At 53.2% G+C, this 52,654-nt stretch carries 50 protein-coding genes; 31 read left to right on the top strand and 19 right to left on the bottom strand.

Annotated elements, in window-relative coordinates; translation table 11 throughout:
* Positions 1-220 precede the first annotated feature (220 nt).
* The 4 genes from ON072_RS17380 to ON072_RS17365 all read right to left on the bottom strand — a co-directional run bounded on the left by ON072_RS17380 (position 221) and on the right by ON072_RS17365 (position 5,266).
* Entirely contained in the window at positions 221-856 is a 636-nt protein-coding gene (locus ON072_RS17380; RefSeq protein WP_261752807.1) for a hypothetical protein, read from the bottom strand.
* Between the two features lie 179 nt (positions 857-1,035).
* On the bottom strand, positions 1,036-1,215 hold the full coding sequence (locus ON072_RS17375; protein ID WP_144380530.1) for a hypothetical protein: 180 nt from the start codon (positions 1,213-1,215) through the stop codon (positions 1,036-1,038).
* Between the two features lie 1,559 nt (positions 1,216-2,774).
* Entirely contained in the window at positions 2,775-4,607 is a 1,833-nt protein-coding gene (locus ON072_RS17370) for a flotillin family protein (RefSeq protein WP_261752806.1), read from the bottom strand.
* A 26-nt stretch (positions 4,608-4,633) separates the two neighbouring features.
* On the bottom strand, positions 4,634-5,266 hold the full coding sequence (locus ON072_RS17365) for an OB-fold-containig protein (protein ID WP_221059019.1): 633 nt from the start codon (positions 5,264-5,266) through the stop codon (positions 4,634-4,636).
* 427 nt (positions 5,267-5,693) lie between these two features.
* On the opposite strand from ON072_RS17365, the gene ON072_RS17360 reads away from it, so the two are divergent.
* The 5 genes from ON072_RS17360 (at position 5,694) to ON072_RS17340 (ending at position 8,903) form a co-directional block, all read left to right on the top strand.
* The gene (locus ON072_RS17360; RefSeq protein WP_261752805.1) at positions 5,694-7,184 is read left to right on the top strand and encodes a carboxypeptidase M32; all 1,491 of its coding nucleotides are present in this window, start codon (positions 5,694-5,696) and stop codon (positions 7,182-7,184) included.
* A gap of 66 nt (positions 7,185-7,250) precedes the next feature.
* A complete protein-coding gene (locus tag ON072_RS17355) occupies positions 7,251-7,736 on the top strand; it encodes a GNAT family N-acetyltransferase (protein WP_025011398.1) in 486 nt (161 codons plus the stop codon).
* Between the two features lie 3 nt (positions 7,737-7,739).
* The gene (locus ON072_RS17350) at positions 7,740-8,090 is read left to right on the top strand and encodes a DMT family protein (protein ID WP_107006303.1); all 351 of its coding nucleotides are present in this window, start codon (positions 7,740-7,742) and stop codon (positions 8,088-8,090) included.
* A gap of 26 nt (positions 8,091-8,116) precedes the next feature.
* Entirely contained in the window at positions 8,117-8,368 is a 252-nt protein-coding gene (locus ON072_RS17345) for a DUF2960 domain-containing protein (protein WP_025011397.1), read from the top strand.
* Positions 8,369-8,393: 25 nt separating this feature from the next.
* Complete coding sequence (locus ON072_RS17340) at positions 8,394-8,903, top strand: RDD family protein (protein ID WP_025011396.1); 510 nt, start codon at positions 8,394-8,396, stop codon at positions 8,901-8,903.
* A 193-nt stretch (positions 8,904-9,096) separates the two neighbouring features.
* On the opposite strand, the gene lptG is transcribed toward ON072_RS17340, so the two are convergent.
* Both lptG and lptF read right to left on the bottom strand, forming a co-directional pair.
* On the bottom strand, positions 9,097-10,155 hold the full coding sequence (gene lptG, locus ON072_RS17335; protein ID WP_025889279.1) for an LPS export ABC transporter permease LptG: 1,059 nt from the start codon (positions 10,153-10,155) through the stop codon (positions 9,097-9,099).
* A complete protein-coding gene (gene lptF, locus ON072_RS17330; protein WP_025011394.1) occupies positions 10,152-11,264 on the bottom strand; it encodes an LPS export ABC transporter permease LptF in 1,113 nt (370 codons plus the stop codon). The genes lptG and lptF overlap by 4 nt, the downstream gene beginning before the upstream one ends.
* 238 nt (positions 11,265-11,502) lie before the next feature.
* Here lptF and pepA point away from each other — a divergent pair, with 238 nt between their 5' ends.
* From pepA to ON072_RS17315, 3 genes are all read left to right on the top strand, one after another.
* Positions 11,503-13,011 (top strand): leucyl aminopeptidase, encoded by a 1,509-nt coding sequence (pepA, locus tag ON072_RS17325; protein ID WP_028781604.1) that lies wholly within the window; start codon positions 11,503-11,505, stop codon positions 13,009-13,011.
* 428 nt (positions 13,012-13,439) lie between these two features.
* Positions 13,440-14,045, top strand: coding sequence for a TetR/AcrR family transcriptional regulator (locus tag ON072_RS17320; RefSeq protein WP_261752804.1), 606 nt, complete (start codon positions 13,440-13,442; stop codon positions 14,043-14,045).
* Positions 14,046-14,137: 92 nt separating this feature from the next.
* Entirely contained in the window at positions 14,138-15,175 is a 1,038-nt protein-coding gene (locus tag ON072_RS17315) for an NADP-dependent oxidoreductase (RefSeq protein ID WP_261752803.1), read from the top strand.
* 153 nt (positions 15,176-15,328) lie between these two features.
* On the opposite strand, the gene ON072_RS17310 is transcribed toward ON072_RS17315, so the two are convergent.
* Positions 15,329-16,234, bottom strand: a complete 906-nt coding sequence (locus tag ON072_RS17310; RefSeq protein ID WP_190533029.1) for a PhzF family isomerase — start codon at positions 16,232-16,234, stop codon at positions 15,329-15,331.
* A 199-nt stretch (positions 16,235-16,433) separates the two neighbouring features.
* Between ON072_RS17310 and ON072_RS17305 the strand changes: the two genes are divergently transcribed.
* The 9 genes from ON072_RS17305 (at position 16,434) to ON072_RS17265 (ending at position 27,046) form a co-directional block, all read left to right on the top strand.
* Positions 16,434-16,898, top strand: a complete 465-nt coding sequence (locus ON072_RS17305; RefSeq protein WP_025889275.1) for a DNA polymerase III subunit chi — start codon at positions 16,434-16,436, stop codon at positions 16,896-16,898.
* A 15-nt stretch (positions 16,899-16,913) separates the two neighbouring features.
* Positions 16,914-19,793, top strand: coding sequence for a valine--tRNA ligase (locus ON072_RS17300; protein WP_208170000.1), 2,880 nt, complete (start codon positions 16,914-16,916; stop codon positions 19,791-19,793).
* Positions 19,794-20,132: 339 nt separating this feature from the next.
* The gene (locus ON072_RS17295; RefSeq protein ID WP_208164149.1) at positions 20,133-21,092 is read left to right on the top strand and encodes a TerC family protein; all 960 of its coding nucleotides are present in this window, start codon (positions 20,133-20,135) and stop codon (positions 21,090-21,092) included.
* A gap of 206 nt (positions 21,093-21,298) precedes the next feature.
* Positions 21,299-22,462: a pepsin-like aspartyl protease gene (locus ON072_RS17290; RefSeq protein ID WP_261752802.1), complete on the top strand. Its 1,164-nt coding sequence runs from the start codon at positions 21,299-21,301 to the stop codon at positions 22,460-22,462.
* Between the two features lie 8 nt (positions 22,463-22,470).
* Positions 22,471-22,989, top strand: coding sequence for a GNAT family N-acetyltransferase (locus ON072_RS17285; RefSeq protein WP_208161356.1), 519 nt, complete (start codon positions 22,471-22,473; stop codon positions 22,987-22,989).
* 34 nt (positions 22,990-23,023) lie between these two features.
* The gene (locus ON072_RS17280) at positions 23,024-23,836 is read left to right on the top strand and encodes an SAM-dependent methyltransferase (RefSeq protein ID WP_208170002.1); all 813 of its coding nucleotides are present in this window, start codon (positions 23,024-23,026) and stop codon (positions 23,834-23,836) included.
* Complete coding sequence (locus ON072_RS17275) at positions 23,833-24,105, top strand: hypothetical protein (RefSeq protein WP_025011386.1); 273 nt, start codon at positions 23,833-23,835, stop codon at positions 24,103-24,105. The genes ON072_RS17280 and ON072_RS17275 overlap by 4 nt, the downstream gene beginning before the upstream one ends.
* Positions 24,059-25,852 (top strand): tetratricopeptide repeat-containing diguanylate cyclase, encoded by a 1,794-nt coding sequence (locus tag ON072_RS17270; protein WP_251101476.1) that lies wholly within the window; start codon positions 24,059-24,061, stop codon positions 25,850-25,852. Before ON072_RS17275 ends, ON072_RS17270 begins: the two co-directional genes overlap by 47 nt.
* A gap of 99 nt (positions 25,853-25,951) precedes the next feature.
* Positions 25,952-27,046, top strand: coding sequence for a calcium:proton antiporter (locus tag ON072_RS17265; protein WP_261752801.1), 1,095 nt, complete (start codon positions 25,952-25,954; stop codon positions 27,044-27,046).
* Here ON072_RS17265 and ON072_RS17260 read toward each other — a convergent pair whose 3' ends face one another.
* Both ON072_RS17260 and ON072_RS17255 read right to left on the bottom strand, forming a co-directional pair.
* The gene (locus ON072_RS17260; RefSeq protein ID WP_223828856.1) at positions 27,047-27,580 is read right to left on the bottom strand and encodes a GNAT family N-acetyltransferase; all 534 of its coding nucleotides are present in this window, start codon (positions 27,578-27,580) and stop codon (positions 27,047-27,049) included.
* A gap of 13 nt (positions 27,581-27,593) precedes the next feature.
* Positions 27,594-28,769 (bottom strand): acyl-CoA dehydrogenase, encoded by a 1,176-nt coding sequence (locus tag ON072_RS17255; protein ID WP_261752800.1) that lies wholly within the window; start codon positions 28,767-28,769, stop codon positions 27,594-27,596.
* A gap of 201 nt (positions 28,770-28,970) precedes the next feature.
* Between ON072_RS17255 and ON072_RS17250 the strand changes: the two genes are divergently transcribed.
* Genes ON072_RS17250 through ON072_RS17235 form a run of 4 tightly spaced genes read left to right on the top strand, consistent with a single transcriptional unit; the run spans position 28,971 to position 32,279 of the window.
* A complete protein-coding gene (locus ON072_RS17250) occupies positions 28,971-29,843 on the top strand; it encodes a MipA/OmpV family protein (RefSeq protein WP_025011383.1) in 873 nt (290 codons plus the stop codon).
* 6 nt (positions 29,844-29,849) lie between these two features.
* Positions 29,850-30,269, top strand: a complete 420-nt coding sequence (locus ON072_RS17245; protein ID WP_025011382.1) for a DUF3019 domain-containing protein — start codon at positions 29,850-29,852, stop codon at positions 30,267-30,269.
* Positions 30,269-30,982, top strand: coding sequence for a response regulator (locus ON072_RS17240; RefSeq protein ID WP_025889263.1), 714 nt, complete (start codon positions 30,269-30,271; stop codon positions 30,980-30,982). Before ON072_RS17245 ends, ON072_RS17240 begins: the two co-directional genes overlap by 1 nt.
* A 19-nt stretch (positions 30,983-31,001) precedes the next feature.
* Positions 31,002-32,279, top strand: a complete 1,278-nt coding sequence (locus ON072_RS17235) for an ATP-binding protein (RefSeq protein ID WP_107110544.1) — start codon at positions 31,002-31,004, stop codon at positions 32,277-32,279.
* Here the strand turns inward: ON072_RS17235 and ON072_RS17230 are convergent.
* Positions 32,266-32,577 (bottom strand): DUF1289 domain-containing protein, encoded by a 312-nt coding sequence (locus ON072_RS17230; protein WP_107110545.1) that lies wholly within the window; start codon positions 32,575-32,577, stop codon positions 32,266-32,268. The two genes, ON072_RS17235 and ON072_RS17230, sit on opposite strands and share 14 nt — an antisense overlap.
* Positions 32,578-32,727: 150 nt before the next feature.
* Between ON072_RS17230 and ON072_RS17225 the strand changes: the two genes are divergently transcribed.
* Positions 32,728-33,255: a DUF4136 domain-containing protein gene (locus tag ON072_RS17225; RefSeq protein ID WP_144380080.1), complete on the top strand. Its 528-nt coding sequence runs from the start codon at positions 32,728-32,730 to the stop codon at positions 33,253-33,255.
* Here the strand turns inward: ON072_RS17225 and ON072_RS17220 are convergent.
* Positions 33,246-34,712, bottom strand: a complete 1,467-nt coding sequence (locus tag ON072_RS17220; protein ID WP_144380081.1) for an AAA family ATPase — start codon at positions 34,710-34,712, stop codon at positions 33,246-33,248. The two genes, ON072_RS17225 and ON072_RS17220, sit on opposite strands and share 10 nt — an antisense overlap.
* A 184-nt stretch (positions 34,713-34,896) precedes the next feature.
* On the opposite strand from ON072_RS17220, the gene purT reads away from it, so the two are divergent.
* Together purT and cyaB are read left to right on the top strand one after the other, a co-directional pair.
* Positions 34,897-36,072, top strand: a complete 1,176-nt coding sequence (gene purT, locus ON072_RS17215) for a formate-dependent phosphoribosylglycinamide formyltransferase (protein WP_144380082.1) — start codon at positions 34,897-34,899, stop codon at positions 36,070-36,072.
* A gap of 11 nt (positions 36,073-36,083) precedes the next feature.
* On the top strand, positions 36,084-36,632 hold the full coding sequence (cyaB, locus tag ON072_RS17210) for a class IV adenylate cyclase (RefSeq protein ID WP_025011377.1): 549 nt from the start codon (positions 36,084-36,086) through the stop codon (positions 36,630-36,632).
* A gap of 16 nt (positions 36,633-36,648) precedes the next feature.
* On the opposite strand, the gene ON072_RS17205 is transcribed toward cyaB, so the two are convergent.
* From ON072_RS17205 to ON072_RS17185, 5 genes are all read right to left on the bottom strand, one after another.
* Positions 36,649-37,602, bottom strand: coding sequence for a D-2-hydroxyacid dehydrogenase (locus tag ON072_RS17205; RefSeq protein ID WP_144380083.1), 954 nt, complete (start codon positions 37,600-37,602; stop codon positions 36,649-36,651).
* 22 nt (positions 37,603-37,624) lie between these two features.
* Positions 37,625-38,239 carry an outer membrane beta-barrel protein gene (locus ON072_RS17200; RefSeq protein WP_144380084.1) on the bottom strand — a complete coding sequence of 205 codons (615 nt, stop codon included), beginning with the start codon at positions 38,237-38,239 and terminating at the stop codon, positions 37,625-37,627.
* A 58-nt stretch (positions 38,240-38,297) separates the two neighbouring features.
* Positions 38,298-39,071 (bottom strand): co-chaperone DjlA, encoded by a 774-nt coding sequence (djlA, locus tag ON072_RS17195; RefSeq protein ID WP_028781624.1) that lies wholly within the window; start codon positions 39,069-39,071, stop codon positions 38,298-38,300.
* A gap of 86 nt (positions 39,072-39,157) precedes the next feature.
* The gene (murU, locus tag ON072_RS17190; protein ID WP_274626112.1) at positions 39,158-39,841 is read right to left on the bottom strand and encodes an N-acetylmuramate alpha-1-phosphate uridylyltransferase MurU; all 684 of its coding nucleotides are present in this window, start codon (positions 39,839-39,841) and stop codon (positions 39,158-39,160) included.
* Positions 39,838-40,884, bottom strand: coding sequence for an aminoglycoside phosphotransferase family protein (locus ON072_RS17185; RefSeq protein ID WP_144380086.1), 1,047 nt, complete (start codon positions 40,882-40,884; stop codon positions 39,838-39,840). The genes murU and ON072_RS17185 overlap by 4 nt, the downstream gene beginning before the upstream one ends.
* A 159-nt stretch (positions 40,885-41,043) precedes the next feature.
* Between ON072_RS17185 and lptD the strand changes: the two genes are divergently transcribed.
* The 7 genes from lptD to ON072_RS17150 all read left to right on the top strand — a co-directional run bounded on the left by lptD (position 41,044) and on the right by ON072_RS17150 (position 49,984).
* Positions 41,044-43,356: an LPS assembly protein LptD gene (lptD, locus tag ON072_RS17180; protein WP_025011373.1), complete on the top strand. Its 2,313-nt coding sequence runs from the start codon at positions 41,044-41,046 to the stop codon at positions 43,354-43,356.
* A 114-nt stretch (positions 43,357-43,470) separates the two neighbouring features.
* Positions 43,471-44,775: a peptidylprolyl isomerase SurA gene (gene surA, locus ON072_RS17175; RefSeq protein WP_028781628.1), complete on the top strand. Its 1,305-nt coding sequence runs from the start codon at positions 43,471-43,473 to the stop codon at positions 44,773-44,775.
* Between the two features lie 5 nt (positions 44,776-44,780).
* Positions 44,781-45,767, top strand: coding sequence for a 4-hydroxythreonine-4-phosphate dehydrogenase PdxA (gene pdxA, locus ON072_RS17170; protein ID WP_025889251.1), 987 nt, complete (start codon positions 44,781-44,783; stop codon positions 45,765-45,767).
* 15 nt (positions 45,768-45,782) lie between these two features.
* Positions 45,783-46,589 (top strand): 16S rRNA (adenine(1518)-N(6)/adenine(1519)-N(6))-dimethyltransferase RsmA, encoded by an 807-nt coding sequence (gene rsmA, locus ON072_RS17165; protein ID WP_025889249.1) that lies wholly within the window; start codon positions 45,783-45,785, stop codon positions 46,587-46,589.
* A 59-nt stretch (positions 46,590-46,648) separates the two neighbouring features.
* Entirely contained in the window at positions 46,649-47,029 is a 381-nt protein-coding gene (gene apaG / locus ON072_RS17160) for a Co2+/Mg2+ efflux protein ApaG (RefSeq protein WP_025011370.1), read from the top strand.
* A 13-nt stretch (positions 47,030-47,042) separates the two neighbouring features.
* Positions 47,043-47,864 carry a symmetrical bis(5'-nucleosyl)-tetraphosphatase gene (locus ON072_RS17155; protein ID WP_054745679.1) on the top strand — a complete coding sequence of 274 codons (822 nt, stop codon included), beginning with the start codon at positions 47,043-47,045 and terminating at the stop codon, positions 47,862-47,864.
* Positions 47,865-47,962: 98 nt separating this feature from the next.
* Entirely contained in the window at positions 47,963-49,984 is a 2,022-nt protein-coding gene (locus ON072_RS17150) for a methyl-accepting chemotaxis protein (RefSeq protein WP_208190893.1), read from the top strand.
* A 237-nt stretch (positions 49,985-50,221) separates the two neighbouring features.
* Here the strand turns inward: ON072_RS17150 and ON072_RS17145 are convergent, their stop codons facing one another.
* The 3 genes from ON072_RS17145 to ON072_RS17135 all read right to left on the bottom strand — a co-directional run bounded on the left by ON072_RS17145 (position 50,222) and on the right by ON072_RS17135 (position 52,505).
* Positions 50,222-50,656, bottom strand: coding sequence for an energy transducer TonB (locus ON072_RS17145; protein WP_208160064.1), 435 nt, complete (start codon positions 50,654-50,656; stop codon positions 50,222-50,224).
* Positions 50,657-50,740: 84 nt separating this feature from the next.
* Entirely contained in the window at positions 50,741-51,094 is a 354-nt protein-coding gene (locus ON072_RS17140; protein ID WP_025011367.1) for a hypothetical protein, read from the bottom strand.
* 136 nt (positions 51,095-51,230) lie between these two features.
* Positions 51,231-52,505: a hypothetical protein gene (locus tag ON072_RS17135; RefSeq protein ID WP_025889242.1), complete on the bottom strand. Its 1,275-nt coding sequence runs from the start codon at positions 52,503-52,505 to the stop codon at positions 51,231-51,233.
* Positions 52,506-52,654 lie beyond the last annotated feature (149 nt).

Raw genomic sequence — 52,654 nt, 5'->3', positions numbered from 1 at the left:
ATCTACATCATCTAAGCAAAACTCTCTCATTAAGAGACGAGGTGTTTCTATTAAAGTATTCATATTCTATATTCGTTCTTTAATCTATAATCTATTTTGTAATTTTCTTGTGACATCATGTTCAGTTAACAATTAATATAACGCCGCCAACACAGACCGAGCGGTAGCGAGGTCCAGTGCAACGCAGCTTTTTTGCATTGTACGATTGTGCTTGGCCTTGTTATATTTTTAATTGAAATGATGTTATAAATCTCTTTAAGCGATCTTCAGCGCCTTCAGAGGCATTATCAGCATTGGGCGCCATTCGGTTTATACAAATAAACGCTGAGTTATCATTTTTTTCGATATATGTGCAGCTATGTAAAACATCAAGCGCCTTAGCTGTTACGCCTAGAGAACTTCTTTCTGGTATATGCTGTGAATATGTAACCAGCATTGTCTGAATTCCTGAGCTAGCTATTGTTTTTACAGCTCTATTTCTGAAAGGTGTGTTGTAGGCACTCTCCATTTGCTTTTTGTAAGATTCAAAAGCGACGTTCTCTAATTTCTCTTCAGGGATTACATTTTTGAAAACTTTTATTCGATACACTTCTTCCGGCGCGGCTGATGAAGAGAACTGGACACTATTCTCCTTATTGCTGTATCTCTCTGCTATGGCCATATATGTATATTCATAGCTGTCTTTATCAAAGGGTGAATTAACAATAAAACTCTTGTCTTGTGCCGTGTATATACCATCCGAGAGGTCGCCATTTGTAAATTTCGGGGCAGGAATAAGACCTCCAATAGTTCCACCAGTCGAGCTGCAACCTATTAGGCTGATTAATAAAACCAGATAGAAAGTGAAAATTTTCATTCTATGCATCATAACCTCGTAGTTTACTTAGAAATATAACGCAAAGCACACGGGCGGAAAAACGTGTTAGCATTTGACGTCCCAGAGGCCGCAGGCCACGAGTGATACGCCTAGTTATATAACATGCTAGTTTTTACCACCGATAAATTTGCCAATTACAACCAATATTGTCCTAACAACTAATGCCGGCAACCTAAATTTGTTGCCCAATCAAATGAGCTTTCATCAGTAGGCGCAATTTTTAAGTAAAAATCATTAGATGACGGTTGAAACGCATCAACTGGCAATAAGTCTATCGCGAAACCTGCAACTCCAAATAAGAGAACTAAACAGCCAACGATGATCAGGGCTTCACTCACTTGAATCTGCCTCTTGTTATATAACAGCTGTATAGTGCGCATGCGCGTTTTAGTCCTCAGATGAGTGTAAACGCGCATGCGCGGTTTCCAAACCTATTATCTACCAGCTGTATTTTTTAACTCTATGAGTTTAATGATATTTCTTGAAGTGTTACGGAAATAACGCGCAAGCTTAGCTGTAAGTTCCCGGCATTTTGTCCGGAACGTCAATAATACTGTATAAAAATCAGTTCTGAGCTGCTTGTCATAAGCGCTTCAATCCGTACAACCAAGGGCCCTTCAACCCAGACCCTACAAAAATGTTAAGTAAAGCCATGGCTACCGCACGGGTCCAAACTCCGCTTGTCCCTGCATTCCGCTGAAAACGGAAAAGTGCTACTGCTTTCGGCCTTAAGCTTAAGGAAGTGCTAAAGCTAAGCGTTTGAATTGGTTATACAATACCCAGTACTGAATTTGAAAACAATTAGCCAAAGGTCAAGTTTTGACAAAGGCAACAAAACCCTTATTTGGTTTATTTTTGAAGTAGAATTGACTGGGTTTGAAACCTGAAGCTCCACAACTTTACGCCGCTGGAACAGCGGCTATTATAGCTTCCAGCTAAAAGTTCCTAAGTTAGTACTGGCCGAGCTTCCGGCCACGGTGTAGCCCATCACCTGTGGTGCACCTTTCGCACAGGCGATACTGTGACACGCTGCGAGTACGTCCCTGTAAGCTCTGCCTCGCCATCCCTGGCTCGGAAGGTCACAGTTCCACCTGTGCCTGGAAAATAGGTGTATGTCTGCAAACTCTTCAGATATTTCAAGCTACTCAGCGCTAACAGAGTTGTACCAATTCCCCCTCGGTGTCGCCGAAAGCCGTTGGCGCAAATAACGTGGCTGAGGCATGGATGCCGAAGCAGCGACAGTCGAATCAGGGATGAGCGTCTGAAGCGATAGTTATTTGCGCCATTAGGCCGAGGGGCTTTCGACACCGTGTGGGGCGGCAAGGGAGATCCAAGAGGGGATTGCTGTTGATCCCTTCTTGGTCGGGTGTGGGGCGAAGCTCCACGACTTTACGCCGCTGGCACAGCGGCTAGCATTGCTTTCAGCTCAAAATAGCCAAATAACATAGATTGAACTTCCAGCAACGGACGTCTCCCATTGCCTGCCGCAGGCTTATGCACAGGCGATCAGGCGATGCTGTGACTCGGCGAGAGTTGCACAGCAACATGCTTTCGAGCACGAACTAGGGTGGCCGTTAAACAGGGAAGTTGTTGTGAATACGTCCATGTAGCCTCGACGAAAACGTCCCTGTTTTCGACGGTCACAGTTCCGCCTGTGCCTGGAAATTAGGTGTATGTCTGCAGACACTTCAGATGTTCCAAGCTACTCAGCGCTAACAGAATTACACCGATTCCCCTTCGAAGCCGCCGCTAGGCTTTGTTTGCATATTGGCGTAGCCGAGGCCGGCTTGGAAAATTGAAAACGAATTTTCCGAAGCAATGCCTGATATGAAGAAACAATGCTTGATAAGAAAATGCCCTCCTATTGGAGGGCATTCATTGATGAGTACAACCTGGCTTAAGCGTTTCTCGGTTGCTCAGGCTTATCTATATCCAAAGTCACTTCATAGGCCACATTGTTTTGGCTGACAGGCTTTACCGTCTCCACTTTGGGCTCGACACTGGCCTTGGTATCCCGGGCGATTTGCAGCGCTTCATGGGTGAGCATGTTGTTGCCACTCAACAGATCATTCAGGCCGCCCTTTTCGGCATCTACCAGCCCCAACTCTCTGAGCATGGCGTCGACCACAGGCGCGTTGGCACGGTAGTTGAGCGCTGCACTGGTCACCTGCTCGGCTATGCCGCCCTTGACACCGGCGCTATCGGAAGCTGTCCCCAATTGGCCGGTTACGCCGCTGCCATAGCCTTGAAGGATCTTGATGCCTTCGATGTTTTCCAGTGGTTTAACCGCATTGGCGACGATTTCCGGCAGAACTTTGAGGATCGCCAGTGAACGCTGCAGGGCAACTTGCTCGTCACGCAACACGTTCTCGGCTTCGTGCAGCGCCTGTTTACCGGCCGCTTCCACCGCATACACCTTCTCATCGGCCTCGGCCTTGAGCATCTTGGCATCGGCACTGGCGCGGGCTTCGGTCAGTATCGCTATGGATCTGTCTTCGGCGGCGCGTTTCTCGGCTTCAGCCTGAACTGTGACCCCAACGGCTTCCCGCTCCGCCTCTTTACGGGCGTCAATAACTTCAATCTCTTTGCGACGATTAGCCTCAGCCACCTGACGCACTGTGATTACCGCTTCCTCTTTTTCAACCTTGAGCTTTTCGGCCTCGGCGGCGCGGGCCCTGGCGGCAGATTCTTCTTCCGACTTGGCGGCAACCGCAATCTGTTTCTCCTGTTCAGAGACTTCGATATCTCGCAGCTGCTGAATTCTGGCCTGCTCAATTTGCTTACGCTTTTCAATTTCGCGGGTTTCTATGTCTTTGGTCTTTTCAATTTCCGCCGACTCGATGGCGCGTTCCTTGGCGATTTCCGCCTCCCGCTCCTCACGTTGCTTTTGCTCTTTCTGCTTGATGATCTCGGCCTTTTGCTCGGCGCGCTTGAACTCCAGTGCCTGTTGCTGGATCAAACGTGCTTCCTCTTCGGCCTTTTCAATGTTCAGCGACTCTTTTTCGGCTTCCAGGTTACGCAGCTCAATCTGGATCCGGTTGTCCTGCTGAATATCGTTGGTTTCTTTACGTTTTTCTTCGATGATCTTGGCGAGTCTGGCACGACCTTCGGCGTCGAAGGCGTTGTTCTCATTGAAGAACTCCAGCTCTGTCTGGTCAAAACCTGTCAGAGAAACCGACTCCAGTTCCAGACCGTTTTTCTCGAGATCGTTGGCAACGTTGTTCTGCACCCGCTGTACAAAGTCGGCCCGCTGTTCGTGCATCTCTGTCATGTTCATTTCGGCAGCCACGGCGCGCAGCACGTCAACAAACTTGGATTCCATCAGCTTCTTGAGCTCTTCCACCCTATTGGTGCGACCGCCCAATGTCTGGGCCGCCATGGAGATACCTTCGGCATTGGGAGCCACCCTCAAGTAAAAGTCGGCCTTGACGTCCACCCGCATTCTGTCTTTGGTGATCAGGGCATCTTTTTGGGTCTTGCCCACTTCGATGCGCAGGGTGTTCATATTGACATGAATAATTTCATGCAGTACCGGCAGGACAATGGCACCGCCATCTTTTACTACCTTTTCACCACCGAAACCCGTGCGCACAAAGGCCATCTCTTTGGTGGCGCGGCAATAGAGCTTGGCAAAAATAAACCCTATCACCAACAGACAGAGCACTACTGCGCCTGCGGTAAACAGCAACATACTGGTGCCACTGGTATTCAAACCCGGGATGGTTTCCATTCCTGTTGTTTCCTTCTTTGGTTAGATTATTGTTCAAAACGGGTGGCAGACCACACGCGGCCGCTGCGTCTTAGCAGCACCACTTGCACCCCTGCCGGGAATTCGGTGTCTTCGTCTTCGGGCTCGACCAAGACATAGTGTTTCTGACGGTACTGATCCTGAACCACAGCCTCGCTGGGATTGCCCTTGATGGCACAGCCGAGCGTCACTGTGCCGACGCTGCCGCTGAGATCTTCGATTGAGACAGCACTGGATTCATTTTTGGGAAGAATTAGGGCCAACTGCCTACCGAGGAAATGGCAGGCAACCGCCGCCAACGGCAAAGCCAGCAGCAAAGAAAACACTTGCGGCAACAGGGCAGAGGTGAGCAGCCAGGAAAAATAGTTAAGCAGGTAGCCAGCAATACTGAAACATCCCAGCGCCAGCACAAACCAGATGAGCACAGGCAGCCTATCCAGGCAGAGCCAACCGGCCAGTGCTGTCAGTCCGCCCTGAGGCAAGTCAGTATCAAGATCGGCATCGGGAAGCCAGTCATCCATGGCGGCCATCAGGCTGATACCCGCGATTAATGTGAGTCCCTCTATCACTCCAAGCAGTGCCACTATTGCCAAGGCTACAGCATAGGGCAGATTGGACTGGGCCAGAAAAAAGTCCAGCACAGGATTCCTCCTTGTGGGCGACGACCGCTCCCGGTCGCCAACATTCCATATATGCCTGTTAAATTCAGGTAATTCCTGAGTTTACCTCCAGGCAAGCTTGGACTCCAATAGCTTTTATCTGCATTTGACGTCAGAAATCGGAAGCAGTTCACACTAAGGCTTAGGTTATATAAGGTTTTATGCTGCCATCGCAACGCTTGAGGCTTAACCAGGCTCAGTTAACCTTAAGTCGCAAACTGCCGGCTCAATATCGGCAACAGGGAATAACCCAATTAGTGCCACGCCTTTATTTTTTGTTACAAAACATTATGTTAATCAATCTACGCATGAGTAAAGCCTACTGAAAACTGCTTGAGTATCGTCCCTTGGCTTGGTTAGCATAGGGGCAGTTATTCTTTGATGAATGCCAGACATTCCAGAGCACACCATGACAGCCAAAACCGAATATCAGCAACTTTGCCAGCACTTTCGTACCATCAGCCACTTCGAGCATTTCAGTGCCCTGGGGGACTGGGATCAAGCCACCATGATGCCCATGGGCGGCAGCGAGGCCCGCTCCGAGGCGATGGCCGAGTTGGCATTACACATTCACAGTTTAAAAACCTCGCCCCGGCTTGCCGAATGGCTGGATAGCGCCGAAGCCAAGGCCGCCGAACTCAGTATCGAGCAGCAAGCCAACCTCAGAGAGATGCGCTGGCAGTATGCTCAAGCCATAGCCGTGCCGGGGGACTTGGTGCAGGCCAAGACGCTGGCGGGTTATCGCTGTGAAAACCAATGGCGCGAACAGCGGCAAAACAACGATTGGCAAGGGTTTCGCCCCAATCTAGAGGCGGTAATCGCCTTGGTGCGAGAAGAAGCCCAGGCTCGCTCGGCGCACACAGGCAAGGCCGGTTACGATGCCCTGCTGGACAGATTTGAACCCGGCATGACATGTGAGCGGCTGGAGACCACTCTCGGAGCGGTGCGGGACTGGTTGCCCGAGCTTATCCAAAAAGTGAAGCACAAGCAGCTGCACCAGAGTTACAAGAGCAGCGCCGGCGACTACCCGATAGCAGACCAAAAGCTGCTGGGACGGGAGGTAATGCAATACCTGGGATTTGATTTCAACCAAGGGCGTTTGGATGTCAGCTCGCACCCATTTTGCGGTGGCGTGCCCGGTGATATCCGCCTGACCAGTCGCTACACGGAAGATGACTTTATCGCTGCCCTCACCTCCACTATTCACGAAACGGGTCATGCCCGTTACGAGCAGGCACTGCCAAATGATTGGCGAGGACAACCCGCCGGAATGGCTCGCTCCATGGGGATCCACGAGAGTCAGAGCCTGTTTTTTGAGATGCAACTCGGTGGCAGCCGCGCCTTTATCAGCAAGCTCTATCCCAGAATTCGCCGACATCTCGACTGCCCGGTATCGGCCCATGAACTGGTCGACAATATCACCCGGGTCAAACCGGGTCTTATCCGGGTCGATGCCGATGAAGTCACCTATCCGGCGCACATACTGCTGCGATTTGAAGCCGAGCAGGCCTTTATCGACGGCAGCCTGGAAGTGAAAGACCTACCTGATTTCTGGGATCAAAAGATGCAGCAATATCTGGGGCTGAGTACTGCCGGCAATTATAAAGATGGCTGCATGCAGGATATTCACTGGACCTTGGGCGAACTGGGATATTTCCCCAGCTATACCTTGGGCGCCATGTATGCCGCCCAGCTGAGATTTGCCATGGAAACCGAGTTGGGCCCCATTGAAGCCCTGCTGAGCCAGGATAAGCTGGGGCAGATTTGCGACTGGCTGGATGAAAAGATCTGGTCCAAGGGGTGCCTGCTGGAAACCGATGAACTGATCCGCAGCGCCACAGGGCAGAGTCTGGATCCCAACTTCCTGCAGCGCCATCTGCAGCAGCGCTATCTGGATTAATTTATCTGCAAAAATGGTATAATGGCACGTTTCTACGAAGTAACTGAAAAGAGAAAGTGAATTCAGATGTTGATACGCGCCATTAGCCAGGATGACTGGCAAGCCATAGGCGAAATTCAAGCAGAGTGCTACCACGCTCTGGCCCCCGAACCTTTACATGTGCTCAAGAGCAAGTGGCAGGCATCACCGCAAACCTGCTATGTCCTTGAAAAGAGTGACCAGGTGGTAGGCTATTGTCTGGCTCATCCCTGGACCGAAGACACCCCTCCGCCGCTGTACAAGGCGATTACCACACTGCCCAAGGCCGACACCCTTTATCTGCATGATATTGCCATCAGCAACAGGGCTCAGGGATTCGGCGCCGGACGTAAACTGTTTGATACCCTCAAGCTTCAGGCGGAAAAACTGCGCCTGGGTTCCTTGTCACTGGTGGCAGTACAGGGCGCCTGTGGTTATTGGGAAAAGCTCGGCTTTAACCACAAGCGTATCGAAAAATCGCTGGCCACCTATACAGATGACGCCAGTTATATGGTCTATCCGGTAGCCCGCTGACAGATGCAACCCACACTCATCACCATAGGCTTGTTGTGCCTGAGCAATATCTTTATGACCTTTGCCTGGTACGGCCACCTCAAGTCCCTTTCAGGTAAACCCTGGATCATTGCAGCTTTGGTCAGTTGGGGCATAGCCCTGTTCGAATATCTTTTGCAGGTACCGGCCAACCGTATTGGTTATAGTGTAATGAATGTGGGCCAGCTCAAGATACTTCAGGAAGTCATCACCCTGAGTCTGTTTGTTCCTTTTTCATTCTATTACCTTAAAGAACCACTGAAACTGGACTATCTTTGGGCCGGGTTGTGTATGCTCGGCGCCGTTTATTTTATATTTCGCAGTAAGTTCGGTTGAGCACACTGCTTTAATGAGGACACAAGATGGCACGTCAGGTCGCCTATGAATACAAGGGGGTCGCGAAAGTGATCAACTTTGCCTATGACAAATACCACGACATGTACGAGGCTGTTGCCGCCGCCGAGGGAATAGATCTCAGCCGTTTTCTGGCGATGGAGCAGCAAGTCGCCATGACAGCCAAAGGCGGTGGCGCCCTGAAGAGCTATCGCACTAGTGAATTCGCCCGTATGGGGTTTCGTCATATCCACTTTGTTAAAGAAGAAGAGCAGGGTTAATACCTGCCCAAAAGAGGGTTAAGCCATGATAAATCCAGAGCACGCCAATTTTCCCCGAGCCGGCTTTTTCAAGCGCCTCGGTGCCGCCGTTTATGATCTGCTGCTGGCGGTAGCCGTCTACATGTTTGCCGGTGCCATAGGATTTGGGATCTTTACCGGCCTGACCGCCTCCGGCCTCATTCCCATGGGGAACTATGAACATGTTTCGGATCTGCTCAATGGCAACAGCCTCTATCACGGCCTCTATCAGTTGTGGCTGGCCTGCTGTGTGGCCGGTTTCTACGCCCTGTTCTGGTCCAAGGGCGGCCAGACGCTGGGCATGCGTGCCTGGCGCCTCAAGGTGCAACATCCCAATGGCCAAAACCTGAGTTTTATTACCGCGCTGGCACGGGTAGTTTGGTCCTTGTTGGGGATAGGCAACCTGTGGATCCTGTTCAATGGTGACAAACTGGCACTGCAGGACAGCATGACCCGCTCAGAAGTGGTGCTTCTCAGTAAAGAAGCCAACTCACTGCGTAACTGGCACGGAGCCTGAGACACGGATTCTGAGATAATAGCCTGAAATACCCAGGTAACGATGGCATTAAAATAAAGCGTTCTAGATGCCTCCAATACGCAAACCACAGCAAAAAGCCCTGTCACTGACAGGGCTTTTTCATAGGGTTAATCAACAAGGGAGGCTTTAAACTGCAGCGGCTTTACTCTCAAGCCCTCAATCCTCAGCGTCCTCAGCGGCGGATATAGTAGATAGCCGCGCCGGTAAACAGCACACTCGGCATCATGGCGCCCATCAAGGCCGGCAGCTCATAGACTATGCTCATGGGGCCGAAGATCTCATTACAGATATAGAAGGTAAAGCCGGCTATCACCCCGAGTAATACCCTGGCTCCCATGGTGACGGTTCGCAGCGGCCCGAACACAAAAGAGAGCGCCACCAGCATCATCACAGCCACTGTGATGGGCTGCATCACCTTACGCCACAGTGCCAACTCATAGCGACTGGCATCCTGATTGTTGTTCTTCAGATAATCGAGATAACCGACCAAACCACGGATAGACAGGGCATCGGGTTTAACCGACACCACGCTCAGCTTGTCCGGTGTCAGACTGGAGGGCCATCTGTCTTCCTTGAGGTTATCCAGCACCACTTGCTCATTTTTGAACACAGTGCGGCGAACCTCCAATAAACGCCAATATTCCTTGGTATAGATAGCCTGCTCGGCGTGCACCACACTGGCCAACTTCTGCTCTGAGTCAAACTCATAGAGGGTAATATTGCCAAGACGGGTCACATCCTCAATCTCGCCGATGTTGACGAACAGGTTTCCGTCTCTGGCCCAAATCCCGCGGTGGGACTTAATCAGGTTACCGCCGGAGATCTTGTTCGTCTTAAGCTCATAGGCCTTCTGCTCCGCCACCGGTGCGCCCCATTCACCCAGTACCATCACCAACAGCATCAAAGGGACCGCCGTCTTCATCGCCGACAGGGTGATCTGCAGCCGTGACATGCCGGAGGCCTGCATCACTATCAGTTCAGAGTTGGAGGCCAGCATGCCCATACCGATGAGGGCCCCAAGCAGCACGGCCATGGGGAAGAACATCTCCACATCTCTTGGGATCAAAAACAGCACATAGACGGCGGCGTCCATCATGGTGTAGCTGCCCCGGCCCACCAGACGCAGCTGATCGACCCATTTGATGATCCCGGAAAGTCCGGTCAAAATCAGCAGACACAGGGCCGAGGTGCTGAGCAGTACTCTGGCAATATACCAGTCCAGTATCTTCATGCTGCGGCCCCCCGGCGTTTGAACAGGCCGGTCAGGCGAGTGCCCAAAGGTCTGCCCTTGCCTATCAGCAAGATGCCCATCACCAATGCCGAGGCATGGATCCACCACATCCCCAGCCAGGCCGGGATAACCTCATCCTGCAGCGCCTTGCGCCCGGCGACCATCAAGCCGAAATAACCAAGATAGAGCAATACCGCCGGGAACACCTTGGCAAATTTGCCCTGGCGCACATTAACCCGCGCCAGTGGCACAGCAATCAGCGTCATCAAGGGGATCGCCAGCGGAATGGCCAGTCGCCAGTGGAATTCGGCCACGGCTTCCGGCCCCGGCGTATTGAGCAGTTCCTTGAAAGGCACGGCAGATAACTTGCGATCCCTCTCATCCACTTCCTGCTCTTTGAGCTGCATCTGATAACCGCCGAACTCAATCACCTGGTAATCCACCCGGTTCGGAGCTCCCTGATAACGCACGCCGTCATCGAGCTTGAGCCGCTGACCACCGGTTGCGTCTTCCACTACCCGGCCACCATGGGCCACGACCAAGTTGGTAACGCCGCTCTCGTCTTCCGCATCGGGAAGCTGGGCCACAAAGACTTTTTCCAGTTCGTTGTCTTTACTGATTTTTTCAACAAAGAGCACAGCCCGGCCATTGGCACTGGTTTGAAAACGTCCCTGAACCAGGGCGGCCAGCCCGGCCTCTGACTGAGCCTTTTCCAAAACCGTGTGCTGTTTGTCCTGCGCCCAAGGCGCGACATAAAGCGCCAGATAACCGGTAAACAGGCTGTTGAGCAACGCCAGGATCAGGGTTACCCGGGTGACATACCATTCGCTGATGCCGACCCCGTGAAAGACCACCATCTCATTTTCTGCATACATGCGGCCATGGGCGAGCAAGATCCCCAGAAACAGACTTAGAGGTAGAATTAGCACTGCCAGTTCAGGCAGATTGAGGCCTATCAGTGTCATCACCAGGGAAGCGGGAAATTCGCCATCGGAGGCATCGGCCAGGATGCGGACAAATTGCTGGCTGATAAAAATAGCTAACAAGACTGAAAGCACCGCTATTTGTGCCTTCAAAACTTCGCGGATCAAGTATCTAAATACAATCACAGGCTGAATCCGGTATCCAAACTTATCTTTTTGCTGGTGTCAGTGTTACTTTCATGTAGACTGTCTACTTTTGATAGTTTTCTGACCATAACAGGCGGCATTTTGGTTGTTTCAGGCGTATGATTCTTGTCAGCCAAACCAGCCCCCTGCTGCAGGAAATTTTCCGCCTTTGGGCGGCACAAGCAGACATTATCCAATAAATAAAAAAGTTTGTCTTTAAAAGAATCTAGGAGAGCTCATGGAGTTTAGCGTAAAGAGCGGCAGCCCCGAAAAACAGCGCTCGGCCTGCATAGTTGTAGGCGTTTACGAACCCCGTCGCCTGTCCGGCATCGCCGAACAACTGGACAAAATCAGTGAAGGTTACATCAGCAACCTGTTGCGTCGCGGCGATCTGGAAGGTAAGCCCGGGCAGATGTTGCTCCTGCATCATGTACCCAATGTACTGAGTGAGCGGGTTCTGCTGGTAGGTTGCGGAAAAGAACGAGAACTAGACGAGCGCCAATACAAGCAGATCATCACCAAGACGATCAACACCCTCAATGATACCGGCTCAATGGAAGCCGTTTGCTTCCTGACCGAACTGCACGTTAAAGGCCGCGACACTTATTGGAAAGTGCGCCAGGCAGTGGAAACCACCAGCTCTACCCTCTACAGCTTCGATGGACTCAAGACCCGCAAGGGCGAGACCCGCCGACCGCTGCGCAAACTGGTATTCAACGTCCCTACCCGCCGTGAACTGACGGTCGGCGAGCGCGCCATCGAGCACGGTGTCGGCGTTTCCGCCGGTATGCAGTTGTGCCGCGACGTGGCCAATATGCCACCCAACATCTGTAACCCGGCTTATCTGGCCTCCCAGGCCCGGCAACTGGCCGAAGTGCACGAGAACCTGAAGGTCAGCACTGTCGGTGAAGAGCAGATGGCCAAGCTTGGCATGAACGCCTACCTGGCCGTGGGCCGTGGCAGTGCCAACGAGTCCATCATGACAGTGATGGAGTATCAGGGCGCCGTCGACACGACCGCCAAGCCGATAGTGCTTGTAGGTAAGGGGCTGACTTTTGACTCAGGTGGTATCTCGCTCAAGCCGGGCGAAGCCATGGATGAAATGAAATACGACATGGGCGGCGCTGCCGGGGTACTGGGTACCATGAAGGCCATCTGTGAAATGAAGCTGCCTATCAATGTGGTTGGGGTACTGGCCGGCTGTGAAAACATGCCTTCCGGTAATGCCTACCGCCCAGGTGATATTCTCACCACCATGAGCGGCCAAACCGTGGAAGTACTCAACACAGACGCCGAAGGCCGTCTGGTGCTTTGTGATGTACTCACCTATGTGGAGCGCTTCGACCCTGAACTGGTGGTCGATACCGCCACTCTGACAGGTGCCTGTGTTATCGCGCTGGGTAAACACGCCTCAGGTCTGTTCTCGGCCCATAACCCGCTGGCGAGTGAGCTGCTCAATGCCGGTGAGCAGAGCGGTGACCGCGCCTGGCGCCTGCCGATATGGGATGAGTACCAGGAGATGCTGGACAGCCCATTTGCCGATATGACCAATCTGGGCGGACGCCCTGCCGGTTCTATCACTGCGGCCTGTTTCCTGTCGCGCTTTACCAAGAAGTACCACTGGGCTCACCTGGATGTAGCGGGTACAGCCTGGAACAGCGGCGCCAACAAGGGCTCAACCGGTCGTCCGGTTCCTATGCTGGCGCAGTTCCTGCTGAACCGCGCCGGAGTCGAGCAAGGCGAATAAGCGCCTGACTCCCTGCCAATAAAAAGCGAAGCCCAGTGCTTCGCTTTTTATTTTTGTGGGCTATTTTATAAAGCCAATCTTCCCTTTGTCCTGCTCCTTACCCGCCTTTTGATTATCGCCGAGTGAGTCGGCGCTTGAGCAAAATGGTATTCATCCACGGCTCAAACCACAGAGCGAAGCCACAGTAAACCGACCTTTTGAATGGCCGTGGCTCAATACTATCCCCCATAAAACTCGCCTTCCAACTTTCCCGCCGACATGACTCCATTTACTTTAACTCCGAACGCTTAAATTCATTGCTTTTCACTCAGTTACTTCCTATCGAATTTCCTTTATCACTTGCTACTGCCGCTGAAGCTCCGAGCCAAACAAGTGCTGTTCAAATAAACCACTAGACGACTGGTCTAATGGCGATTATACTGGCCGCCATGAACACACAGACACAAAGCACACGCCAACACATACTGGACACGGGTTACCAGCTCGTCGTAACCAAAGGCTTTTCCAATGTTGGCCTGTCACAACTGCTGCAACATGCCAAAGTCCCCAAGGGCTCCTTCTACCACTACTTCAAATCCAAGGAGCAGTTCGGTGAAGCCCTGATAAAGGACTATTTCAACGATTATCAAGATAAACTGCAGGCACTGCTGGGCCATGAGCGCGCTCCGGCGCTGCAGCGGCTGCAAAGCTACTGGCAACTCTGGCTGGACTGCGACGCCGATGTCTGTGGCGCGCAAAAGTGCTTGGTAGTAAAGCTGAGTGCCGAAGTGGCCGATCTCTCTGAGCCGATGCGTATGGCGCTGCTGCAAGGTGCCAAGCGGATCATTGCCACTATTGCCGAATGTATCGAAGCCGGTAACCAGGATGGCTCTGTCAAGGTCAGCAACAGTGACCAGACGGCGCAGCTACTTTACAACCTCTGGCTGGGGGCCAGCCTGATGAGCAAGCTGACTCAGGATAAAAACGCCCTCAATCTGGCAATGCAAACCACTGACAACATACTCGCAGGTAAGCTGGACAACAGCGGCCAGTAACAGATACTCCCCGCCACACAGGTGGCGGGATTTTTTTAACCGAACACTAGACGACCGGTCTAATTAAGCAATAAAACTCAATGGAGCCTATTATGACTGCCAATCAAAACCCACATCAGCGCATTGTGCTGGCCTCTCGCCCAAGCGGCGCTCCCAATGCAAACAACTTCCGTCTGGAAAGCAGCAGTAAGCCGGTGGCAGGCGACGGCCAGGTGTTGCTGCGCACCATCTATCTGTCGCTGGATCCATACATGCGCGGCCGCATGAGTGATGCAGAATCCTATGCCGAGCCGGTAGCCGTGAACGATATCATGGTCGGCGGCACGGTTTGCCAGGTGGAAGAGTCCCGTCACCCGGACTTTGAAGTCGGTGAGAGGGTGCTCGCTTACACCGGCTGGCAAAACTATGCCCTTTCGGACGGTGAAGGGTTGTTGAAACTCGGCAAAGCGCCGGCAGATCCTTCATACGCCCTCGGAGTCATGGGCATGCCGGGTTTCACCGCCTATATGGGACTGCTGGATATAGGCCAGCCCAAAGCGGGAGAAACCCTGGTGGTTGCCGCCGCCACCGGACCGGTTGGCGCTACCGTAGGTCAGATAGGTAAACTCAAGGGCTGCCGGGTCATAGGTATTGCCGGCGGCGCTGAGAAATGTCGCCACGCCAAAGAAGTACTGGGTTTCGATGAGTGTCTGGATCACAAGGCAGAGGACTTCGCCGAGCAGTTGGCCCGAGTCTGCGACCAGGGAATAGACATCTATTTCGAGAACGTCGGCGGCAAGGTGTTTGATGCCGTATTGCCCCTGCTTAACACCAGCGCCAGAGTCCCCGTATGTGGTTTGGTGTCTCAATATAACGCCACTGAGTTGCCGGCCGGCCCGGATCGCCTGTCACTGCTGATGAGCACCATTCTGGTGAAGCGGATAAAGATGCAGGGATTTATCATTTTTGACGACTATGGTCACAGATATGAAGAGTTTGCCAAGGATATGGGTGACTGGCTGTCTCAAGGCAAAATTCAATACAAGGAGCAACTGGTCGAAGGGCTGGAGCAGGCCCCACAAGCCTTTATCGGCCTGCTTGAAGGTAAAAACTTCGGCAAACTGGTGATCAAGGTTGCCGAGCCGCTGTGATAAAAACTGATGGCTGCACCAAGTTGAGTCCTGCGGCCATTCGGTAACCAGCAAAGCAAGACTTGCGGCCCGCTTAGGCATAAACGCCAAGAGGGCCGCAAGTTTTAACGGCTTAATTCAAGCTATGCACACCGTCTTCAACGAAGCCTTGGATCAGGCCTCCAGCTTAAGCCTGGTTTCAAAGACAATCCGGGCACGCCCTTTGATTTGAACTTTGTGGACAGTCTCTTTATCGGCAAAGACCCGCACCTGCATATATCCCTTGCGACCCATCTGTTCGCCCTGAGCGATGGAAAACTCCGAGCCCTGCATGCTGGCAGGCAAGCTGCCGTAGTGAGTCAAATAAGCGCCCAAAGGCCCATTGGCATTACCCGTCACAGGATCCTCTGTTATCCCTATGGCAGGTGCAAACATACGCCCTGCAGCCAGCACGCCCTCCTCTTCAGACTCCAGTGTAAACAGGTAAAAACCATTGCAACCAATTTCCCGACTCAACGCCACCAGCTTGGACTCATCCAAGGCAACCTGCTCGAGCAGCGCTTTACTCTTGAGTGGTACCATCACTTTGGAGTGGCCGGTAGAAACTATCTGTACCGGCAAATCCGTCACCAAGGCCCCTTCAGACAAGCCGGTACCCAGCAACAATGACTCAACCTGGGCAGCACTCAAGATGGCGCCAAACTCTACCTTTCCCTGAGTCATCAGCACTGAAATATCGCCCTCTTCCGGTGCTATGGTAACCGGTAGCTTTCCTGCTCCCGTCTTTTGAATCACGGTTCCATCTGTGACACCGCGATTTTTGGCATAAACATAGTGGGCCGACACCGTGGCATGGCCACAGATAGGGACCTCTTGAGTGGGAGTAAAAAACCTGACTTCGATATCGTAATCGGCCCCTGGAGTATTAAAAATAAAGGCCGTTTCCGAATTATTTAGCTCTCTGGCGATATTTTGCATCTGCCGCTCATTCAAGCCATCGGCATTGAGCACTACACCGGCGGGATTACCGGCAAACAGCTCAGTGGTAAAGGCATCCACTTGAAAGAGTTGTAACTCCATAATTGACTCCGGAACAAAAGCGTCAAACGAGTATCGACACTTTCCCAACCCTTGGCAATATAGGCGTAGCTTGTCACCCGATAGCTCAAGAGCCTTATCGGGATGGCGCTGACCATTTCAACCTTTGGCCAAAAGGTGTAAAATCCTCCTCTTATGTCAAATGGCTACCAGTGTTCTGTGCAGGGGTGAGATGCAGGCGATGAGCAAGGCAACTTTTTATCTGCTGCCGAATGCAGCACAGCAACCAAGCGCCGAGCAGTTGCAACTGCTTGCCTGTCAGTTGGCCGGGCAACATTATGCCAAGGGTGAATGGCTCTATATTCACTGTGAGGATCAGGCTCAGGCCCATGGGATTGACGAGCTGCTGTGGCAGTTTGAGCCCAGTGCTTTTGTGCCCCACAACCTCAAAGGGGAAGGCCCTGCCGCCGGTGCACCGGTTGAAATCGGCTTTGACAGACTAGGGCCCAATCAACGCCGCCCGATACTGATCAATCTAGCCAATGAAGCCCCGGCGTTTGCGGTAAACTTTGGCAGGATCATAGATTTTGTTGCCGGTGATGAGCAACACAAGGCCCTGGCCAGGGACAGATACCGCCAGTATCGTAATCTGGGAGTCACGCTCAGCACCCAGGATTTGGCAACACAACCACTTAATTTTGTTTGAGAAACGACAGTTCCCATGGAAAAAACATACAATCCGCAGTCTATTGAACAAGCGCTCTACCGTGTATGGGAAGAGAAAGGTTACTTCAAGCCCCACGGTGACGAGTCCCAGGGCAACTATTGCATCATGATCCCGCCGCCGAATGTCACCGGCAGCCTGCATATGGGACACGCCTTCCAGGATACCATTATGGACACCCTGATCCGTTACCAGCGGATGAAAGGCAAGAACACCCTCTGGCAAGTGGGTACCGACCATGCCGGTATCGCCACCCAGATGTTGGTGGAGCGCAAAGTCGCCGCCGAAGAAGGCAAGAGCCGCCACGACCTGGGCCGTGAAGCCTTTATGGACAAAGTATGGGAATGGAAGAACCAGTCCGGTGGCACCATTACCCGCCAGATGCGTCGCCTGGGCGCCTCGGTAGACTGGGACCGCGAGCGTTTCACCATGGACGAAGGCCTGTCGGAAGCCGTGCAGGAAGTGTTTGTTCGCCTCTATGAAGATGATCTCATCTATCGCGGTAAGCGCCTGGTTAACTGGGATCCCAAGCTGCACACTGCGATCTCCGATCTGGAAGTGGAAAACAAGGAAAAGCAGGGCCACATGTGGCATTTCCGCTATCCACTCGCCGATGGCGCCCTGACCGCCGACGGTAAAGACTATCTGATTGTCGCCACCACACGTCCGGAAACCATGCTGGGTGACAGCGCCGTTGCCGTGCACCCTGACGATGAGCGTTATCAATCCCTGATAGGCAAAGAGATCATTCTGCCAATCGTTAACCGCCGTATTCCTGTGGTGGCCGATGACTATGTGGATATGGAGTTCGGTACCGGTTGCGTGAAGATCACCCCGGCCCACGACTTCAACGACTATGAAGTCGGCAAGCGTCACAATCTGCCTATGTTCAACATACTCACCCAGGATGCCGCCATCCGCACTGTGGCCGAAGTGGTGAATGTCGACGGTAGCCTCAACACCGAATTGGACGCCTCTTTGCCAAGCCGTTACGCCGGTATGGACAGATTCAAGGCCCGCGATGCAGTTGTCGCCGAATTCGAGACCCTGGGTCTTTTGGAAAAAATCGAGCCCCACGGCCTGAAAGTGCCTTATGGCGACCGCAGCGGCGTGGTGATTGAGCCGCTGCTGACAGACCAATGGTATGTGTCTGTCAAACCACTGGCCAAGACAGCCATAGAAGCGGTGGAAAACGGCGATATCAAGTTTGTGCCTCAGCAATACGAGAACATGTACTTCTCCTGGATGCGTGACATTCAGGACTGGTGTATTTCACGCCAGCTGTGGTGGGGGCATCGCATTCCGGCCTGGTATGACGACAGCGGCAAGGTCTATGTCGGCCGTAACGAAGCCGAAGTCCGTGCCAAGCACAACTTGGCAAGCGATATTGCTCTGCGTCAGGATGATGATGTACTGGATACCTGGTTCTCCTCTGCCCTGTGGACCTTCTCCACCCTGGGCTGGCCACAGCAAACTCCTGAGCTGAAAACCTTCCACCCCACAGACGTGCTGGTGACAGGTTTCGACATCATCTTCTTCTGGGTAGCCCGGATGATCATGATGACCATGCACTTCATCAAGGATGAAGACGGCACACCTCAGGTGCCTTTCAAGACTGTCTATGTGACCGGGCTTATCCGTGATGAGCAAGGCAACAAGATGTCCAAGTCCAAGGGTAATGTGCTGGATCCTCTGGATATGATCGATGGCATAGATCTCGAATCTCTGGTTGGCAAGCGCACCGGTAACATGATGCAACCGCAGCTGGCCGCCAAGATAGAAAAGAGCACCCGCAAGGAGTTTGCCGACGGCATCGAGGCCCACGGTACCGACGCGCTGCGCTTTACCCTGGCCGCCATGGCATCCACCGGCCGTGACATCAACTGGGACATGAAGCGCCTGGACGGTTACCGCAGTTTCTGTAACAAGCTGTGGAATGCTTCCCGCTATGTACTGATGAATACAGAAGATCAGGATTGCGGCCCCAACTCACCCAACGGCAAGGCCGGCGGTGAGATGCAGCTGTCACTGGCAGATCGCTGGATCACAGGTCTGTTCAACCAAACGGTCAAGACCTTCGAAGAGCATATGGGCGCCTATCGTTTCGACCTGGCCGCCAATACCCTGTACGAATTCACCTGGAACCAGTTCTGTGACTGGTATCTTGAGCTGACCAAGCCTGTGCTGCAAAACGGCTCTGAAGCCGAGCAGCGTGGCACCCGTCATACTCTGGTGACTGTACTCGAGCAACTGTTGCGCCTGATGCACCCATTGATGCCATATATCACTGAAACCATCTGGCACCGTGTCAAACCACTTGCCGGTGTGGAAGGGGAAACCCTGATGCTGGCCGCCTTCCCTGAGTATCAGGCCGACAAAGTCGATACCGAGGCCATGGCCGACTTGGAATGGGTCAAGCAAGTGATTGTTGCCGTGCGTAACATCCGCGCCGAGCTCAACATAGCTCCGTCCAAGCCGCTCAACGCCTTACTGCGCAGTGTCAGTGCCCGCGACAAGGCCCGTGTCGAAGCCAACCAAACCTTCTTCACTAGCTTGGCCAAGCTGGAAAGCATGACGATTCTGGCCGATGGCGCCAACGCGCCCATGTCCACCACCCAACTGGTGGGCGAGATGGAGCTGTTGATCCCTATGGCAGGGCTTATCGACGTAGCGGCCGAGATGGCTCGTATCGACAAACAGCTGGAGAAGCTGAGTGGCGAAGTCGCCCGCATTGAAGGCAAGCTGTCCAATGAAGGCTTTGTTGCCAAAGCCCCGGCCGCCGTTATCGACAAAGAGCGCAGCAAGATGGCTGATCTCAAGCGCGATATGGACAAGCTCAAAGAGCAGCAAGCCGAGCTGGCCAAACTGGAAGCCTGACAGCAAATCCGCATAGGCTAACAAGTAGAGGCAATCAAGGGCAGTCAATCGACTGCCCTTTTTTCATTCCGTTTGCGCCCAGGGCAGAGGGTTGGCAAGATTAAGATAATTTCATCTGCCAGCGCTGGCTATCGGGGCAACATATTGTTAAATTGGGGAATATTCCAAGGGGAGTAACTTCTCGCCGGTTTGTCGTCATTACGGTGTTTGCGCACCCGGCAACCGGGCAAAGCCACTGAGCTGTGCTTTGTAAGTGAGACCTTGCCGACAGGCAAGATCCGTGCTCCTTCAGCTGGCCTGCCGTCGGTGGCAGGCTTTGTTGTATTTGGAGATAACGAAATGGGTACCTGGTGGTTGTGGAGCGGATTTCTGGTAATAGTACTGGGGATCCTTTGGATAGATCTTAAGTTTGTCGGCGGTGGTCACAGCCATAAAGTCTCGGTCAAAGAGGCGGGGATCTGGACCCTGGTGTGGATAAGCGTCGCCATGCTGTTCAACTTGGGAGTCTGGTTCTATCTGAAACAGACCGCAGGCCTCGAAGTCGCCAATCAGCAGGGGCTGGAGTTTCTCACCGCCTATCTCATCGAAAAAGCCCTGGCCGTGGACAATGTGTTTGTCTGGCTGATGCTGTTTAGCTATTTCGCTATCCCCGCCGAACTGCAAAGACGGGTGCTGCTCTACGGAGTACTGGGCGCCATAGTCATGCGCGCCGCTATGGTATTTGGCGGCACCTGGCTGATTAATCAGTTCCACTGGGTGTTATATCTATTCGGGGCCTTTTTGCTGTTTACCGGTGCCAAGATGCTGTTTGCCAAGGAAGAGAATGAAACCGATCTCTCCAACAGCAAACTGCTCGACTGGCTCAGAAAACACCTGAGGGTGGTGAAAAAGCTTCAGGGTGAACACTTCGTGGTGCGTCGCCGCGGCATGTTATTTGCCACGCCCCTGCTACTGGCGCTGATTTTGGTAGAGATCAGCGACATCATCTTCGCGGTGGACAGTATTCCGGCCATCTTCGCGGTCACGACAGATCCCTTTATCGTACTGACCTCCAACATCTTTGCCATCATGGGACTCAGGGCCATGTACTTTCTGCTGGCGGGCGCCGCCGAACGTTTTGTGCTGCTCAAATATGGCCTGGCGCTGATCCTGATGTTTATCGGTACCAAGATGCTTCTGCTGGATATCTATCATCTGCCTATCATGCTGGCACTGGCGGTCATCGCCGCTATCCTGCTGATCAGTGTATTGGGCAGCTTGTGGCTGACCCGGGATAAGGGTAAACAACCACAGGCATAATATCTGTCACTTGTCAGTCGCTCGAAGGGCTTATAAGATAACAAAAAATTAACAAATATTATTCTTATGACCCAGAGAGCGACCTTGGTCAACGGCACTTTGCTGCCACTCAACAACCTGTTGGCAGACGGCGTTTATACCGCTCCTTTCAAACTCGGCAGTGAGAGTGTGAGGTTAACCTCATCATAGATAGCGGCAGCTCCACCATGGCTGTGCTGCACAGGCGCTATCAGCCTGAACAGGATATGTCACTCAAGCCAACGGCCTTGGCACAGGAGATTTGCTATGGCCAGGGAGGCTGGCTGGGCTCTGTCATTCACACTCAGGTTCAGGCGGCGCAGCTGAAATTAACAGATACGCCACTGGCCTTGGTACACAAGGAAACCCGGCACACATTCCTGGAGGCTGACGGTATCTGGGGACTGGCCTATCACCCCCTCAATCGCAGCTATGATTTGAGCCATTATCTCGCTCTGCAACATCAGCGGCAGAAATACACCTTTCCCTGGCCCTTTGGTGATCAAGCACAAGTGCTTGATCAAAGGCAGCTGCAGCACTTTAAGGCCTTAATCTCGCAGGCACCAGAGCAGGATATTCCCAGTTGCTTTACCCTGATGGAACAACATGGTCTGTGCGCCAACAGGTTTGCCCTACTCTGTCATAGATCCAGTATTCACCATGCCTGTGCCGAAACAAGGCAAGCAAGCTTAAAAGACGACAGTCTCAATCAAGGAATACTGATACTCGGCGGCGGCGAAGAGCAGACCCATCTCTACGATGGCCAATTTATCGATATCAAGGTCGTCCATGACCGCTACTATAACCTCAATCTCAAAGCCGTCGGCTGGCACGGTGAGGATGCCATTCCTCTTCCTCCCACCGACAGCAAGCTGGAACAGAGAGGGTCGAGTAACGCCATTCTGGACTCGGGCGCTTCCCTCATCTGCCTGCCCGAGAGTCTGTTCAAGCGCTTGCTGCAGAGTCTTTACCGTCTTCACCCTGACGCTGCCTCTGTGCTGGAGCCCTTTATCCATGAGCTTTCCAAGGTGCAGCAAATGCTGGCAGAAGGTATCCCCTGCAACCAACTCAAGCTTGAGCAATGGCCGGAGCTGTTGTTTTACCTCGAAGGAGAAAAGGGGGAGACCTGCATACTCACCTGCCCAGCTGACTGTTATTGGCAAACAAATGCCCCCAAGCATGGTCATGCCGTATTCAAACTCATGGGACAACTGCCCCATTGGCCGGCCCAGAGCATTCTGGGGCTTCCGCTGTTCAATCCCTACTATGTAGTGTTCCGTCGCGATCTGGGAGCGAGCGGCACGGTTCGCTTTGCCCGTAAGAAAAATGTTTCCAAGCCGGCAGTCCCCTAAGGAGAGTCATGAACAGATTGACCAGTCCAAGACTGCTGTTAACGCCTCTGAAAGCAGAGGATAAAGACTTGTTCACAGGCCTTTATCGCGATCCTCAAGTCATGTCTTTTATCGCAACTGAGCTCAGTGAAACAGAGGCCGAAAGGCGATTTGCCCATACCCTGACAGCCAACAACAAGTTGCTGCCCCGAACATATTGTTGGTGTATCAAAACCCGCAGGCAGCTCCCGATAGGCATACTGGGCCTCAGCCGCTACGGGCGAGCAGGCGAAATAGGCATTTTGTTGCGCCCACAGGCTCAGGGACAAGGTTGTGCCAAGGAGCTACTGCACCTGATGCAGCAGCGACTCTCAAGTGAAACGACCCTCGATGAGCTGCTGCTTCGTACTCATAAAAAGAACGAACCGATGAAAAAAGTCGCCTTGGCTATGGGGTTTAAGCCAGTCATGGCCGAGCCTGAGCACTCCCGCTTGATGTCATTTCTGTGGCAGACCAGCAATAGCGCTTTAAAAAATAATAAACATTGATAACATTATCAAAACAACTAAAGAGGCCAAATCAATGCAAGGCTCTATCACCTGTGTCGGCGTCGGTATGATGCTGGGGGCTCACCTGAGTCCAGTCAGCCTTAGTCATATCGAGCAGGCCGATATAGTGTTTTGTGGAGTATCCGACCCTCTGGTCGAACTCTGGCTTAAGGAACTCAATGCCAATGTCCGCTCGCTACAGCCTTGCTATGCTCACGGAAAATCCCGCCATCTCAGCTATCGGGAGATGGTCGATACCATGCTAAGTGAAGTTCGTTTGGGTAAAAAAGTGGTCGGTGCCTTCTATGGACATCCCGGCGTGTTTGCCAAAGCGCCTCACCAGGCAGTGACCATTGCCAGGAATGAAGGCTTTGAGGCGCAGATGCTGCCAGGCATATCCGCTGCCGATTGCCTCTATGCCGACCTTGGCATAGATCCCGGTCAAAATGGTTGCCAGTACTTTGAAGCAACCCAATTCATGCTCTACCACAGGCGAGTCGATCCGACAGCCACTCTGATCCTGTGGCAGATAGGCCTGGCAGGCGATCTCGACATGGGGCTGACAATCACAGACGGCAAGAATCGGCAACTCTTGTTGGAAGAACTCTATCGGCTCTACAGTCCAGAGCACTCCTGCTGGCTTTATGAAGCCGCCACCACGGCGCTGGCCTCTCCCAGAAGAGAAGCCATAAAACTGCGCGAGCTTGTAGAGGCCACTTTGGCGCTCCATACCACTTTGGTGATCCCTCCGGCTGCAAAACCCGAACCTAACTTAGAAATGCGAGCACGCCTTGCGGCATTGGGTAGCAAGGCGCCCTTGTATCATCAACCCGAGGAGAGTGTATGAGTAAAGTGATTAACCTGCTGGCCCGACTGGGCGCCGACCCGAGCCTGCAAGCCCCGGAGGCGCTGGATAAAGCCCTGGCTGAAGCCGGGGTATCCGCCGAAATAGCCACGGCCATCAAAGATAAAGATTTGCTGCAGTTGAAGGCCGAGCTGGATCTTTGCCCGGACGTATTCTGTATATTTTTCCCGGCCGAAGATGAACCGGAAAAAGACGAGCAGGAAGATGACGAAGAGAATCAAGCTTCACAGCTACAAGCTGTGGCCAGCTAGACGGCACCTGAGGCTCAGCGGCAGGCGGCTCATTTGCGCCCTGCTGTGCCTGATAGCAAGCACTGCGGCCCAAGGCTCGGACGAACTCAGAGAAGCGCTGCAACGCAGCGACGAAATCCGCTCGAGTTCGCCCGGGCAGTTCAGCGCCATGCTCAGAAAGCTGGAGCTGCGCCGTACCGATATGTCTGCTGCCGAGCAGGACTACCTGTCTTACCTGCTCGCCTACGAGCACTCCTTCAACGGCCGCTTGGAAAAAGCCCGCAGTATCTATCAGGAGCTGGTGCAGTCTAGCGCTGTGCTCGAAATCCGCTTTCGGGCGCTGACCTCTTTGGTCAATACCAATGCCATCAAGCGCGAGTGGAGCCAGGGCGCCGAAAACCTGCGACAAACCCTGCAACTCTTGCCACAAATCAAGGACGACGGCTTCTATGTTCATGGTCTGGCGGTAGCTGCGGTTTTCTACAACCTTCTGGGGCAGTATCAACAAGGGCTGCACTTTGCCACCAGACTCAGGGAAAAGGGCCACAATGATGGTCGCAGCCTCTGTTTTGCCGACCAACTCAGCCTGCAGGCACTGTTTGGCTTGAAGCGTATTGAAGCCACTGACAGAGCTTTTGCCCAAGCCTTGAATATCTGCCGGGAAGCCAATGAACCCGTGGGCGCCAGCGCTATACTCAGTTACCAGGCAGAGCTCTATATCAATGAGGGCAAACCACAGCAGGCGCTGGAGCTTTTGTTACATCAGCTTCCCCAAATGGAGTCGACCCGCTATGCCCCTATGATTGCCAGCTATTATTCGCTGCTTGCCGAAGCTTATTGGCGCACAGATGAACCAGAACTCGCCAAAGAGTTTGCCATCCAAGCCGTGGCAGGCGGTGCCGAAGCCGGCAAGGGCGACCCCAGTATCCGAGCCTTTCGGGTGCTGTATCAGTATTACCGACAAAGCGGCGACCTTGATGCGGCATTGGATGCCTATATACAGTATTCCGAAGCCGATAAAGCCTTTCTCGACGAGATCAGAGCCAAGACCCTGGCATTCCAGTTGGCGGAACACCAAAGCGTGGAGCAAAAAAACCGTATCGCACTGCTGGATGAACAGAACAAGCTGCTCAAGGTCAAACAACAGTTGGCCGAGACAGAGTCCCATAACCACAAGCTGCTGATAGCGGCACTTTTCTGTGTCATCACTTTGCTGCTTACATGGGGATACCAATCCTGGAAAACCCAGAAACGGTTACGGGAGCTGGCCGAGTTTGATTGCCTGACCGGGATTTTCAGCCGCGGGCATTTCACTCAGGTCGGGCTCAGCGCGCTGGAATACTGCAAGCTGCAGCAACTGCCGGTGAGTTGCATCATGCTGGATTTGGATAATTTCAAACGTATCAACGACACCAAAGGTCACAAGACCGGAGACTGGGCGCTGAGGGAAGTGGCCCGTATCGCCCGAAACCTATGTAACGGCAAGGAAATACTGGGGCGTATTGGTGGCGAGGAGTTTTGCTTGTTGATGCCTGAGACCCGTATCGACAAGGCGATAGCCTTTGCCGAAATTCTGCGGGAATTATTGGAGCAGGCCGATACCTCGGATTCGGGTCACAGCTTTACCTTGACCGCCAGCTTTGGGGTCTCTGAAGCTGCAATTTCCGGCTATCAGCTGGAGACGCTCTTGGCAGATACCGACAAGGCCATGTACCAGGCCAAGAAAAATGGTCGCAACCAGGTGTGCAGTGCCGCCGATATCCCCTGAATTCGGGTAGAAAAAACAGGGCAAAACAGCATATTGGTGTTTTTTTTGACATCAATGCCAAAGTATAATGCGGCTTTATAGCGACGATGGAAACCTGCCATGCTGGCTTTTATCAAAGAAGAAATATCACTGCTTATCGCCTTGATTACCTTGTTATTCTTTAAGACAGGTGGCGCTGAGTATCTGGCGGACGGAACTCCGCTCGCCGTTTATATCCCGCTGTCGATATTGCTGCTTGTGGTAGTGATCTGGACCATTTTCGGAGTCGTGCGCCATTCAGATATTCTGGCGATTCGACTGGGCGATCCCTATGGCACCCTGATCCTCACCCTTTCAGTCATTTCTCTGGAAGTGGTGATGATCTCCTCAGTGATGCTGACAGGTGACTCCAACCCAACCCTGGCCCGGGACACCATGTTTGCCGTGGTGATGATCATCTCTACCGGCCTGGTGGGGCTGACACTGCTACTGGGCGGTTGGCGTTATCATACCCAGCAATTCAATCTCGACGGGGTGAAGTCCTATCTGGTCGCCATTATCCCGCTGGCCCTGGTGTGTCTGGTGCTACCCAACTTTACCGAAGGCGGCAGCATAGGCGGCCTATCGGTTTCCATGTCCTGGATGCTTGGCTTGGTGTCGATAATGCTCTACGGCATCTTCCTGGTGATCCAAACCAAGAGCCATAGCCACTTTTTTGTTGATGCCGACCACCTGGATGATGAGCACCATCATCATGCCTCCAGCCACTCCAACCTCTACCACGGAGTGCTGTTGCTCATCTGCCTGGTAACCGTAATGCTGCTGGCCAAGGCCCTGGCCATGCCCATCAACTACAGCATTACCACTCTGGGCGCGCCGGCGAGCCTGGGTGGCTTCCTGGTAGCCTGTATTATTCTCGCGCCGGAAGCCGTAGGGGCCATAAAAGCCGCGCTCAATAATCAGTTGCAAAGAGCGATGAATCTCTATTTTGGTTCTGTGCTGGCCACCATAGCCCTGACCGTACCTGCCGTACTTCTGGTGGGCAGTATTGCCGGTGAAGAGGTCAGGCTGGGGCTCAGTCCCGCAGATATGGTACTGCTGGTGACCACGCTGATGGTTTGTAAGGTGAGTTTCAGCAGTGGCCGCACCCATGCACTGCACGGGGCGACTCACTTGGTGTTGTTTGTGGTCTATCTGTTCTTGATGTTTGAGTAATCATTCACGGATGTTGGCCATGAAAAACACATCCACATATTCGCCATCACGGAAGGCATAGTCCCTCGCTTCGCCCTCAATCACAAAGCCATGGCGTTTGTAGAGCGCTATGGCGGCGTGATTGTCGGTATAAACCGTCAGCTCAAGGCGTCTCACCGCCAACCAGTTATGGGCCAAATCCACAGCGGCTGCCAGCAGCGTAGAACCCACACCGATACCGCGGCACTCTTCACTCACCGCCATCCCCAGATCGGCCACATGCTTACGTCTGGGGTTGGTTTGTACCTGTAAGGAGAGCTGACCGGCCACCTCCCCTTGCCACTCTGCGACCAGTGAATAATAACCATCCGGCAGTTCGCCCAGGCGCTTATACCACTTCTCGAGTGACGGAAAAGGCTGCTGCAAGGTGCCGGCATAACAGCTGGGCTGAGTAAAGAGCGCCCGTATTGCCGGAATATCCGTGTGCTCGCTGTGGCGCACCACAACCTCTTGTTGTGACTGACTCACCTTGGGTTCAAACTCTGTTGCCTGCACTCTGTTGTTCTCCTTAACTAAAAGCCGCCAAGCCTGTCTGGGCCCGTCCCAGGATCAAGGCATGAATATCATGGGTCCCCTCATAGGTATTGACCGCTTCCAGGTTCATCAGATGCCGGATGACATGAAACTCATCACTGATACCATTACCCCCGTGAATGTCCCTGGCCTGGCGAGCGATTTCGAGCGCCTTGCCGCAGGAGTTACGCTTGATTAACGAGATGGCCTCGATAGCCAAACTGTCCTGATCCAGCAAGCGACCGGCCTGCAAGCAGGCAAACAGCGCCGTGGTGATCTCTGTCTGCATGTCCACCAGCTTTTTCTGGATCAGCTGATTGGCCGCCAGTGGCCTGCCGAACTGGACTCGGTCCAGACTGTATTGCCGTGCGGCATGCCAGCAAAACTCGGCCGCGCCCAAGGCGCCCCAGGCGATGCCGTATCTGGCCTTGTTGAGACAACCAAAGGGCCCCTTGAGCCCCTCGACGTTGGGCAGCAGAGCATCGACACCCACTTCAACCCCGTCCAGCACAATTTCGCCGGTTATCGAAGCCCTGAGAGAGAACTTGCCCTCTATCTTGGGCGCCGACAGCCCAGGGGTGCCCTTTTCCACTAAAAAGCCACGAATGACCCCATCAAGCTTGGCCCAAACCAGGAAGAGATCGGCAATCGGTGAATTGGTGATCCACATCTTGTTGCCATGGAGCCGATACCCTCCCGGTATGGCTTCGGCGCGAGTCTTCATGCCGCCGGGATCTGACCCCACATCCGGCTCGGTCAGGCCGAAACAGCCAATCAGCTCCCCCCGTGCCAACTTTGGCAAGTATTTCTGTTTCTGCTCTTCACTGCCGTAGGCAAAAATCGGATGCATCACTAGAGAGGACTGCACACTCATGGCCGAACGATAACCACTGTCGACCCGCTCTATCTCCCGGGCAATCAGGCCATAGCTGACATAGTTGACCCCGGCGCCGCCATATTCAGTCGGCAGAGTCGCCCCGAGTAACCCCAGAGCACCGAGCTCTATCATGATCTCGGGATCAAAGTATTGCTGGCGATTTGCCTGCAGGATCCTGGGTTGCAACTTGCTTTGGGCATATTCATGCACAGTGTCACGGATCATCCTTTCTTCCGGCTGCAACAGACTGTCAAACTGCAAGGGATCTTGCCAATCGAAGGGATTACGGGCCATAGCTTTGTCCTTTTTTTCAGCTGATTTTCATCATGCTACCTCAGTCCCGGATGTCTGCCCAGAGCTGAAACCTCTGCCAAACAAAGATTACGTCTGTATCAAATTGCAACCTTTATGAAAGAAATCTCTGAATTTGCGCCGGACAAATGCTAATCTTCTGCACAATCTTGGTCATAGTTATTACTGATATTTCCGGTATTCATGTCTGTACGGCTCTGTTTATTCATTATCAGCCTCTTTTCTCTCAGCGCCTGGGCCCATCCCTATTGCGAGGAGAGAGAGTGCATACCTGTTGGTGAGTGGGATCTTGGACTGGCTTTGGGTTACGGCCAAAAGAGCAACCCCTTGCGCCATCAGGACGATATTCCCCTCTATGTGATCCCCAGTATTGCCTACTATGGTGAGAACTGGTTTTTTGACAACGGTAATCTGGGACTGACCCTGGCGGAGTCGGAAAACTACACCATCAACCTGGTGACGGCTTACAGCAGAGAGCGGGCTTTTTTCTACCGCTGGGATCCCAGCAATGTGTTTACCTTCAGTGGCGGATCTCAAGTCTCCATTACCCCGGAGAGCCGCGCCGCGCCGGTAATGTTAATGCAAAGCAGTGAACCACCAAAAGTTTTTAACGAATTGGAGGACAGGCACTTTACATTTCTTGGCGGAGCCGAGGCTTTTATTTACACTCGATACGGTATACTGAATCTTTCGCTTACACATGATATGTTCAATGTTCACCGGGGCACTGAAGCCAAAGCCAGATGGTTATATCATCTGACATTGGAACGCTGGAAACTGGAGTTTGCCCTGAACATAGAATGGAAGAGTAAAGAAATAGTCGACTATTACTTTGGCGTAAGACCAAGCGAGAATGCCTATTGGAGTCAGGCGTACCAGGGGAGTTCAGGCTTTAACCGCGGACTGGAGTTTACCGGTCGCTATAGCCTCAACGAGGACTGGGATCTTGTATTAGGACTGCGTTATACCCAACTTGCCGATGAAATAGCCAAGAGCCCTCTGCTGGATGAAGATGATGTCAGAGCTTTTTTCATTGGTGCTGCCTATAGGTTTTAAAACAAGGTGCGCTTAGCAAAAGGCTGGTGTTGGCTGTTCCCGCTGCTGATGTTGTCAATGATATTTGCAGCCAAGGTACAGGCCGAACCAGATAATAATAATCAAGAAGCCAAGCTGGCTATCACACCACAGCTCTGTATTCTCAAGAGTGAAGAGGACACCTGTTCGCTTGACGTCAGTTTAAGCTGGAGTAATACAAACGGTGCGGTTTGTATCCTTTCTGATTACGAAGGGTTACAACGTTGGTGCAGTGAAACTGAAGATGTGCACAGCCTCACATTCCGACTCACAACCAGTGAGGACATTCACTTTGTCATGGTAGATAAAGACACATGGCAAACCTTAGCCGGCGTTTACTTTAGAACTACGCCCGTGTCTGACACCAGCGTCAGGCGAAGATATCGTAACCCTTGGAGTTTATTCTGATGACCTCAGCGCAATCGACTCACCGAGTTTTATTGGTGGAAGACGACATTCGTCTTGCCAACCTTATTGTGGATTATCTCAAGTCCCATGGCATGCATGTAGAAGTTGAGCGCCGCGGTGACACAGTACTGACCAGACTGCTTAACTACAAACCGGACATTATCCTGTTGGACATCATGCTGCCGGGGATGGATGGACTGACATTATGTGAAAAGCTGCCGGATTACTTTGCCGGCCCTATCCTGCTGATGAGCGCACTTGGCTCCAATGAAGATCAAATCAAGGGCCTGGAACTGGGCGCCGATGACTATGTGGTTAAACCGGTTGACCCGGCACTCTTGGTCGCGCGGATCAACAATCTGCTGAGACGTCATACCAAGCCACCTATGGCAGAATCCCATTGCCTGAGCTTTGGCAAGCTGAGCATAGATCCTCACACTCAGGCGATTCGTTTGGGCGAGAAAGAGGTGGATCTCACCAGTCACGAATTTGAACTCCTGTGGCTGCTGGCATCCCAGGCCGGCCAGGTGCTGAGCCGCCAGTATATCTACCAATGCTTGCTGAATATCGATTTCGACGGCAAGGATCGCAAGATAGACGTACGCATTTCCCGCCTACGCAAGAAGCTGGGCGATAACATAGAAACACCGTTCAGGATCAAGACGGTCTGGGGCCAGGGATATCTATTTGCTCCCGAGGCCTGGAACAGCTGATCCTCTTTTAGGTTACCGCGTGAAACGCCTCTTCATCAGTTTGTACCTGCTGATCAGCCTGAGTTTTCTCGGGCTGGGATGGACACTCGACGCCCTCTGGCAGCAACATGATGACGAGGCGGAACTGTTGGCCGATGCGCCTTTGATGGCGATGGCGGCCATGCTGAAACCCATGCCCCCCGAGCAGCGGCAACAGTCGATTGCCGCCGCCAATGTCAATGCCACTTACCCGCTGCGTCTGTTCAGTGCCGACAAGATCACCCTGGCCGACGATGGCGAGTTGGCTCCCGGTGAAGTCTTCACCACCCTGACCAACTCTGGCAAGCAGATGCAGTTTATCCGTCTGGATCAACAGGTGCTGATGACAGGCCCAATAGATACAGACCCCAGAGCCAGTCTGCGCGGCCTGTTCACTTTGTTCTTCTATCTATCTCTGGCCGGGGTTGCCCTGGTTTGGGTCTGGCCGCTGTCACGGGATCTCAAAGTGCTGAAACAAGCCACCCAGGCACTTGGTCAGGCCAAATGGGATACCCGTATCAAGCTGTCACCCCGCTCTCAGGTAAAACCCCTGGCGCACACCTTCAATGAGATGGCGCGACATATCGGTGCTCTTATCGACAACCAGCGCCACCTGGCCAATGCTGTCTCCCACGAGATCCGCACGCCGCTGGCCAGGCTCAAGTTTGCCCTGGCGCTGATCCCCAACTATTGCCGTGAAGGCGCCGATGAAGCGGCCAGAGCCGACTTTATTGCCGGCATGACAGAAGATGTCAAAGAGATGGAATCCTTGCTGCAGGAGATGCTCACCTACGCCAGCCTTGAGTCGGCCCAAACAGGGCTGAGACAGGAGAGCTGCGATCTCACCGCCCTCTGCCGCCAAGTGATAGACAGACTGCAGAGCCTGAGCCCGATTCCGATAACCCTGGATAGCTCAGTCGCCAAACTGCCCTTCACCTGTGAACCGGCCTTGATTGAAAGAGCGCTGCAAAACCTGCTCACCAACGCCCAGCGCTTTGCCGAAAGCCAAATTCTGGTGACTCTGAATGAGGAAAAAGACAGGGTAACTATCGAGGTTAAAGACGATGGTGAAGGGATCCCAGAAGAGGAACAGCACAAGATTTTCGAGCCCTTTGTCCGCAGCGATACCTCACGCAACAGCAATAAAGGCTTTGGGTTGGGGCTGGCAATTATCAAGCGCATAGTCGAGCGCCATCACGGCGAAATCCTGCTGTTCAGCCGCCCCGGGGAAACCCGTTTTTGCATCGGCCTGCCCAAGCGGGAATTCAATCGAGACTGAAATCGCTGAAGTCCAGAGGCTCGTCTTCGTCGCCTTGGGCATCAAAGTCCAGGCTGTGATTCAACTGCAGCTCTTCCTCCTTGAGCTGTTCCCTGCGCGCCTTTATCTGCGCCAGTTGCCAGCGCCTTTTGCGCGCCTTGCACAGGCGAATGACATCCAACTTACGGGCATCAGAAAAGTTGAGCCAATCGAACCTCTCTTCGCGGTTCCGAAAACAACCTTTGCAATAGCCCTTGGCATCTGTCTGGCAGACACCGATACAAGGGCTGGGGATATCAAAAAAGACCAGTTGTTCCATAGGGGCGTAAATGCAGGCTCTCTCTGACGGCTGAACCTTAGGTATATCATCTCATTCTTAAAAAGGCGATTTTTTATCCACTTCTTGCAACGACGGCTGCTTTGGCACAAAGTCACAGGGTAAGGTATATCCCTTCACGGAGGACAAGCGATGAAATTCAGGACACTCTTGCTGCTGTTACCCCTGCTGCTGACGGCCTGCGCCCAGCAGCCGAAACAAGACTACGACCCAGGATACAGCTTCGCCAAGCTACAAAAGTTCACCCCCCTGCCGATTTCCAGCAGTGATGATCCCCTGAGCGCCGAGCGGATCAATCAGGCGATTGTCGACACGCTGAAAAGCAAACAATTTATCGAAGTCACCGAGTCGGCGGACTTCAAGGTTTCCTTTGCCTTTCGCACAACAGATAAGCCGAAAGACAAGGGCCTCTCCATCGGCCTTGGCAGCGGCACCTGGGGATCTGGCGGTGGCATAGGCGTGGGCACCAGTGTGGGTGTGCCTCTGGGAGCCGATGCCAAACTCCAGACCATACAAATCGATATCATAGAGACCACCAGCAACCGCCTCATCTGGCGCGGCAGCGATCAGTTCAGCTTCAGCGATGGCGGCGAAGGTAAGGCTCAGGCAACCCGGGAAACCGTGATGCGGATCCTGAGCCAGTTTCCGCCTCAACCGTGAGCCATCACAGTACGGCCGTTAGCCCATTGACGCAGGGCATTGAGCTTTTCCGCCATCACCACAGATAAGGGGCGGGTCCGACTCAGGGCATCGAGCAGCCAGGCCTGATTGGCCTCCTGCCCCGCAGCCCTCGCAGCATAACGGGCGGAAATAACCGCCTGCTCTATCTCGGCGCCGGAGAAACCTTCACTGGCGCTTGCCAGACTCGCCAATTCCAGCGCGGCCGGATCGATATTGCGCTTGCGGCAGTGGATGCGGAAGATCTCCTCCCGGGTGGAGCTATCCGGCAGGTCGACAAAAAAGATCTCATCCAGGCGTCCCTTACGCAGCAGCTCGGGGGGCAACGCGCTGATATCGTTGGCGGTCGCCACCATAAAGACCTCTGACTTGCGCTCTGCCATCCAGGTCAGCAGGGTGCCGAGGATCCGCTTCGAGGTGCCTTCATCACTGTTACTGCTGCCCAGCCCCTTTTCAATTTCATCTATCCAGAGCACGCAGGGCGCCATCAATTCCGCCATCTCCAGCGCTTTCTTGAGGTTGCGCTCCGTCTCGCCTATGTACTTATTGTAGAGTCCGGCCATATCCAGGCGCAGCAAAGGCCGCTGCCAGATACCGGCCACCGCCTTGGCCGCCAGGCTCTTGCCGCTACCCTGTACCCCGAGCAGCATCACGCCCTTGGGCGTATCGAACGATTGCGCATCGCTGCCAAGGCGCCTGTGGTTCAGCCACTCCTTGAGTCTGGAAAGCCCGGCAACATCGGCAAAGTCACAAGTGTCGTACTCAAATTGCAGCACACCTTCCATATCCAAAAGCTCAAACTTGGCCTTGTTGACCACGGGAATATCCGAGTGACACAAGGCACCATCATCCCAGATGGCCTTACGGGCAAGACGGCGGGCATCGGCATGGCTCAGACCACGAAGATTACCGGCAAGCAGTGGGATCACGGCTTCATCGAGACGATTCAATACCCCTTTGGCTCGGGCCAGGCGCGCTTCCTCTATAATGAGGTTTTCCAACTGGGCCTGCCCTGGCATGGAGAGGGAGAAATGAGCGCAGTATCGGCTCAGTTCAGGGGGCACATCAAAGGCGTGGCTGACCATCACCAGGGTGTGCTGCAAGGTTTCGTGCTCAAGGGCAATCTCCTTGAGCATTCTCACGTTACGCGGCGCATCGACCACATAGGGGTGAAAGTCACAGAGCACATAGATCCCCTGCTGCTGGCTGGCCTTGATGTGCGCCAGAATATCGGTCGGTTCGGCATTGAATTTCTGCACCCCGACTTCCCTGTCCAGCCGCTTGAGCCCCTGGGTAACACTCCAGCCATACAGGGGCCGCATCAGCACACCGGCCACTCTTTTGAGCAGCTCCAGTACTCTGGGCTCCTCATACGTTTCAATTATCACCAAGGGCGTACCGCCCCTGAGCACCCCGGTTAAGTCTTTGACATCCTGCATTCTGGCTTCCCGCACGATAATAGCGGACTTAAGAATAACAAAGTTTCAACATCCGCCACAGCAGCGCAAGCAGTGATCCAGCGCACAATTTATCAAGCCTTCCGCCCAAGCCGATTGCCAAAGGGTAAACTAGCAAAAAAATCCGCTGCCACAGGCAGCTACAATAACCAAAGGTACCCACACTATGTTAGGCACTCCCCTTAGCCAAGGCGCCGTGCGCGCCATGCTGCTCGGCTGCGGCGAACTGGGCAAAGAAGTTGCGATTGAACTGCAGCGCCTGGGCGTCGAAGTCATCGGCGTCGACCGCTACCCCAATGCCCCTGCCATGCAGGTCAGCCATCGTTTTCATGTGGTGAACATGCTCGATCCCGAGGCGCTGCGCGCCGTCATCGAGCTGGAAAAACCCCATCTGGTCATTCCGGAAATCGAAGCCATAGCCACAGCAACGCTGGCAAAGATGGAGGCCGAAGGCCTGAAGGTAGTACCCACTGCCAGAGCCACCCAGTTGACCATGGACAGAGAAGGCATTCGCCGTCTGGCAGCAGAGACGCTGGGGATCCCCACCTCGCCCTACGTCTTTTGTGACACTGAGGCAGAATTCAATCAGGCGGTGGCCCAAATAGGTTTGCCCTGCGTGGTCAAGCCTGTGATGAGCTCATCGGGCAAGGGCCAGAGCGTGATCCGCGAGCAAGCCCAGATAGCTGCGGCCTGGGAGTATGCCCAGCAAGGTGGCCGCGCCGGTCAAGGCCGGGTGATAGTCGAAGGTTTTGTGCCTTTCGACTACGAAATCACCCTGCTCACCATAAGTGCAGTCAACGGCATTCATTTCTGTGCGCCTATAGGCCACAGACAGGAAGACGGTGACTACCGCGAATCCTGGCAGCCACAGGCCATGAGCCAAGCGGCCCTGGAAAAGGCACAACAGATAGGCGCCAAAGTGGTTGAGGCGCTCGGCGGCCACGGTTTGTTTGGGGTAGAACTCTTTATCAAGGGTGATGAAGTCTACTTCTCTGAAGTCTCGCCCCGCCCACACGACACCGGCATGGTGACCCTGATAAGCCAGGATCTGTCCGAGTTTGCCCTGCACGTGCGTGCCATTCTCGGATTGCCGATCGCCAATATCCGCCAGCACGGCCCCAGCGCTTCGGCTGTGGTGCTCAAAGAAGGCGACTCAGACAACCTGCGTTACACAGGCCTTGCAGCAGCGCTGAGCGAAGCCGACACCCAGCTGCGACTGTTCGGCAAGCCGGAGATCCATGGTCGCCGCCGTCTGGGTGTTGCCCTGGCAAGGGATCTGGATATTCAAAGCGCCATAGACAAGGCGCTACGCAGCGCCGCCAAAGTAGAAGTGATTTTTTAAAAGAGACCGCCATGAGCCAGCATTTTCAGGGTAAGTATGAAGTGGAACTCAAGTTCCGTCTGAATGAGTCTTGCAGCAAACAACAACTGCTTGAGCGCATCAATGCCATGGAGCATGAGTGCATGTTTGCCGATAATCAGGAGGACGACTGCTACTTCGATACCCCGGATGGTCAACTGGCCGCGGCGGACAAGTCACTGTGCATCCGGGAGATGCAGCCATCCAACAATCTGCTGTGGATCCTCAAGGGCCCGGGAGCAGATTGCTGTGAAGCGGTCAATATCTCGGATGCTGCCAGGGCCCGCAGCATGCTCAGCGCCATGGGCTATGTGCCGGTGCAGCGGCTGCAAAAACGCCGCAGCATCTACTTTATCGGCAAGTGGCATATGACGCTGGACAGCCTGGCGGGGCTCGGCGATTTTGCCGAGCTGGCGATCATGACCGACGATAGCGATAAGCTGGAGCAGCTTCGCAGCGAGCTTTGGCAACTGGCGGCCCGGTTCGGGCTGACCCAAGCCATGTTGGAGTCCCGCTCCTATCGGCAACTGTGCAACAGTTAAACTCGGTTAATAGCGTCTAAACCTGGTTAACAGAGTCTCCGCCAATAAAGGCGCGCAGATTGTCCACGGCAATATCCAACAGCTTCTGCCTGGCCTCTAGCGTCGCCCAGGCATTGTGCGGACTTATGCTGACTCCTTTGGCATTGAGCAAGGGGTTATCCGGCTTGGGAGGCTCACTGGAGAGCACGTCCACTCCGGCCCGCAACTTGCCCTGATTGAGTGCTGTGGCAAGCGCAGTTTCATCCACCAGCCCGCCACGGGCGGTATTGATCAAAATCACCCCGGGCTTTAACAGCTGCAGCGAGTCTTGATTGATCATCTTCTCGGTCGCCGCTGTCAGCGGGCAGTGCAGCGAGATCACATCGGCTTCACGATACAGCTGCTCCAGTGGCGCCCAGCTGATGCCTTCGGCCAGGTCATGGCGCTCAGTTCGGGTATGCAGCAGCACCCGCATCCCCAGCGCCCTGGCAATATTCGCCACTCGCGAGCCTATATCACCATAACCGACTATTCCCATCACCTTGCCCGAGAGTGACATCAGCGGTGACAGAGTAAAACAGAAGTCGGCGCACTGGCTCCAGGCCCCCGCCACCACCGCCTGGTGGTGCTGCGCCACTTGTTGGGTGTGATACAAGAGATGGGCAAAGACCATCTGCGCCACCGCATCCGGACCATAGCCTGGCACATTGGTGACTGTGATGCCAAGGTCGCCGGCGGCCTGTAAATCAACCACATTGGTACCCGTGGCAAGAATGCCTACGTACTTGAGCCCGGGCAGCGCCGCCAGTTGCTGCGCCCCGAGCACAGTCTTGTTGGTGAGCAAAACATCGGCGCCTTCGGCGCGCTGCAGCACAAGCTCCGCCGGGGTTCTGTCATAGACGCTAAACTCCCCAAGCGCCTTGAGTGGCGACCAATCGAGATCGCCAGGATTGAGACAAAAGCCATCCAGAACCACTATTTTTAAGCTCATACTCACCTCTTTGTTACCCCACTCAGAAACGGTATCTTAACCCCAGATTGGCCTGCCCCTGCCACAGGGTATCGCCCCTGATATGCCATAAGCACTGATTGGCATCGCAAAACAGGCTGCTGTCGCTGTTTATCAGGGTCGCATAGCCGCGCACATCGGCAAACAGGGATAGCTGCTCCAGCAGTTGATAATCCAGCCCCAGCCCAAGCCCCATGGAAAAACGGGTTTCGTTGCTGCCAAGCTCGGGACGCAATTGCGTCAAACCGGCACTGGCGGTGACATAGGGCCGCAGCTTGTCTTTGGGAAAATAGAGCGTGCCCCCCAGATGCAGATAATCGACGCTGAGGTCCATCAGCTTGTCAGAGCCCGGGAAACCGCTGCCACTGAGCTCTGTACCCTGATGGGAGTAAAGCAGATACATGTCACCCGGCTCTGACGTCGTCAGCCCCAACATAAAGCCAAAATGACCGGCCTCGGTAATATCCGCACTATTGTTGTTATTAACCGTGCTTTCGCTGGACCTATAGTCCAGATCATTGCCGCCAAAGCTGTAGCCGCCGAACGGCGCAACAAACACTTCGGCCTGAGCCTGACCGCTCAGGGCCAATAACAAGGGAATTGAATAAGCAAGTTTCATGGCGCTCTCCTTGGGTGAACCCTCTTTAACAGCATGAGCCAACACCCAAGGGCGAGGCTCAGCGCATTCCTCTACTGCTCTTGACCCTGTCGTAAGCCGCCTGAATATCCTGAGCCTTACGCTTGGCCAACTCCATCATCTCTTCCGGTAAGCCCTTGGCTACCAACTTATCCGGATGGTGTTCATTCATCAATTTGCGATAAGCGCGTTTGATGTCCTGATCGCTGGCGGATTCTGACAGCCCCAAGACTTCATAGGCATCGGCAACCGATGGTCTGTGATCGCCGGGAGCTTGTTGAAAACGCAGCTCCGCCTGCCAACGTTTAAGCAGTTCATCGAGCTGAAAGCTGCTGAATCCCAGCTCTCTGGCAATCACCTGCAGTATTGCATATTCCTTGTCCTGCAGTTCACCGTCAGATAGGGCAGTCTGGATTTGAATTTCCAGAAACATCTGCTGTACTTCCCGGCGACCAAAGGTGATGCGCCGAAAGCGGCGCAGGCTGGCTTCCAGTTCAAAGTCCGGCTCCTTGCCCTCTCGAAACGCCTGCTGGGCGTCTTTTCGTGCCGTGCCGCTGAGGCGCAGCATATCCATCAGACTGGTAGCCATGCGGATATCATTTTCGGTCACCCGCCCCGAGGCCTTGGCGATATGCCCCATAACGGCAAAAGTGGTGTTGAAAAACTGTGCCTGCCGACTGCCCCCCGGAAGCCCCTGAGAGGCCGCCATCCGCTTGTCATATAGATGCCCAAGCCAGATCCCCAGCAAGGCGCCGAAGAAACGCCCGAACATAAAGCCAATGACACCGCCGAAAAATTTACCCCAAATACGCATCTGTTATCCCATAGTGCGCCCGTGCTTGGCCGGGCCAATACTCAATCTTGAACTGTCTTGTCTTGCGTCCGCTTGCGGGCTCGTGGTTAAACAGCCCCTTTAGCCTGCCTAAGCTCCAGCTGTTGCAACCTGTCCAGTGTGCCGACATCACACCAGTAACCCGTGAAATGACTGCCACTGATAAGCCCCTGCGCCATCTTTTGCCGCAGCAGCGGCGCCAAGGCAAAATGTGTCTCTGCTACCCCATCGAATAGCTCGGGGCGATATATTCCCACCCCGGAGAAAGTGTACCTGGGCGCGCCCCTGTCACTGACCCGCGAATAGCCGAATGTTTGCGGCAGCAAGGCGAAGTCTCCCTCGGGATGCTGCGCCGGGTTATCCACCAGAAACAGGTGCGCCAGCGTATCTGCAGCCAAATTGGGCAGCTCAGGCATGGCATCGATAAACACATCGCCGTTAATCACTAAAAAAGGCGCGTTGCCAAGTAGCGGCAGAGCCTTTTTGATCCCGCCGCCGGTTTCCAGCGCCTCAATCTCACGGCTGTAATGAATCGTCACGCCAAAACGGCTGCCGTCTCCCAGGCGTTCAATCAGTTTGTCTGCCTGCCAGGCGCAGTTGATCACCAACTCAGTCACGCCCATGGCGGCCAAACGTTCAATGTGATACTCAATCAAGGGCTTACCGGCCACTGTCACCAGAGGTTTAGGCAGCTTGTCGGTCAAGGGGCGCAGACGCTCCCCTCTGCCGGCTGCCAGAATCATCGCCTTCATTTGTGCTCCTGTGCCTCTGCTTGTGGTCGGGACTGTGATTGTGACTCTTGTTGAGTCAGCGGCAATAACCTCTGCCTGACCCAGGAGGAAAGCGCCTGCAACTGAGGATAACGCTCGCAGATATCGGCCACATAGCCGAGTGTAAGCGGTATATCCTTGAGATAACCTGACTTGCCATCTCTGTGGTGCAAACGGGCAAAGATACCCGCCGCCTTCAGGTGTCGCTGCACTCCCATGAGATCGAACCAGCGACTGAAGGTGGCAAAATCAACATCTTTGCCAACCAACCCCAGCTCGCGACACTGTTCAAAGAAGGCTTTGAGCAGCGGCTCGACTATCGCATCCGGCCAACGTATATAGCAATCTCTCAGCAGCGAGACTGCATCATAGGTCACAGGCCCCAACACGGCATCCTGAAAATCTATTACCCAAAGCTTACCGTTTTTAAGCATCAGATTACGGCTGTGAAAGTCCCTGTGCATGCCGACCTGGGGTTGCACAAGCGCGCTGGCCGTCAAAATAGCAAAGCTTTCAGCCAACATAGTATGCTCAGCATCTGTCAGGGAGACTTGCCAGTGTTTATCCAGCAGCCACTCGCTGAAAATCGCCAGCTCGCGTTCGACAAAGGCCGCATCATAGTCCGGCAAGGGACCAAGCTCACTTTCCCGCACCGCCGCAATATCCGGCAAAATCGCCAGCGCCTTGAGATACCAGTCACTCACATTGGTTTCGTTCAACTCGGGCAACAACAAGTTATCGCCAAGGTCCTGCTGCAGAATAAAGCCCTCTTCCTCATTGAACTCAAGCACCTTGGGCACTCGAATGCCCGCTTGGTGATACGCCCGCGCCAAAGCAATAAAGGGCTTGTTATCCAATAAGTTGGGAGGAGAGTCCGTGACTATGTAATCACAACCATCGACATTGAGACGAAAATAACGCCGAAAGCTGGCATCACCGGAAATCAGCTTGGCTTGCAAGGGCTTACCGAAAAGTTGCTGCAACCAGCACGACATGGAAAGAAATCTGGGATCAGACAAGGTCATCTCATGGCTCTTGACGAAAAATTGCTTTATTATACCGAGGTAAAAAACAGGAAACAGCCAATAAATACAGAGTTTTTTATGGCTGCGTTGCCCGAGGCAGGATGCAACTTTTCCCTCCGAAACTTGTCCAGACAAAGAAATCTAAATAATTGACCTAAGATGCAGATCCGATATTTTCTGGCATTGAGCCTTTTACCTCCCCTGACGCTGGCTGAAACCCTTCCTCAGGAGGGCGGCAACAACGCTCAATGTGTTATCTTGCCTCCGGTTCCCTATCATCAGGATGGGGAAAGCAGCGGCCCTTTGGCCGATCAAAAAATACAGATCCATTCTGACGCCTCCTCGGCGCAATTGGGACGCGAGGCGACCTTCGAAGGCAATGTGACCTTTTCTCAGGCCGGGCGCAAAATTTCCGCCGAAAGAGCCACGGTCAACCAGCAGGAGCAGCAGCTAACCGCTCAGGGCAACCTGGTGTTTCAAGACCCTCTGTTTACCGTGACCGCCGACTCGCTGATGGCGCAGATGCGTTCCAACAACGCCACCCTGGAAGGCGCTCAGTACTGGCTCCACGGCCAGCAAGTTCACGGTGACGCCCAGAAACTGGAAATTACCCAGAACAACAACCTGGTATTGAACAACACCAACTTCACCACTTGCCCACCGGATAATGTCTCCTGGCTACTGGAAGCCGAGAAGATCAAAATCGACAGCAAGGAAGAGTGGGGAGAGATCTGGGATGCCAAACTCAGAATAGGTGGCGTGCCGGTATTCTATATTCCCTATATGACAGTGCCGGTTTCGGAGAAACGCAAGACAGGTTTCCTGTTTCCCAGCTTCAGTTCCAGCACCACCAACGGGATCGAAATCGCCACCCCGTTTTATTGGAACATAGCGCCTGAGTACGATCTGACTTTTACCCCGCACTATATGTCGTCGCGGGGCTTGTTTACCAAGACAGAATTCCGCTATCTGCTGGGCGATCCCGGCGACCGGCAAACGCCTACCGGCCAGTTCAACCTCGAATATCTGGGCAGCGATAACATGCTCGATGGCAGCCCCAACCGCTATATGTATCACTGGGAGCACAGCGATGCCCTGGATGAAAACTGGCGGGTGCTGGCCAACTATACCGATGTCTCGGACAACAACTACTTCAACGATCTCAAGTCCGATGTCAATCGCGCCACGGACAACCAGTTATCCCGGGTTGGCGAAATCGCCTATTTCACCGACAACTGGGACTTCAGTGCCAGAGTGCAGGACATCAAGGTACTGGGCAAGGAAGAGCGTCCTTATCAGGTGATGCCGCAGCTGAACTTCAACTACCGTACCCCCGGGGTGTGGGAAGGCCTGGATTTCAGCTTTGCCTCCGAGATAACCAACTTCCGTCATAAAGAAGATATATACACCACCGCCAGCAGGGTACATATGGAGCCCAGCATTCGTCTGCCAATCCATGGCCCGGCGGGGTCGCTGACCAGTGAAGTCAAGCTGATGCAGACCAACTACTGGCAGCACAATATTCAGCAGCCAGAGTTGGATGACAGTGTCAGCCGTACCTTACCTCAGGTGAGGGTTCACGGTCAGATAAACTTCGAGCGTTATACCGAATACTTCAACCAGAACTACCGCCAGACGCTGGAACCCCAGTTCCAATACCTGTATGTCGGCTATGAAGATCAATCCAATATCGGTCTCTACGACACGGGTGAACTGCAGCAGGACTATTTTGGCCTGTTCCGCGACCGCCGCTTCTCGGGTCTGGACCGTATCGCCGATGCCAACCAGTTGACCCTGGGTTTGACCACCCGACTGTTTGATGAGCGTAACCTGGAACAGCTGAAATTCAGCCTGGGCCAGATCATCTACTTCGACGACAGTAAAGTCAGCCTCTATGAGAATGAACTCACTGAGCAGCCGTCCACTTCGGTACTGGCCGCCGAGCTGGATGCCAGAATCTACAAAGACTGGTTTGTCAGCGGTGCTATTCAATACGACACCCGTTACAGCTCCAACAAGAAGAGTGAAGCAACCCTAGACTACCGCCCCGGCCCCAACAAGCTGCTACAGTTCAGCTATCGTTACGTGCCGGATCTGCTCAACAGCAACACCAATGACAGAGTGGATATCTCCCAGGCCGGTGTCCGTACCACCTGGCCAATTACCGACAGCCTCTATTTTGTCGGCAACTGGTATTACGATCTCAAAGAGGAACGTTCGGTGGAAACCTATACCGGCTTCCAGTACGAGTCATGCTGCTGGGCAGTGCGTCTGAGCTATCACTACCGCATCAAGACCAACTACGAGGACGACCTCAAGAATGCAGTGCTCAACGAGCGTGAGATGTTCGAAACCGGCGTCTACCTCAACTTTGTGATCAAGGGCCTCGGCGGCTCAGGTCCATTGGGGGTCAGTGACATGCTAGATGAAGGTCTGTTCAACTACCGCAAACCACTTTATCTGAGGAATTAATCAAGATTTGTGGTAGATTGCTGAACCTCGGACGGGACAGAGAGTCCAATCTGGACAACCCAGGCCGCTGCCATCGGCGGCCAACGAAACGAAAATGTGGCAAGGATTTTGTGGATGAAACCCTGTAAGAAACTGATTTTTGGATTTTTTGCTCTAGTCATGAGCCAGGCTGCCCTAGCAGCACCACAGCTGCTGGATCGCGTTGCTGTGCAGATCAACGACGGCATAGTGCTGGAAAGCGAAGTCCAGAACATGGTCGACACTGTTAAGGCCAACGCCAAGGCCGCCGGCCAGAGTCTGCCTTCGGATCAGGCGCTGCGCACTCAGGTTATTGAGCGTTTGATCCTGACCCGTCTGCAACTGCAGATGGCAGACCGTATCGGCCTGCATATCGGGGATCTGCAGCTGGACCAAACCATAGAAAACATTGCCAAGCAACAGAACATGACTGTCGCCCAGATGCGCGCCGAAATTGAAGCCGATGGCAGCAGCTTCAGCCAATACCGCGAGCAACTGCGTGAAGAAGTAACCATAGGCGAGATCCAGCGTATTCAAGTACAGCGCCGAATTCAGGTTTCACCCCAGGAAATCAATAACCTGGTGAAACTGATCAAGGAACAGGGCCTGAAAGACGTGGAATACCAGGTTGGCCACATTCTGATTGAAGTGCCTTCCAACCCCACTTCAGAGCAACTGGAAGGAGCCAGCAAGCGTGCCAATGCCGTACTGGAGCGCCTGAAATCCGGTGCCGACTTCCGTGAAACCGCCATTGCTTCTTCCGCCGGCCCCAAGGCACTGGAAGGCGGTATCTGGGATTACATGAACATCAATGAGATGCCTACCCTGTTTGCCGAAGTCATCACAGATGCCAAAAAAGGCGACATCATAGGCCCTATCAAGAGTGGTGCCGGTTTCCATATCATCAAGATCATGGACGCCCGCGGCCTGCAGACCAAAGAAGTCGAAGAAGTCAGAGCCCGCCATATCCTGCTCAAGCCGTCACCGATTCTGTCTGAAGACAGAGCCAAGGCGATGCTGCAACAGTTCCTCAAACAGATCCGCAGCGGTGAAGCCAAGTTTGAAGATCTGGCGCGTCAGTACTCGGAAGATCCCGGTAGCGCCACCAAAGGCGGGGAGCTGGGTTGGGCCGATCCAGGCATCTATGTGCCCGAGTTCGCCCAGACACTCAACAGCCTGAAGCAGGGTGAAATCAGTGAGCCGTTCCGTTCAACTCACGGCTGGCACATCACTCAGCTGGAAGAGAGACGCAAAACAGATGCCACAGATCAGTTCAACACCAACCGTGCGCATCAGTTGATCTTCCGCCGCAAATTCAACGAAGAGTTACAAAACTGGCTGGACGAAATGCGGGCCGACGCATACATTGAACTCTTCGACCCAGAAACTGACAGAGGTTAAGTCGCTTGGACATTAAACGTATTGCCATTACCCCCGGAGAGCCTGCCGGCATAGGCCCGGATCTGGTAGTACAGCTGGCGCAGCGCGACTGGCCGGCCGAGCTGGTCGTGTGCGCGGATCCTGCCTTGTTGCAGGCGCGCGCCAAGATGCTGGGGCTCAGTCTCCAGCTCAAGCCTTATCAGCCAAGCCAAGCGGCCAAGCCACAGCAAGCCGGTAGTTTGACCATAGTGCCCTTCCCCATGGCTTGTGAGCCTCGCTGCGGCGTGCTCAATGAGCAAAACAGCGCCTATGTGGTCGACACTCTGCGTTATGCGGGTGAGAAGAATATGAACGGCGAGTTTGATGCCGTGGTGACAGGTCCGGTACACAAGGGCATTATCAATCAGGCCGGGATCCCCTTCTCCGGCCATACCGAATTCTTTGCCCATCAGGCCGGTTGTCAGGATGTGGTGATGATGCTCGCCTGCCCCGGTCTGCAGGTAGCCCTGGTGACCACTCACATTCCACTGGCTTACGTCTCCAAGGCGATCACCCGTGAACGCCTGCATCAGATCATCAGAATACTGCACCAGGATCTGGTGAATAAGTTTGCCCTGGACAACCCCAAGATTTATGTCTGTGGCCTCAACCCCCATGCCGGTGAAGATGGCCATCTGGGACGGGAAGAGCTGGATGTGATCATCCCGGCGCTGAACGAGCTCAGAGAGCAGGAGCAGATGCGTATCATAGGCCCTCTGCCTGCCGATACCCTGTTCCAACCCAAGTATCTGCAAGACGCCGATGTGGTGCTGGCCATGTACCACGACCAGGGCCTGCCTGTGCTCAAGTCACAGGGCTTTGGCAAGTCGGTAAACATCACTCTGGGCCTGCCCTACATCCGCACTTCGGTGGATCACGGCACGGCGCTGGAACTCGCAGGCACAGGCAAGGCCGATATCGGCAGCTTCGTCTGTGCACTCAACAAGGCCATAGAACTGGCCGGCAAAAACTGATCCAACTGAGTATCAATGAGCAATAAAGTACACTTAGGCCATACCGCCAGAAAACGTTTCGGACAAAACTTCCTGACCGATGACAATGTGATCAACCGTATTGTGGCGGCCATCGCCCCGGATAATGAGCATGTCATGGTCGAAATCGGCCCGGGTCTGGCGGCCCTGACCGAACCTGTGGCCAGTGCCATAGACAAGCTGACCGTGGTCGAGCTGGACAGAGATCTGGTAGAACGCCTGAAGCAGCATCCTGTGCTGAAAGACAAGCTGGAAATTCATCAGGGCGATGCCCTGCAGTTTGACTTCAACAAACTCATGGTCGAGGGCAAGAAGCTCAAGGTCTTTGGTAACCTGCCATACAATATCTCCACACCACTGATGTTCCATCTGTTCGAATATGCCGAGCAGATCACCAACATGCACTTTATGTTGCAAAAAGAGGTGGTGTTGCGGCTTTCAGCCAGCCCGGGCAGCAAGGCCTATGGCCGCCTCACTGTCATGGCCCAATACTATTGCCAGGTAGTACCGGTACTGGAAGTGCCTCCGGGCAGCTTCACGCCGCCACCTAAGGTCGATTCCGCCGTGGTGCGTCTGGTACCCTATGAAACCAAACCCTGGCCGGCCAAAGACGTTGCCATGCTCGGCAAGGTAACCAGCACCGCCTTCAACATGCGCCGCAAGACCCTGAGAAATAACCTCAAGGGGCTGCTTGGTGATGCCGATTATGAGACCCTGGGAATCGATCCCGGCCTCAGACCCGAGCAGATTAGTGTCGAGCAGTATGTTGCCATCGCCAACTTGCTGAGCGACCGCCAGGCGTAACATCCGGACGCCGGGCGGCGTCCTTCCTTTCCATCAGAGATTTTGGCCAGGAACTTAAGATGAATCCCCAGAAAAGCCGTATCAGAGTCGAGGTACAGACCCAGTACATAGAACACCAGTCTGCGCCGGATGAAGACAAGTATCTTTTCAGTTACACCATCACCATTATCAATCTGGGTGATGAGGCGGCGACCCTCAAGAGTCGCCACTGGGTGATCACAGATGGCAATGGCCAACAGAGCGAGGTTCAGGGCGCCGGTGTCGTCGGTGAAACCCCGAGGATCAAGCCCAATACTGCCTACCAATACAGCAGCGGTACAGTGCTGGAAACGCCGCTGGGCTTTATGGAAGGCCGTTACCTGATGGAAACCGATGCGGGCGAGAGTTTCTACGCCCAGATCCCTCCTTTCCGCCTGGCCGTACCCGGCCAGGTACACTGATGGGCAGATAACAGTGGCTCACTATTTTGTCGGCGATATTCAGGGCTGTTTCAACGAGTTGCAACGCCTGCTGGAGAAAGTCGATTTTAATCCCTCCAAGGACGAGCTTTGGGCGGTCGGCGATCTGGTCGCCCGTGGTCCGGATTCTCTCTCGACCTTGAGATTCTTCCGCGATCTCGGCGATTCGGCCAAGTCGGTACTGGGTAACCATGATCTGCATCTGCTGGCGGTCAAGGCCGGGCTCAAACGGGCCAAACCCAGCGACAAGCTGCAACCACTGTTGGAAGCCGCTGATATCGACAGCCTCATAGACTGGGTTAGAACCCAGCCCCTGATGCGCGAACTGCCCGAGCACAAACTCATTATGACCCATGCGGGCGTGCCTCCCCAGTGGGACATCCAAACCTTACGCCAGGAAGCAGGCGCCGTCAGCCTGGCACTGCAAAGAACCGACTATTTAGACAGTCTCATCGCCAGGATGTACACAGAAGAGCCGGAAGATTGGTCCGGTGAGCTCAGCGGCCTGCCCAGACTCAGGTACTGTATCAACGCCCTGACCCGGATGCGTTACCTCTATCTCGACGGCACGCTGGATTTCAGCTGCAAGGTGCCGCCGGCCAAATGTGAAGATCCCAATCTCAAACCCTGGTTTTTATTCCCATCCAGCACCGCTGACTACACCCGGGTCTTCGGCCATTGGGCCGCGCTGATGGGCAAGGTCGAAGGCGAAAGACTGCAGGCGCTGGACACCGGCTGTTGCTGGGGAGAATACCTGACACTCTGGCACCTGGAATCAGATCAAAAAATTACCCAACCCAGGTTAAAAAAAGGTTAAACTTAGCAGACGTCGGCCGATAACCATCTGGTAACGTGCCCATGAAAACTAAAAGATTTTTCCCAAGAGAAAAACCATAACCTTTTCCGGAGTAGCCTATGAAGTTGAATGTAGCGACCCGAGTCATAGCAGGGTTTGCCGTAGTCACCCTGCTATTGCTCCTGCTTGGTGCTGTTTCCTGGTTCACCAACAATGAGCTGAAAAACACCACCGAAGTTCTACAGCAACTGAGTATCCCGGCACTCAAATCAACCGGCGAGCTGGGCGAAACCCTCAGCGAACAGCAAAGGTTGGTTCTGGTGGGTTACCATGTCACCAAGGCCAATAAACTCCCGCCTATCCAACAGCAGTTTGCCAGTCAAAAGCAAAACTTCAAGGCGCAATTTGCCAGTCTGTCAAAGCTGGTACAGCACGAGCCCGGGCTCAAAGAGATCCTGCCCCAGGTAGAGCGTAATTATCAGGCCTTTATCAACACCAGCGAACGCATGATGGCCGACCACCTCAGCGCCCTGGAGCAACAGGAAAACCTCAATAAACAGCGGGATCAGTTGGAAACAACCGCCGATGATGCTGCCAGTCTGCTGCTGGATCTGATGGATCTGGAACAGAGCCAGGACACGACTGAGCGGGAGATTGCCGCTTCCGCCGCCGCTCTGGACAGCAATGTCACCAATGTGATCAGTACTGTTTACGATCTGGTCGCCACCGAAGAGCGCAGCAAGTACGAAATCATAGTCAAAGAACTTAGCTATATCATCAATGAAGCCGAGGCCAAGCTGGAGTACATCAGTCGCCATGGCGCCGGTGTCATCGATGCCGATGTGCTCAGCGAAATGAACAGCGAGCTTGGCAAACTCAGCCAACATCTTAAGGGCAAAAACTCGATTCAGGCCCAGAAAGCGACCCAACTTGAGCTCAAAGCCAGTACTCAAGTAGCGCTGAATCAAGTGGAAACCGACAAGAAGAACGTCAATCAGGCAATGGGGGCTCTTTCCGGTGCCATTGAAACCCTGACCAACGAGATTAACGCCAAAACCCTGGCCAGTATCGACTCGGCCAGTATGCAGACCCTATTGGTGGTGCTTGTGGCAATAGTGGTTGCCATAGCCGTGAGTATTGCCGTGGTGAAACCACTGACCGCCTCACTCAACCGTATCAATCAGGCATTGAATATCCTCGCTTCCGGTGACTTGACCCATAAGCTGGATGACTCTGGTCAGGATGAATTTGCCGAGCTTTCCCGCAACTGCAACCGCCTTATCGACAGTCTCAGAGGTCTTATTCGCGGCATTTTGGATAGATCCAACCAATTGGCAGCCGCCGCCGAACAAACCTCGGCGGTTACCTCACAAACCACTATCGGGATCCAGGAGCAAAAGAGCCAGGTGGATCAAGTGGCCACGGCTACCACAGAGCTGAGCTCCAGTGCCCAGCAGGTATCCCACAGCGCCGACCACGCGCTGAACCAGATTAAACAGGCCGATGAAGAAGCCCAGCATATGCGGATGATTGCCGAAGAAAACCGCCGCACCATAGAAGCGCTGGCCGAAGAAGTCGCCAAGGCGGGGCAAGTGATCAACAAGGTGCATTCCGACAGTGATGCCATAGGCTCGATTCTGGATGTTATTCGCGGCATTGCCGAGCAGACCAATCTACTGGCACTCAACGCCGCCATCGAGGCCGCCAGGGCCGGCGAACAGGGACGCGGCTTTGCCGTTGTGGCCGATGAGGTACGCAACCTCGCATCCCGCACCCAGGAGTCGACTCAGGAGATCCAGCAGATGATCCAGGTGCTGCAAACAGGCACCCAAGAGGCGGTCGCTGTCATGGAACAAGGCCGCGCCCAGGCCAACTCCTGCGTCGCCAAGACAGAGCAAGCCAATCAAGCTCTGGAAGCCATCAGCGAATCTGTACATCAGGCTTTCGATGCCGGAACCCAAATCGCCAACGCAGCTCAGGAACAGAACCTGGTCAGCCAGCAGGTTTCAGAGAAACTGGAACATATTGCGCTGATATCGGAAGAAACCGCCTCAGGCGCCGATCAGACCGCCCAATCCAGCCACCAGGTGGCGCAACTCGCCGAAGAGTTGCAGGCTTCGGTTGGCGAGTTCAAAGTCTAATCTTAAAACTATCGGCCGTCTCCCCCAGGAGGTTTTGTCGCGGGGACGACGGCCTAGCTCAAAATAGCCAAATAACATTGATTGGGCTTCCGATGACGGATGTTTCATTGCCTGCAGCGGGGATAATGCCGTGAAGAACAGGATGAACGCTGCAAGCAAGGGGCAGGCTAAAATACAGAATGAAGTGACAGGAGCCAGCATTTAATGGTCCCGCTGAACTGATTTATTCTGTGAACGCTATTCACATACCATAGTTGCCTGTTGCTTACATTTTGAGAGTGACTCTGCTTCTGAACTACCACCCATACAAAAATCCAACCTTAACAACTTTTCTTCATTTACTGGCGTTTTGTCCTCTGCTAGCTTCCAATGCCAGTCTTTAATTACGTCAGTTGCTGGCTTTGAAATGGTCTTTTTAGGCACAGAGCTTATGAGAGTGATGCTCTCGGTTGAACCGTTTTCATCGACTGTGACCTTAAATACTCCGCAACCAGCTACACCTTTCATTGCTAACTCAACGGGATAGCGAGGCATGAATTCCTTGTCTCGAAGCCAAGTACTTTCCGTTTTTGTTGGTTCCAAATAGGTTAATTCTACAGAGGCATAGTTACTGGCAGCGATTGTTCCAGTAGACAAAAAACAGATGGTGAAAAGTAAATTTTTGTAGCTCATAAAACCTTCATTAGTGAGTTCACATAAAGGCAAAAACAGCGGTGCGCTCAACCCTCAGGGCAATGCTACCTTTGCTTGTTATGTTTATTTGGTTGCAGACCATGTAACGTTACTTTCTTTAATACCAAGACCCTGTTTGAATTTGACAGGAAACTCTAGGCTAGGTTTGCCAACCCAGCCACGCTCTAAATAGAGATTGTATCCGTCACCATTCTGTTCGTATCGAACGGCTGAAAGCCATATTCCATCCCAATCGCCTAAGAACTCTAAATCTCTAAGGCTTTTGGGGTATACACCATTTCTAAGTTTATGAAGCTCAATTATTGACACCGCGGAAACGAAGTTTTGTGTTCCAAACTTTTCATCAGCCCCCGGTACTTCAAAGTTACACCCGCTCAGGAAACCAACAAGTACAATAATCGCGATTAATTTCTGCATTAATTAGAGTTCCTTCGTTGGATTTTAAACATAACGTCCACAACAGGGGCCAAACAGAGTGGAGCCAATTTGCGGTAGAATGAGTGAAGCGAACCGCAAATTGGCGGAGCATAGTTTGGTCCCTTGCTTGTGATTGTTAATCGGAATCTAGCTGGCCACCTGCCTTTTCGGCTTCTGCTATCAAATCTTCCCACGGCCATTTAACAGTGGAAAATCGCCTGTAAAGCAATAATTGCCTGTCTACCACGCTTATTTCTTCGGTCGCAGTATTGTAGGTAACGACCAAGCCGCGCCCATCTTCATCAACCTGCAACTCTGGCAGTTTCTCTAAAATTGTTTTCAAGTTTCCATATTGAATTCTATCTTGTTTCGCGTGAGCCTTTTCATAAATTGATTTTGCAGGCAATCCATTTATTAACTCGCTATCTGTAGAAGCAATGATTGCACTCATCGCATGAGCATAAATTCCAGTTGCATTTTTCCGAGAACGAATACCTTTTGAAACCAGCTTTGAAAATTGCTGGTATACAGGATTCAATTGTTCGGCGTATTCCATCGCAGCGGAATCAACAAAATTTACATCATCCAATTTTTGATTGAGAAATCGCTTTTCTTCAATGTTGGCTTGGTCTAATGTTAAAAGTGTTAGTTGTTGCAATACTCCTGCATTCCCATATGCCAACTCTACTAGTTTGTTTTTTACTGGATCAGCAACAGATAGATTGAGAGTTCCTGAACCTTTATTTATTATTTTTGTTAAATCAGAGTTCGACCAATCAACTGGAATTTCTTCTACCCTTCCAGAAAGGTCTGGGTTTAGATGCAACAAAAGATTTGTTTCCGACCACACGCCGACTATTATTAAAAATACGCCATAATCCCATAACGCTTTTAAATCGAAAGCAAACCCCTTTCTATTTTCGGTCGACATGTAATGAAAATCTTCTATGATCAACCTTCTATCTGAAGCTTTTATTATGTCCGCAATAAATCTCAAATCCTCGATGTCTTTACCAATAGACTTTTCGTTCTTTTGTCCAGTTCCATTAATCTCACCCTGTAGATCGACACCGATTTTTCCAAGAAGATTTACGCCGACTGCTCCTGATGCCTTGATAGATCCTTTGACAGATCCTGTACGCGATTCGCTTATAGTTAACTTGATATCGAGCTGGGAGAGCGCGTCAACATAAATATCAATGAAAGACTTATGCAAACGACATTGAACTACGATGGGATTTTCGACGACCCTCAGTCTTAGCCAGGATTTTCCACTTTTCGAAGGTCCACGAATTGCTACATGTCTCGTGCGCAACAATGCTTTTTGCAATCTCGAGTCAAGCTCACCTCTATCAACATATGACGCATCTCTTATTTCGGGCGATATTCCAAAAACTTGATCTGTACGCACCTAATCCTCCTATTTCGATTAGACATAATGATTCCCTGTGCAGGTGTCGGCCTCCGTGTTTTTTCGTGTATTAGTTAAACCAGAGCCACACTGCTTGTTGATCCAATAGGCAAACAATCACAGGAGGCCGACATGTCTAAAGCTAACAC

Source organism: Shewanella sp. K8 (assembly GCF_028823715.1).
In the GTDB taxonomy this organism is placed as follows: domain Bacteria; phylum Pseudomonadota; class Gammaproteobacteria; order Enterobacterales; family Shewanellaceae; genus Shewanella; species Shewanella algae.
The sequence above is the reverse complement of the archived record's forward strand: the minus strand, read 5'-3'. Positions and strand labels throughout refer to the sequence as shown.

Bases quoted from the DNA above. Each gene is read 5' to 3' on its own strand.
- ON072_RS17380 (WP_261752807.1), bottom strand. From the start codon at position 856: ATGAAAATTTTCACTTTCTATCTGGTTTTATTAATCAGCCTAATAGGT.
- ON072_RS17370 (WP_261752806.1), bottom strand. From the start codon at position 4,607: ATGGAAACCATCCCGGGTTTGAATACCAGTGGCACCAGTATGTTGCTG.
- ON072_RS17360 (WP_261752805.1), top strand. From the start codon at position 5,694: ATGACAGCCAAAACCGAATATCAGCAACTTTGCCAGCACTTTCGTACC.
- ON072_RS17355 (WP_025011398.1), top strand. From the start codon at position 7,251: ATGTTGATACGCGCCATTAGCCAGGATGACTGGCAAGCCATAGGCGAA.
- ON072_RS17350 (WP_107006303.1), top strand. From the start codon at position 7,740: ATGCAACCCACACTCATCACCATAGGCTTGTTGTGCCTGAGCAATATC.
- ON072_RS17345 (WP_025011397.1), top strand. From the start codon at position 8,117: ATGGCACGTCAGGTCGCCTATGAATACAAGGGGGTCGCGAAAGTGATC.
- ON072_RS17340 (WP_025011396.1), top strand. From the start codon at position 8,394: ATGATAAATCCAGAGCACGCCAATTTTCCCCGAGCCGGCTTTTTCAAG.
- lptG (WP_025889279.1), bottom strand. From the start codon at position 10,155: ATGAAGATACTGGACTGGTATATTGCCAGAGTACTGCTCAGCACCTCG.
- pepA (WP_028781604.1), top strand. From the start codon at position 11,503: ATGGAGTTTAGCGTAAAGAGCGGCAGCCCCGAAAAACAGCGCTCGGCC.
- ON072_RS17320 (WP_261752804.1), top strand. From the start codon at position 13,440: ATGAACACACAGACACAAAGCACACGCCAACACATACTGGACACGGGT.
- ON072_RS17315 (WP_261752803.1), top strand. From the start codon at position 14,138: ATGACTGCCAATCAAAACCCACATCAGCGCATTGTGCTGGCCTCTCGC.
- ON072_RS17310 (WP_190533029.1), bottom strand. From the start codon at position 16,234: ATGGAGTTACAACTCTTTCAAGTGGATGCCTTTACCACTGAGCTGTTT.
- ON072_RS17305 (WP_025889275.1), top strand. From the start codon at position 16,434: ATGAGCAAGGCAACTTTTTATCTGCTGCCGAATGCAGCACAGCAACCA.
- ON072_RS17300 (WP_208170000.1), top strand. From the start codon at position 16,914: ATGGAAAAAACATACAATCCGCAGTCTATTGAACAAGCGCTCTACCGT.
- ON072_RS17295 (WP_208164149.1), top strand. From the start codon at position 20,133: ATGGGTACCTGGTGGTTGTGGAGCGGATTTCTGGTAATAGTACTGGGG.
- ON072_RS17290 (WP_261752802.1), top strand. From the start codon at position 21,299: ATGGCTGTGCTGCACAGGCGCTATCAGCCTGAACAGGATATGTCACTC.
- ON072_RS17285 (WP_208161356.1), top strand. From the start codon at position 22,471: ATGAACAGATTGACCAGTCCAAGACTGCTGTTAACGCCTCTGAAAGCA.
- ON072_RS17280 (WP_208170002.1), top strand. From the start codon at position 23,024: ATGCAAGGCTCTATCACCTGTGTCGGCGTCGGTATGATGCTGGGGGCT.
- ON072_RS17275 (WP_025011386.1), top strand. From the start codon at position 23,833: ATGAGTAAAGTGATTAACCTGCTGGCCCGACTGGGCGCCGACCCGAGC.
- ON072_RS17270 (WP_251101476.1), top strand. From the start codon at position 24,059: ATGACGAAGAGAATCAAGCTTCACAGCTACAAGCTGTGGCCAGCTAGA.
- ON072_RS17265 (WP_261752801.1), top strand. From the start codon at position 25,952: ATGCTGGCTTTTATCAAAGAAGAAATATCACTGCTTATCGCCTTGATT.
- ON072_RS17255 (WP_261752800.1), bottom strand. From the start codon at position 28,769: ATGGCCCGTAATCCCTTCGATTGGCAAGATCCCTTGCAGTTTGACAGT.
- ON072_RS17250 (WP_025011383.1), top strand. From the start codon at position 28,971: ATGTCTGTACGGCTCTGTTTATTCATTATCAGCCTCTTTTCTCTCAGC.
- ON072_RS17240 (WP_025889263.1), top strand. From the start codon at position 30,269: ATGACCTCAGCGCAATCGACTCACCGAGTTTTATTGGTGGAAGACGAC.
- ON072_RS17230 (WP_107110545.1), bottom strand. From the start codon at position 32,577: ATGGAACAACTGGTCTTTTTTGATATCCCCAGCCCTTGTATCGGTGTC.
- ON072_RS17225 (WP_144380080.1), top strand. From the start codon at position 32,728: ATGAAATTCAGGACACTCTTGCTGCTGTTACCCCTGCTGCTGACGGCC.
- ON072_RS17220 (WP_144380081.1), bottom strand. From the start codon at position 34,712: ATGCAGGATGTCAAAGACTTAACCGGGGTGCTCAGGGGCGGTACGCCC.
- purT (WP_144380082.1), top strand. From the start codon at position 34,897: ATGTTAGGCACTCCCCTTAGCCAAGGCGCCGTGCGCGCCATGCTGCTC.
- cyaB (WP_025011377.1), top strand. From the start codon at position 36,084: ATGAGCCAGCATTTTCAGGGTAAGTATGAAGTGGAACTCAAGTTCCGT.
- ON072_RS17205 (WP_144380083.1), bottom strand. From the start codon at position 37,602: ATGAGCTTAAAAATAGTGGTTCTGGATGGCTTTTGTCTCAATCCTGGC.
- ON072_RS17200 (WP_144380084.1), bottom strand. From the start codon at position 38,239: ATGAAACTTGCTTATTCAATTCCCTTGTTATTGGCCCTGAGCGGTCAG.
- djlA (WP_028781624.1), bottom strand. From the start codon at position 39,071: ATGCGTATTTGGGGTAAATTTTTCGGCGGTGTCATTGGCTTTATGTTC.
- murU (WP_274626112.1), bottom strand. From the start codon at position 39,841: ATGAAGGCGATGATTCTGGCAGCCGGCAGAGGGGAGCGTCTGCGCCCC.
- ON072_RS17185 (WP_144380086.1), bottom strand. From the start codon at position 40,884: ATGACCTTGTCTGATCCCAGATTTCTTTCCATGTCGTGCTGGTTGCAG.
- lptD (WP_025011373.1), top strand. From the start codon at position 41,044: ATGCAGATCCGATATTTTCTGGCATTGAGCCTTTTACCTCCCCTGACG.
- surA (WP_028781628.1), top strand. From the start codon at position 43,471: ATGAAACCCTGTAAGAAACTGATTTTTGGATTTTTTGCTCTAGTCATG.
- rsmA (WP_025889249.1), top strand. From the start codon at position 45,783: ATGAGCAATAAAGTACACTTAGGCCATACCGCCAGAAAACGTTTCGGA.
- apaG (WP_025011370.1), top strand. From the start codon at position 46,649: ATGAATCCCCAGAAAAGCCGTATCAGAGTCGAGGTACAGACCCAGTAC.
- ON072_RS17150 (WP_208190893.1), top strand. From the start codon at position 47,963: ATGAAGTTGAATGTAGCGACCCGAGTCATAGCAGGGTTTGCCGTAGTC.
- ON072_RS17145 (WP_208160064.1), bottom strand. From the start codon at position 50,656: ATGAGCTACAAAAATTTACTTTTCACCATCTGTTTTTTGTCTACTGGA.
- ON072_RS17140 (WP_025011367.1), bottom strand. From the start codon at position 51,094: ATGCAGAAATTAATCGCGATTATTGTACTTGTTGGTTTCCTGAGCGGG.